The sequence below is a fragment of the Plantibacter sp. Leaf1 genome, assembly GCF_001421315.1.
Classification (GTDB): domain Bacteria; phylum Actinomycetota; class Actinomycetes; order Actinomycetales; family Microbacteriaceae; genus Plantibacter.
On record NZ_LMJX01000002.1, the window covers coordinates 463,126 to 517,515 of the forward strand.

Genomic DNA, 54,390 nt, shown 5'->3' on the forward strand with positions numbered 1-54,390 from the left:
CATGGCGATGGTCGTAACGATCTCGAAGTAGATCAACGACCGCAACGCCACCGCGCCGAGCTTGCGCAGGTCGTGGACCGCTGCGATGCCCGCGACGACCATGCAGAAGATGATCGGGCCGAGCAGCATCGTGATCAGCGCGATGAAGGCGTCGCCGACCGGCTCGAGCGACGCACCGAAGTCGGGGGCGAGGAATCCGACGACGATGCCGGCGATCATCCCGACGACCACCCAGACGTACAGGCGCTGGAACCATCGAGACCGCTTCGGTGACAACGATCGGCGAGCCACGGCTACCCCCAGAGGAAAACGCCCCGAACGGTTCGGGGCGACACCCAGATAACGGGGCCCGGAGGACATCGAAGAGGACGGGGCGCGGCTCGGGACGGAACGGGAGGTGAACGTGCCACGAACCGCTGCTGTCTCCCATCGGCTGAGGCGATGGTCCGCGGGCGTACCAGCGCCCGGACCGCTCGGACCGAACCCACCGGAATCGCGTCCGGACCGCGTCCCGCCACCCGAGACATCGGCTCAGCTCCCGGCGGGCATCGCCACCATGACGGCTGGCAGCACGGCTGCATGTCTGAGGGGCGGCTCAGCCGGCGACGATCACCAACGACGCCGGGCCGCCAATCCTCGACCCACTCGTCAGAGCGTCGCGAAGCCTGCGCGCCAGCTGGGGTGGCGGAGCGTGAAGCCCTGCGCTCGAGCGCGGTCGTTCGACACCGGCCGGCCGACATCACCCGTTCGCTCCGCCGTGGGCGCCGGTGCCCCGACCGCGTGAGCGAAGACGGGCGCCCATTCGGTCCCGGGAGCGGGTTCGTCGTCCACGATGTTCCACACGCCGGTCGGCCACCCGAGGGCCTCGACGACGGCCGCCGCCGCGTCGTCGACGTGCACGAAGGAGGTCACGGTCTCCGTCGCGGGCAACGCCCCCGACCGAGCGGCTTCGGCGAACCGGCCGGCTCGCGAGTACCACGTGCCTGCGCCGTACAGCTGCCCGAAGCGCAACACCACGCTCTGCGGAAGGTCGCGGACGGCCGTCTCGAGTGCCTGCACCGCTTGGACCGTCGAGCGACGAGGCTCAGGCGCGTCCAGATCCAGCGGGTCGGTCTCGATCGCTGGGAGTGCTGAGGGCGGGTGGATCCACGAGATGCTCTGTCCGACGATCCTCCGCACGCCCGCCGCACGTGCCGCGTCGACCAGGTTCCGGGTGCCCTCGGATCGAAGCAGCGCGTTACTCGCCGAGTCCCCCGTGCCGAGGTCGGTCATGAGGTGCAGGATCGCTTCGGGTGCTGCGCGCCGGACGGCCGCAGCCGTCGCATCGCGGTCGCGGGCGTCCAGAACCACCCCTGTCGCTCCGAGCTGCTCGAGCGCACCCAGCTTCTCGGTCGATCGTGACGTCGCGCTGACCTCATGGCCCAGTGTGAGCAACCTCGGAATCACCGCTCGGCCGAGCACGCCGGACCCGCCGGCAACCAGTACACGCATGCACCAATCCTCGCAGGCCGCCAGCGGACGACCGACCGCATCGACGACGCCGGCCCGGCCCCTCACGCCTCGCGATGGTCGATCACGGGGCGCTGCGCCTCAGGCCGTGTCGAGGACGTCGAGCTCCAGCGCCAGTTCCATGCTCCGGAGGCGTGCACGGGAGAAGTCGTAGGGCATCATCCGCACCGCCTCGGTGAGGCTCGTCGTCCCGCACGTCGCGCCGGCACCGTCGTCGGGGACAGGGTGTGCTTCGTCCCATGCCTCGAACCGCTCGTCGTCCGCCTGCGCCAGGCCGGAGTCCTCGATCACCGTGTTGAGAGCGGTCTCGAAGGCGTGCCGCTCGGCCGCCACCTCCGCCACGCGGGGGTCGTCGACGGCGACCGTGTCATCGAGCGCCTGTTCGGCGGCGTCGACCCGGTCGGCCTCCTCGCGCAACTCGGGGTGGGTGGCCAGGGCGATGAAGCGCGACGCCTGGACGGACGCGCTGAGTTCGCCGAAGATCCGCTCGGTCACGAGCAGGGTGTCGAGGTCGTCCTGCCGGAGCGTCCCTTCGGGCAGATCCGCGAGGCGATCGCTCACCAGGTCGGAGAGCAGGCCCAGCCGGCTGCCCTGCGCTCGCATGCGCTGGACGGCGGTGCGCTGCAGCTCGAGTTCGGCCTGCTTGGCGACGAGCGACGCCTCCAGTCGATCCAAGGTCTGCGTGACGTCGCCGTCCTGATCGGCGGTGTCGGACACGGCCGCGAAGGCGTCTCGGATGTCGTCGAGGGCGATACCGGCGTCGGCCATCCGGCGGATCCACAGCAGCTGGATCATCTCCTCGTAGCCGTAGCGGCGGCGGTCGTCACTCCCCCGCTCGGGCTCCGGAAGCAGACCGATCTGGTGGTAGTGACGGATCGCTCGCGGCGTGGTGCCGACGAAGGCGGCGGCACCGCCGATCGTGACCTGGCGTGGCGGGGTGAATGACGAGAACATGGTGGTCCTTCCTCGGTGGGCGGGATATGACCACTGCACCACATGACGCTACGGCAGGTGCAACTCCGTGCCCGATCCGTCGCTGCGCCACTCCGGTCGGGCCGCCATGCTTCAGCGCAGATACGCGTCGACCAGCAGCGGGCCGCGGACGGTTCTGAGCGTCTCGACCAGCCGGTCGAGGGCCCGGCCGTTCCATGAGGTGAGCTGCAGGTCGTGCGGCCCGAGGGGTTCGAGCTTCCCGGTGCGGAGGCGGACGACCTCCCAGCCGGCGGACCGCAGCGCGCGGTCCTTCCGTCGGTCGGCCTCCTCGCGGCGACCGACGTGCTCGACACCGTGCCTGCCGATGCTGTCGTACTCGATCGCGATGCGGAGTTCCGGGAAGACCAGGTCGGGCCAAACCTCGACGTGGTTGAAGAACGGGCGTTGGACGCGTACGGCGTTCATGCCGGTGGTCAGGGCCAGACGCTCGTAGACGTCCGCGCGGAGCCGGTCCTCGACGGCGGAAGCCGGCTTCGGTGCACACGCAGAGGTGAACGCCTCCCCCACCGGCAGGTCCGGCGTCTTGTCACACAGCGACGCCTGACGGCGACCGCGACGCTCCCGGACGACACCGGCGCCTGCGGGTACCGGATCGGTCACCGATTCCCGCATCGGTAGGGCGACGGCCCTGGACGGGTTCGCCTCGTCGGAGCACTCCGGACACCAGGCGCTCCGGCGGCGCTCCCTCCCGGGCCGCGAGCGCTGCTCCGCCGGGGTCGCGACGAAGCGGTGTCCGCGGTCGCACTGCCACTGCAGCAGGACGTCGGCCGCCGGCGGCACCTGGCTGAGGACGATCCCTGCGTTGAGATCGGCGTGGTACTGGCGCCACAGCGCGGGGAACGGCGCCCACGCGTGCCGATAGGCGCCGACCGGATAGGGCGTCTCGAGGCCCTTCGACCATTGGCGGCGGGCCCACCACGATTCCACACGTTCCGACACGATCCGAAGCTATGACGGACCGCCGACACCGGTGACGCCGCGGCGCCCCTGCACATGCCGACCCCGAGTCGACGACCAGCGGCTCAGCCGGAGAACGCGTCCTTCGCCGCCGGTCGGACGACGCTCGCGACCCGCTACCTCGTAAGGATGCGTTGGAACAGGCGATGGTCCTGCCATCGGCCCGCGATACGCAAGTACTCCGAGGCGAGCCCGAACTCGACGAACCCGCATCGCTTGAGGACCGTCTGCGATGCGACGTTGTGCGGCAGGGTCCCCGCCTGGATCCGGTGCAGCCGGAGGTCATCACGGGCCAGGTCGACGGCGTCACCGACGGCGGCCGTCATCAACCCTCGACCCGCATGATCGGCGTCGATCCAGTACCCCAGGTTCGCGCTCTGGAAGGCGCCCCGCACGATCCCTGTGAGGTTGACCCGCCCGACGATGCGCGACGCCTCCGCGAGCACCAGTGGCAGGGCCGTCCCGGCCTCCTGATCGAGCAGGAGCTGCCGGGTGGCGGACTCCTGGCCACTCTCGGTGTAGAACGCCTCGGATCGTTCCGGGTCCCACGGGGCCAGATGGTCGCGATTCTTGCGGTACGCCTCGGCGAGCGCGGCCGAGTCGTCGATCGTCACGGCGCGGAGCACCACTCCGCGGCCCAGGTCCACGTCAGAAGTCATTCCGAGATGCTAGCGCGCGGACGGTTGCGGACGACGACCACGAGCCCCCAGGCGAAGGCGATCGTGAGGCCTACGAACACGACCGCCCAGATCCACTGCCAGAGGTCGGGCGGGCTCGGCTGGTCCAGGCGGACCTCACCCGTCCCGTCGTCCACCCACGCTGTGACGGACCCACCGACCCGCGCGTCGTCGCTGCGCACGACGGCCCGCTGCGTTCCGTTCGCCGTCGGGTAGTCGACGCTCACCGTCCGGTACTCGACCCAGTGGCGGTTGCGGCTGTTGCCTTCCATGACGCGTTCCGTGTCCTCGCCGATCACCTGCGCCGTCACCGAGGTCTGGGTGGCCGTGAGATCGGTGACGAGACGCTGCACTGCGGTGGCGCCCAGCAGTCCGGAGAACCCGGTCAGGATGACGAGGACGAGCACGGTGACCACCCGCCCGGACACGGACGATCGCGGTCGAGCGTTCCTGGCGCCACCCGAAGCCGATTCAGCCCTCATCCATCACCTCCACCATCAACGAACACACCGGCATGATCGCGCGCCTTTCCTCAGCCGCCTCAGCGGTCCGACGGCGCTCCTGGGCCGTGACCCGCGAAGTACCGATCGAGGGCATCGGCGTACCGGGCGGCGACCACCTCGGCCGTCTCCTCGGGAGTCGGTCTCGCGATGGATCGGCTCGACGCGTCGAGTGCACGCCGCTCGGCTTCGACGGCATCGATCGCGCCGAGATCGGCGTTGGCGAACCAGGCGCACACGGCAAGTCCGTACCGCGTCTCCTGCTGGGCGCCGGCTTTGCGGTTCTCGCGCTGCTCCCAGGTGAACAGCGAGATCAACGACCAGGGGGTGAAGCCGGGCACGTTCGGCTCGCCGTCGCCGTTCGAAGACCGAGCCCACGCGGCGACCGCAGCACCGAGCCAGATGTTCCGTCCGTCACGGATCAGGTGGGCCGAGGTCATCCCGCGCTCAGCATCGAACAGCACCTGCGTCCCGTCCCGCTCGAGGAGCAACCCCGCGCACGCCATCTGCACCGGCCCCCAGGCCTCGATCACGGCGAACCCCGCCCCGAGCAGCTCACGGGCGAGGGGCTGCAGCTCGGCCTCGATGGTCGGGATGACCAGCTCGGGGTCGTTGTGGCGGGGCGCCGGGCCCACCGGCTCGGGGAATCCGGTCGAAGTGACTCGAGGACCCGTCGCCCTCGTGCCTCCGCTACCGGCCCGAGCGGAAGATGCTGGCGACAGGCCGACCCAGGCGGCGATCCGCTGGCCGAGGCTCGGCGGTCGGTTCGTCTCGTTCATCGGTGACCGCTCAGACCTCGGGCGACGTGCACTGGCGCGTCGGTCGAAGCCGATCGTCACTCACGGGAAAGGACACGTCGGTGTACAGCTGCGTCGCGCGCAAGTCGCCCCAGTCGTCCTTCTTCACCCGGATGCCGGTCGGCGAGACCTCTGCGATGCGGACCCGCAACCACGAGCCGTCGTCCAGGCGGAGCTCATGAGGCTCGGCAAGATAGCTCAACCCGATCTCGTCGAGAGTCTCCTCGGCCTCCATCCAGTCCACCGCCCCGGTTCTCCGGCGCCCCAAAAGGTCGATCACGATGAATCCGTCACCGTCGGGCAGCATCCAGCCCAACCGTTCGCCGTCGCCTGAGCGTCGATGTTCGATCCAGTCCGCGTCCATGAGCCGAGGGTAACGCGGCGACCCGAAGCCTCGCCGGACGACGTTCCGATCGGCCCGGGACGTGAGAGGCGTCGACCGGCTCGGGATCCGCGTCGATCACCGTGGCGCTCCGGGCGGAGTGCCATGACCCGCTGGGAGTGTCGACCGCTGGCGGATCCGGGGCAGCGATCTACCCTGGTGGGATCACCGGGACGCCGCCGTCTTCACCGGGCCGTTCCCCGACCCCGCCCTCCCGTGACCCTCCGACGACAGGACCGACGATGACCGCCGACTCCACCATCGACCGTCTCACCGCGGTGGGCACTCGCTATATGCGGCAGCTCACCCAGGATCCCGAAGTGCGTTCGATCCCGCTCGAGGACGATGCCGGGGTGTGCGTCGTGCACACGGTTCGCGGCGGCGGCAAGATCTACGTCGCGCCGGACGAGAGCGTGCTCTTCGTGGGCTCATCGATGGACTTCGGCGCGGGCCTGACCGAGTTCCTCGCCGGTACCCGTACGCCGCGGGAGCGGTTCGTCCGCCCGACGTCCTGAGTCACCCCGCCTCGGAGCTCTCGAGCACTGCGGAGCGGTGCTCTCTCCCCTATCGCCGTGACGACGAAGCTCGACGTGACCGTGTCCCGACGCCGGCTCGCTGGAGCGCCCGGGCGATCATCCCCGAGAGCACGGCGGCGGCGACCTCACCGACGATGCGTCCGAGGAGCGTCCCCAGGACGATGGGCACCGTGAGGTGCTCCGGTGAGAAGACCGCGAGCGAGACGCCGAACAGCGCAGCACCGAGGATGACCGCGGCGAGCAGGTACCTGGCCTGGACTGACCGCGGACCCCGGTTCCCGCGGTCGACCTTCCAGACGACGAGGTCGATGATGGTACCGGTGAGCAGGAACGGGACGAGGATGACGACGCCCGAGGGGCTGGTCGCCGCGATGAGGAGTCCTGCGATGCCCGCGGTGACCGTCGCACTGCCGACGACGCCCGTGTACCGGCGCGCCACGAACGGGAGCACACCGTGGATGCCCGCGCCGAGCGCGTACAACGGCGGGGACGTCGGCGCCAACACCGCGAGGAACGTCCCCGTCGCGACGTGGAGCAACAGGTGCACGGCGGCGAACGCAGCGCAGACGAGCAGCACCCTCGTGGACAGGCCGACCTGCTTCACCGTGTTCTCCGTTCAGATCGTCCAGCCGGCGGCTCGTCCCGGTACTCCCAGCATGCAGGACTGGCTCCGAACCCCTGTCCGACACGCGCGGCATACTGTCCTCATGACTGGTGCACCGTCCTCCTTCCCACCGCTCGTCGTCGGTTCCGACCCGGTGCGGACCGAGCGGGCGACCCGACCCGCATTCGTGATGGCTCTCGTGTGCGCCGGCCTGATCCCGATCATCGGCGTCCTGCTGGCAGCCTTCACCGCCTCGGTCAGCGGGTTCGGGCTGGGTGCGCTGTCCGGGCTGGTGTTCATCGTCGTCTCGTGGTTCATGCTGTTCCTCGCGCTGCAGCTGGCGACCGTGCGGGGTGCACAGTCCGTGACCCGCACGGTGATGACCCTCGACGCGGCAGGCCTCAGCGGCAGCATCCAGCAGGGCGAGGTCTTCCTCCCCTGGGGTGCGGTCGAGCGCGTCTCGACGCGCTCGCGCGGCCGGTGGCGGATCCTCACCTTCCACCTCCTGCCCGGGGTGACGGCGCAGTCCCCCGGCGTCACCACCACCCTCTCGCAGGCGGCCTTCGCACGACTCGCCAAGCTGGGCTTCCAGGTCGGCGAGGTGGCGATCGACACGCCGATCGACACGCTCCTCGCCGCGTCCGGTGCGTTCACCGGTGGCCGCCTGCGCTGACCCGAGCTCAGGCAGATACCGACCGGTCGGTCCGTCGCCCACGCATCGTCACTCGACTGCGCCGAGCAGTCGGACCATCACCGCTCCGGTCACGGACGGATCGCCTGGGAGGCGCGTTCGAGGCCGTCGGTGATGACGCGGAAGTACGCCCAGCGGCCGCGCTGTTCGCGGGTCGCGAGACCAGCGTCGACGAGGATCTTCATGTGGTGCGACACCGTGGGCTGCGTCAGCCCGACGGGTTCGGTGAGGTCGCAGATGCACGCCTCACCGCCCTCGCTCGCCGCGATCAATGACAGCAGCCGGACGCGGTTCGGGTCAGCGAGCGCTTTGAAGATGTGGGCGATCCGCTCGGCTTCGTCGAGCGCGAGCACTCCGCCGGTCACAGGGGTGCAGCACGCTGTGGCGTCGGCTTCCAGGAGGGGCAGTTCGATCTGCATGGACACATTCTGACAGATCGTATTGACATGTGTCGATGTGTCGATCAGTCTCGTCGTATTGATGGTTGTCGATTGGAGTTGACGATGGTGAACGAGCTGCCCGTGATCGTGATCGGTGCCGGCCCGCAGGGTCTGGCTGCTGCAGCGCACCTGGTGGAGCGCGACGTTCCGGTGATGGTGCTCGAGGCCGGCTCCTCGGCCGCTGCGGCGGTGTCGGAATGGGGTCATGTGCGGTTGTTCTCTGGTTGGTCCGAGCTGGTCGACGCGGCGTCCGCTCGGTTGCTCACGCCGACCGGGTGGAGCGCGCCGACGACGGGGTACCCGACCGGCGCCCAATGGATCAGCTCGTACCTCGCCCCCCTCGCGGATGCCCTCGGCGAGCGGGTGCGGTTCGGTTCACGCGTCGTCGGCGTGTCTCGCCGTGGCCGCGATCGCTTGGTGGATGCCGGCCGCGCAGAGCAGCCGTTCACGGTGCACGTGGAGTCCGCAGACGGCGAGTACCGCCTCGATGCTCGGGCGGTCATCGACGCCTCGGGCACCTGGTCGACGCCGAACCCGGCCGGGGCGGACGGTCTGCCGGCACTCGGGGAACGGGCCGCGTCCGAGACGCTCAGCTACCGGATCCCCGACTTCCGGAACCGCGCCGGGTTCGAGGGCAAGCACACCGTCGTCGTGGGGTCCGGGCACTCGGCAGTCACCGCGGTCATCGCCCTCGCTCGGATCGTGCGCCGCAACCCAGACACCACGGTCACCTGGGTGCTGCGTCGGGGAACGGTCGGGAACACCTTCGGTGGCGGCGACGCTGACGAGCTGCCCGCCCGCGGCGCGCTCGGGTTGAAGGCGAAGGAACTCGTCGATGGTGGCCTCATCCGCCTCGTCACGGGCTTCCGCGTCGAGCGCGTGAGGCGTGACGGCGACCAGACCGTGTTGCTGTCGGAGGACGGCCGCGAGCTGCCCGGCGCTGATCGGGTGATCGTGCTGACCGGATTCCGGCCTGATCTGTCGTTCCTGTCGGAGTTGCGGATCGAGCTGGATGCGACGCTGCAGGCTCCGGTGCGCATCGCGGCCGAGGTCGACCCGAACCTCCACTCCTGCGGCTCGGTCGCAGCGACCGGTGCGAAGGATCTCGCGCAGCCGGAACCGGACTTCTACATCGTCGGCGCGAAGTCCTACGGGCGGGCCCCGACGTTCCTCGCGATGACCGGATACGAGCAGGTGCGCTCCGTCGTCGCCGCTCTGGCGGGCGACCAGGCTGCGGCCGAGCGGGTGGAACTGGTCCTCCCGGACACGGGCGTGTGCGGTGGGGCTGGTCTGTTCGATGCTGCTGGTGCGTCGCTGGGTGGTTCGTGCTGCGCGGTGCCGGAGCAGGTGCTGCAGATCGGTCGCGCACCAGCAAGTGCCTGACCGCTCGCTGCGGGTGCTACCGGGTGAGCAGCTCAGTGCGGATCTGCTCGGCCACGGCTTCCCGCAGCGGGCGCACGGCTTGGACGTCCCAGGCCTCGGGGTTCGGGAACGACCAGGCCAAAACCTCGCCGCGAGGGGTGGCCGGCAGGGCCAGGCCGGGTTTCATGAGCACCACGACGTCGGCCTGATCCAGGTCGGCGGCAGTGACGGCCCGTGGTACCCGGTCGGTGATGTCGAGGCCGAGCTCAGCGACGGTCGCTGCGACCGCAGGGTTCACGGCATCCGATGGGGCGAGGCCTGCTGAGGTGGCGGTGAAGCGGTCTCCGGCGAGGTGTTCGAGCAGGGCTGCGCCGAGTTGGGAGCGGCCGGCGTTGTGCTGGCAGATGAACAGGACGACGGGCTTGGGTGTGGTCATGAGGGCGCTGGGTGCTTTCTGGTCAGGAGGCGAGCAGGCGGGGAGCGAGGTCCGCGATGCGGCGCTCCAAATCGATGTAGGCGGCGTCGAACGCGGCATCCGTGCCGACGCGCACCGGGTCGGGGATCGACCAATGCAGATCGCCCGTGACGCCGATCTCCTCGTGCGCGTTGTCACACACCGTGATGACGAAATCGTCCACACCCAGCACGGTGGCGAGTGCGCTCGGCGCGCTCGACGGGAGGGCGAGCTGGTGGCGTGCGGCTGCGGCGATCGCGCCGGGCGCGATCTGTTCGGCGGGGTGTGTGCCACCGGAGGCGACGGGGATGGTGCTCTTCCGCGCCCAGAGGGCGGCGGCGAGCTGGGAGCGTGCGGAGTTCGCCGAGCACACGAACACGACCCGACTCGCTGAGGCCGCAGCTCCCGGCCCCATGCCCTCGAACCCGTCGGGGTCAAGACGGACGTAGCTGCGGCGCTTGTCACCTTCGGACGTCGCCCGGGTGATCATGCCGACGGATTCGAGCACGTTCAGGTGATGGGTGAGCAGGTTGGCCGGGGTGCCGAGCGCGACCCGGATCTCCGTCGGGGACAGGTCGCCCAGGGTAAGCAGGTCGATCATCTGCAAGCGCGTGGGATCGCTGAGCGCGGCGTGCTTTGCCGCCCGTGCTTCGACGGCTTCAGTTCGTTCGATGTTCATTGTTTCAATATTGACTGAAGTACCGTTGTGAGTCAAGATGATGCCGCCATGAACCCACCGAACCCCGCACCCACCCCGGTCCGACCGCATCTGCTGCGTCGGACGCTTGCCGAGTTCATCGGCACCGGACTCCTGGTGGCGATCGTCGTCGGCTCCGGCATCATGGCGCAGCGACTCTCCCCGGATGACGTCGGGCTGCAGTTACTGCAGAACAGTCTGACGACCGCGCTCGGGCTCGCCGTGCTCATCCTCGTCCTCGGCCCGGTCTCCGGCGCTCACTTCAACCCCGTCGTTTCATTCGTCGACTGGTGGGTGAACCGCGGCACGCCGCATGGGCTGCCGCTGCGGAACCTGCTGCCGTATCTGGTCGCGCAGATCGTCGGCGGGACCGCGGGCACGGTGCTGGCTGGGGCGATGTTCGACACCGAACCAGCGCTCTCCACGACGGACCGGGCGAGCGCCGGGACGGTGCTCGGTGAGGTCGTCGCGACCGCGGGCCTCATCCTGGTGATCTTCGCCCTGGCCCGCTCCGGGAAGAGCGCGGTGACCGCGGCCGCGGCAGGAGCCTACATCGGGGCGGCGTACTGGTTCACCAGCTCGACGTCGTTCGCGAACCCGGCCGTGACGATCGCTCGCATGTTCACCGACACCTTCGCCGGGATCGCCCCGGCCTCGGTCGGCCCGTTCCTCCTCGCGGAGCTCCTCGGCGCGACCATCGGACTCGGCCTGGTGCTCGTGCTCTACCCGACTCCCGCGCGCAGCACCCCTGCGGCCGTGGCTCCCCATCCCGCAGCTCAGCTCTGAAAGGCACCCTCATGCATCTCGCAGTCATCGGCGGTAGTGACGCCGGCATCTCCACCGCTCTCCGCGCGCGGGAACTCGACCCCTCCATGGACGTGACGGTAATCGTCGCGGACGCCTACCCGAACTTCTCCATCTGCGGCATCCCCTACTACTTCTCCCGTGAGGTCCAGCCCTGGCAGTCCCTCGCACACCGCACCCACGCCGACCTCGAGGCCACCGGCATGACCCTGCGCCTGAGCACCCTCGCGACCGGAATCGACGTCGCCGACCAGCGCCTCACCGTCCGCGACGAGCAAGGGACGGCATCGACGATCGCCTACGACGAACTCATGGTCGGCACCGGAGCCTCACCCTCCACCGCCGGCATCACGGGCCTCGACCAGCTCGGCCCTGACGACGGTGTGCACCTGCTGCACTCGATGGGCGACACCTTCGCCCTCGAGCGCTACCTCGACACCCACCAGCCGGAGACCGCGATCATCGTCGGCGCCGGGTACGTCGGTCTGGAAATGGCCGAAGCCCTCACCGTCCGCGGCCTCCAGGTCACCCAACTGCAGCGCGGCCCCGAAGTCCTCTCCACCCTCGACGCCGAGCTCGGCTCCCTCGTCCACGACGAACTCACCCGCCACGGCGTGAACGTCATCACCGACACCCGCGTGGAGCACCTCAGCAAGACGAATAGTGGTCTCACCGTGACCGGCCTGCAGGACGGCCAGCCGTTCGAGCGCAGCGCCGAGCTCGTGCTCGTCGTCGTCGGCGTCCGGCCGAACACGAGCCTGCTCACGGAGGCCGGCGCGACGACCGGACCCGGCGGCGCGGTCATGGTCGACGAGCAGATGCGCACCGGCCTGCCGCACGTCTGGGCGGCCGGCGACGGTATCGTCACCCACCACCGCCTGCTGGGCGTCACGTATCTGCCGCTCGGCACGACAGCGCACAAGCAGGGCCGGGTCGCGGGCGAGAACGCGATCGGCGGCAACGCCCGCTTCGCCGGGTCGCTCGGCACACAGGTGGTGAAGGTCTTCGACCTGGTCGCCGCTCGCACCGGTCTCCGCGACCACGAAGCCGTCTCGGTCGGGTACGCAGCGCACAGCTCCACGGCGATCGCGGACGACCACAAGGCCTATTACCCGGGCGCAACACCGATCAGCATCCGGATCACCGGAGCGACCGACAGCGGGCTACTACTCGGTGCGCAGCTCGTCGGCACCCGCGGGGCGGAAATCGCGAAACGCGTCGACACCTACGCCACCGCCCTGCACCACGGCATGACGGTCGACGCGATGAGCGACCTCGACCTGTCCTACACGCCACCACTCGGCTCCCCGTGGGACGCGGTCCAGGTCGCGACGCAGGCGTGGAGCCGCGAGGCACGGACCAGATAGTCACCGCTGCGTCCGGCTCGCAGCGCGTGTACCGGGACGTCGGAGAGGTCTCGCCGTGCAGCCTCCGCTCTAACGGATGGTGTCCGAGGCGAGAGCGCCTACCGGACCATGCGGGCGTCGGTGATGGACGGCGCGGAGGGATCCACCTGCTCGACACCGTCGAAGGCGAAGCCGTTACGCAGGTAGAACGACGTCGCGCGGGGGTTCTCCTTCGCCACCCAGAGCATCGCCGGCCCGGCGCCGATCGTCGCATCGAGCAATGCCTGGGCCGCGCCGCTTCCATAGTGCGACGCCGCCAGGTAGATCGCGTAGAGCTGCCACGGCCGGGACGGGGTCTCGTCGCCGGCGACCCATCGGTGCCCGGCTCGCCGGTCACCGCCGACTCAGTACCATGGGCGCATGCCCGCTCTCCCCGCACCAGCACGAGCGGTGAGGGTGTTCCAAGTCCTGTGGGTGATCGGCTTCCTCATCGGGACGACCACGCACACGGCGGATCTGATCTTCGGCGGACTGGACGTCTACGGCGGCTTCCCTCCCGGTGTGCGGCTGTTCTGGGTGTCACTCACGATCCTCGATCCGGTGACCGTGGTGCTGATCATCCTTCGTCGGCGCTCCGGCATCGTGCTCGGCAGCGCCGTGATCGTCGCGGACATCGCGGTCAACTGGACCGTCTTCGCGACGCTCGGCGGGCTCTCGGTCTTCGGAATCGTCAACCAGAGTCTGTTCGCGGTGCTCATCGCCGTCACGGCTCGTCCGCTCTGGAACTGGTTCGGGCGATCGTCCACACGAGAACGCGGCGACGTGGACGGCACGGCCTGACCACCCTGCACCTCGAGGGCGACAACTAGTATGCCTATGTGTCCGCCATGCTGTACGTCCAGATAGCCGATGACCTCCGCCGCAAGATCGTGAGCGGCGAGCTGTCGCCGGGTGACGACGTGCCGAGCGAGGGCGAGCTGGCCGAGCTGTGGCGGAGTTCGCGCGGGCCGATCCGGAACGCCCTGGCGACGCTGCGCAACGAAGGCCTTATCGAGACCCGGCGCGGCAGACCTGCCCGGGTCGCGGAGCGAAAGGCGCAGCAGGCGGCCGACGTGTCCATCCCCTTCACACGCTGGGCGGAATCGATGGGCACCACGCCGGGCGCCCGCACCCAGGAGGTGTCGTTGCGTCGCGCCGACGAGGAGAAGGCCGCCGCGCTCGGTATCGCGGTCGGCGACCCGATCGTCGAGGTCGTCCGGCTGCGCCTGCTCGACGGGCGCCCCACCATGCTCGAGCGACTCACCTTCATCGAGGAGGTCGGCCGGGCGCTGTTCGACGTCGACCTCGACACGGTCTCGATCACCGAGTATCTGAACGGGCGGGGCTACGGCTACCAGGACGTCGACCACGAGATCGACGCCGTCGCCGCCGACGAGCTCGACAGCCGGCTGCTCGACGTCGAGCCGGGCACCCCGATCCTCCGCCTCCACCGAGTCACGAGGGGCCCGGACGGCCGCATCTTCGAGGCCTCCGACGACCGGTACCGCAGCGACATCATCCGGTTCACGGTCTCCGCCTCGGGACGGGCGCGTGAGGGCGGACACTTCATCCGGGCGATCGGCGCGATCGGCGCTGAACCCGCCTAACGCTGGGGCGACCCGGCCTCGCGGGTCGCATGGCCGGGCGCGAGCGGAGCCAAGCCTGGGGCCACGCCGATGCGCACGGCCCGTCCACCCATGGCGGCCTCGAGGCCGTCGTCGAGGTCACCGAGCGCCACCGTCGCCCCCACCAGTTCGGCGAACGGGTGTGCTTCGTGGCGTTCGGCGAGGTAGCGGACTGCCTGCTCGAGATGCGTCGGTGCGTAGTTGTGCACACCACGGATGGTGACGAGCCTCCGCACCACGCTCTCCGGGTCGAGGGCGACGGGGTCGCTCGGCGACACGCTGCCGACCAGCACGGCGACGCCGCCGATTCCCAGCACGTCGATCGACGCGGCGACACCGAGCGGAGATCCGGACGCCTCGATCGCCACGAGCGGCCGAGTTCCGACGAGATCCAGCGCGGCCTGGAGTGATCCCGGTTCCGTCGGGTCGACGGTGGCCGCGGCGCCGAACCGGGTCGACAGCTTGCGACGCCGCTTGGCGGGGTCCACCACGATGACCCTCGCTCCCGCGTCGCTCGCCATCGCGCAGGCGGTGAGACCGATCAGCCCGGCACCGTGCACGATCACGACCTCACCGTCCAGCGCGACGATCGCCGAGGCGGCCTCGAGGGCGGCAACTGCCGTGGCGGTGCCGCACGAGACGGGTGCGAGCACCTCGGCGGGGAGATCGTCGTCGGGTACCGGCACGATGGCGGTGCCGCGCTTCAGGTGCGCGTGCGACGCGAATCCCCCGCTGAGCTCCCACCCGGTCTCGAGCCGCTCATGGCCGTACTTGCGCACGGTCTGGCACTTCTGCGGCAGCCCGCGAACGCAGGTGGGGCAGTCGCCGCATCCGACGGTGAGCGCCCACACCACGCGCTGCCCCGCCCGCAACGGTGCTCCGGCGGAGGTGACGGCACCGTCGCCGACGGCCACGACGTGGCCGACCTGTTCGTGGCCGAGCACCAGCGGCGTGGGGGCCTCGCGGTGCCCCAGCACGGTGTGCACGTCGGAGCCGCAGATGGTCGCCAGCTCGATCGCGACGAGGGCTTCGCCCGGTGCCAGCGAGACCGACGGCACCGCGATGCGCTCGTGACGCCGCCCGGCCTGCACCCACACCATCGCGGTCGGTGCCGGGTCGAGCTCGATCCGCACCGTCGTCGCCTCGTGCGTGAGCGTCACCGCGTGGCCAGTCGCGGCAGGGCGGTCAGCTCCCGGACGCTGTCCAGCACCACGTCGGCCCCGGCCTCGGTCAGCTGGTCCCGCGTGTGCGCGCCGGTGGTCACGCCTACGACGAGCCCCGCACCCGCGTTCCGGCCCGAGCGCATGTCGCTGGTGGTGTCACCGACGACGATCACCGAGGCCACCGAGGTCGCCCCGGTGGCGATGAGTGCGGCGAGCACGAGGTCGGGGGCCGGGCGGCCTCGGCCGGCATCGGCGGGCGAGAGGGCGGCGTCGACCTCCCAGCCGAGGCGCGCGAGCACGGCGTCGCGGGTGGCGGGCGAGAATCCGGTCGTCAGTGCGACCTTGACGCCGGATGCGCGGAGGCCGGCGATCACGTCGGACGCCCCGGGGATCGGGTCGACGCCGACCTCGTCGATGAGCTCGGCGTAGGCGGCTTCGAAGGCCTCGTTGCCGGCCTGCGCGGCGTCCTCGTCCCCGCCGGTGAGGTGGCGGAAGACCTCGATCTTCGACTGCCCCATCGTGTCGCGGACGTATTGCAGCGACTCCTCGACCGGGCGCCGGGTGTCGAGGCCGGTGCGGCGTGCGGCACGCTCGAAGGCGCGCTCGACGATGCCGTCGTCGACGACGGTGGTGCCGGCCATGTCGAGCACGACGAGTTCGACGGGGACGCCCGTGGGGCTGTCGGGGATCGTGGTGGTCGTGGTCGTGATGGTCATGGTCTCGTGCTTTCTGTCAGCGGACGGGAGTGGGTGTCGAGATGGCCTCCGACGACGTGTTCGGCGAGCCCGAGGCCGGTGGTCATGCCGATGCCGGTCGTCACGACGGTGACCAGCACGCCCGGCTCGACCTCCTCGAGAAGGAACTCCTCGGGCCCCGTGGCGTAGACGCCCTGCCACCGTTCGACGACGGCCGGGTCGCGGTCGAAGAGCGTCCGGAACTCCGCGAGGAACGCCTCCGGGGCGGCCTCCGGCTGGAACGGCGGGACGGTCTCCCCCTTCCAGTGGCTGTCGCCGACGATGAGCGACCCGTCGGGCCGTTGCGTGTACATCTGGTTCAGGTCGAGGGCGGCCAGCTCGGGCCGCTCCCGCCCGAGGCGCTCGCGCACAGCGGCGGAGCCCGGGAGGCCGGCGAACGCGCTGTAGCGGATGAGTGACCACCCGGTCAGTAGGGGGCCACCCAGTGGACGCGGGAGGTCGGCGGTCACCCGCAGCATGTCCAAGCCGCACCGGATGACGCCGTGTCGTTCGGCGAGCTCGGGATAGAGCTGGTCGATGTCGTGGTTGACGGCGACGACCACGAGGCCTGCGTCGACCGGGCCGCGGCTGGTCTCGACGCGGCCGCCGGTGATCCGTCCGGCTGCGGTGCGCATCCGGAAGACGACCCCGCGCGCGGCCAGATGGTCGCGGATGGCGTCGGCGGCGAACCGCGGGTCGACCTGCAGGTCGCGGGGCAGTCTCGCGCCGCCGACCGCAGTGCCGGCAGGTAACGCGGCCAGTGCCTCGATCTCGGAGGCGGTGAGCAGCTCGACCTCGGGCACCTCGTCGTGCTGGGGCCGTCGTCGCTCGGCCAGCTCGCGGAGCAGCGCGAGCTCGTCCTCGTGGCGCGCGAGGACGAGCGTGCCCGCCTGGTCGATCCAGAAGCCGGCGTCGCGGGCCAGCCGCAGCCAGAGCTTCCGCGACGTCGCGGCGTAGTCCCGGGCGACGCCCGACTGCGGGGTGAAGCAGAGGTGACCGAAGTTCCGGATGCTCGCCCCGGCGATCTCGGACGCGCGGTCGACCACCAGCACGGAGCGGCCGCGGTCGACGGCCGCGAGGGCCGCGCCCAGCCCCACGATGCCCGCACCCACGACGACGACGTCGAAGCGTTCCGGCGCTGCGGAGACTCCCCCTGCGGCGCCGCTCATCGGAACACCCGTCGCATCCAGATGGCGATGCCCTCGACGACGAGCACCGTGACGAGGATCATCAGCACGATCGCGGTGACGACGCCGTAGTTCGAGCCCTGGCTGGCGTTGAGGAGGTAGTAGCCGACTCCCCCGGCGCCGACGATGCCCAGCAGGGTCGCCGCGCGGATGTTGGTGTCGAGCATGTAGAAGGTGTGACCGATCAGGGCGCGGACACCCTGCGGGACGGTCGCGCCGGCATACACCTGGAGTCGGGACGCACCGGCGGCGGTGAGTGCCCGTTCGGGACCGGCCTTGACCTCCTCGAAGGAGTCGGCGATGAGCTTGCCGAGCAGTCCGACACCGCCGATCGCGAGGGCGATGGTGCCGGCCTGCGTGCCGAGCCCGGAGATGACGATGAGCACGATGGCGAGGATGATCTCGGGGATACCGCGGACGGCGACGAGCAGGAACCGCATCCCGCCGCGCACCCCTCGGCTCGGTGCGACGTTCCTGGCCGCGAGCGACCCGACCACGAGCGAGACCACGAGCGTCAGGAGGGTGGCGGCGAGGGCGATGGCGATCGTCTCGACCATCGCGTCGGTCATGGTCGACAGCTCGTAGCTGCCGAACGACGGCGGCCAGAACTGCACCGCGACGGCCGGGATCTTCGCCCACACGGTGAGGAGGTCGCGCCACTGGATGTCGCAGATCAGGAGACTGCCGACCACCACGGCGACGGCGAGCCAGCCCCAGGTGGTGTTCCGCACGCGGGTCGCCGTCCACGGACGCCGCAGTGCGTCGTCAACCGTCGCCACGGGTGCCCGACCGCGTGAGGTGCCCGGCCGCGAGGCGTCGCGGCCACGGCGGATGCCGCGCAGCACCCGGTCGCCGAGTCCACGGCCCGTGGGGGCGATACCGAGCATGGCGGCGCGCACCGCGCTCGAGACGATCTCCATCACGACGCAGAGCACGAAGATGACGACGGCATAGCCGAGGCCGAGGCCGTAGTCGAGGGACTTGAAGGCGAACGACATCTGCATGCCGAGGCCGACGACACCGACATAGCCGAGGATCACCGAGCCGCGCAGGTTGATGTCGTTGCGGTGCAGCACGGTCGCCACCCACGAGGGCATGACCTGCGGGAGCACCCCGGCGGTGAACTCCTGCATCCGGCTGCCTCCGGCGGCCCGGATGGCGAGGCGGGGGCCCTCGTCGATCTGCTCGATCGCATCGGCGAACATCTTCGAGATCATGCCGATGGAGTGGATGCCGATCGCCAGGATCCCGGGCAGCGTCCCGAGCGAGAAGACCAGCACGAAGACCATGGCGAACACGACGTCCGGGATCGCCCGGGTCAGCACGCCGAAGAAGCGGGCGAACGCACGCCACCCGGTGCCGGGGGTGGTGTTGGACGCGGCCAGGTAGGCGATCGGCACCGAGATGACCGCGGCGAGGAGGGTGCCGCAGATCACGAGCCCGAGCGTCAAGCCGGTGAGGTACAGCAACTCGCCTGGGTCGGGGAAGGAGATGGCGCCCACCCGGCCGAAGAAGCGTTCGGCGTTCGACCAGCTCTGGGCCATCCTGGCCGGATCGATCCCGATGCTGTTCAGCGCCACGATCGACGCGGCCAGGAGCGCGAGCAGCGTCAGGACGGCGGCGATGCGCTCCGGTGAGACGGCGCGGCGAGGGACACGCCCGACAGGATCTGCCGGGCCGTCCGCGGTCCGGAGGCCCGTCCGGGTGTCGGGTCGGGTGCGTGTGTCAGCGCTCATCGCGGGGTCTCGCTGACGGCGTCGACGAGGAGCTCGGTCTCGATGGCGTGCAGCTCGCTGGTGGTGGTCGCGACCCGGCCGTAGATCTCCATCACCTGTGCCTTACTCAGCCCCTCAGTCGGCGTGTCGAGGACGACGCCGCCGTGACGGAGACCGACGATGCGATCGGCCCAGCTGAGGGCCAGATCGACCTGATGGAGACTGCACACCACGGTCAGGCCGCGGTCGACGGCGATCTCGCGGATGAGCGCCATCACCTGGTCGCTCGACTCGGGGTCGAGCGAGGCGACCGGCTCGTCGGCGAGGAGGATCTCGGGGTCCTGCATGAGGGCGCGCGCGATGGCGACGCGTTGCTGCTGGCCGCCGGAGAGGGTGTCGGCCCGCTGGTAGGCGCGGTCGAGCAGTCCCACACGGTCGAGGTGCCCGAGCGCGGCGAGCTTGCCGGCACGGCCGTACGACCAGAGGCCGAGACGTGGGCCGCGGACGGTGGCGAGCGACCCGGTGAGCACGTTCTCGAGCACGGTGAGCGAGGGGACGAGCTCGAACTGCTGGAAGATGAAGCCGACTCGGCCGCGCAGGGTGCGGAGTCGTCGGCCGGAGAGGTCGGGCACCAGCTGGCCGAGGACCTCGACGGTGCCGGCGCTCGGTTGCTCGAGCCCGTCCAGGTGGCGGAGCAGGGTCGACTTGCCCGACCCGGAGAGTCCCAGGAGGACGACGATCTCGCCTCGTTGCACCTCGAGCGATGCGCCGTCGAGTGCGAGTGTCGCGCCGAAGCGCTTCGTCACGTCGGACAGTCGCACCACGGTCTCGGTCGGCGTCTGGGGATTCGTCATGGGAGTCTCCGGGTCGGGTTCGTCAACGGGTGGACGGTTCAGTGGCCGGGCTCGATCAGCTCTTGCACTGGGTGGCGTTCGTCTTCTTGCAGATGTCGCGGATCGTGTCGTAGTACTTGTCGTCGACCGGCTTGGTCTCGTAGAAGACGCTGCGGAAGCCGTCGGTGTCGGCGGAGGTGACACCGGCCTTGATGATCTGGTCGATGGTGACGTCAGCCAGGACGTCGGTCAGCTTCGACTGCACCTCGGTGGGCAGCGTGCTCGACATCACGATGGGCGCTCCGGGGACCATGGTCTCGGCGATGACCGTGACCTTGTCGGACTTGGCGACCTCGCTGTCCTCGGCGAAGCCCGCCTCACACTCCACGCCCTCGCCGACCTTGGTGACGCTGACGTCGTGCTTGCCGGCGAAGACCGGGGTGATGTCCTTCTCGGGGTCGACGCCGGCCTCGAGCAGGTTGTAGCTGGGGAAGAGGTAGCCCGAGGTGGAGGACGGGTCGACGAAGCAGACCTTCTTGCCCTTGAAGCCAGCGAGATCGGTGATGTCGCTCCCCTTCGGGACGATGGCCTGGGAGTAGTAGCCGGGCTCCTGGCCCTCCTTGGTGACGATCGAGGAGATCGGGGTGAGCTTGGCTCCGTTGTTCGCGGCGGTGACGTAGGTGAAGCCCGAGAAGGAGGCGACATCGATCTGACCCGCGATCGAGGCTTCGATCAGCGCCGCGTAGTCGGTCGACTCGTGGTACTCGACCTTCTTGCCGGTCTCCTTGGCGATGTAGTCCATGAGCGGCTGGTAGTTGGTCTCGGTCTCGACCGAGTCCGGCACGACGCCGAACACGAGGGTGTTCTCGTCGACGGCGAAGGTGCCGGCATTCGAGCCCGCTGCGGAGGCTGAGTCGGTGGAGGTGGAGGCCGCGGAGGCGGAACATCCTGAGAGGACGGTGGCGAGCAGCGCTGCACCTGCGAGGGCGGCGGCGAACTGCGAACGGCGGAGGGTCATGACGGCCTTTCGGTGTGAAGGGGACGTCAGCATCGTGACACGCGACGGCGAACAAATGTACCTATGTCGCTTCAGTTCAGGCGAAGTTCATCTCTTGTATGCCTATCTCGACGCTTACCCGGCGAGCAGCAACACGCCCACGACCACGATCAGCGAGGCGGCGATCCGCCACCCAGGTCTCCCCTCGCGCAGGACGACGACGCCGAACAGGGCCACGAGCACCACGCTGATCTCCCGCATCGGCGCGACGAGCGCGACCGGCGCCATCGTGATGGCGATAAGCACGAGGATGTAGGACAGCGGCGAGAGCACACCGAAGGCGAGGAGTCGGGGCCAGTGCCGTCGCAGCACGCCGGCCAGTTCTCGGCGGCGGCGGCCGAGCGCGATCGAGTAGATCGGGATCTCGATGAGCGTGCAGCCGACCATGAACGCCACGGGTGAGAGTTCCCAGGTCCGCACGGCATGGGCGTCCCAGATCGTGTAGGTGGCGATGGCGACGCCGGTGAGGAGACCCCACAGGACACCCGGGTCGATGCGCCGCCGGCGTCCAGCCATGCGCGCATCGGGTCCTCCGGGTGTCCCCCGGTCGGCGAGTCCGACGGCGACGACGCCGGCGAGGATCGCCACCACACCGATCAACGCGATGCCCGACGGGCGTTCGCCGAGCAGGAGCACGGCGACCACCACGCTGATCGTCGGCCCGGTCCCCCGGGCGGTCGTGTACACGGTCGAGAGGCGGCCGGTCGCGTAGCCCCGCTGCAGCACGAGCATGTAGCCCACGTGGATGACCCCGGACACGCCGACGCCGAGGAGGAAACCGGCGAGATCACCCGATCCGTCCGGCCCGCCGGATCCGATTCCCCCGGTGAACGGGATGACGCCGGCCCACAGCACGGTGCTGACCACGGCTCCCCACCAGAGGAACGGCAGACCGATGCGACTCACCCCGTGGGCCAGGACGTTCCAGGCCGCATGGGCGACCGCAGCGGAGAGGACGATGAGGACGGCGAGCGAGGACATGACGACCCTTCTCCTGGTCGCGGGCGCGACAAAGGAGGGTCCTCCGGGCTTTTGTCCTGTCAGATGACGGCCGCTGCATGGGCTTCGACCGTGGCGCCGCTCGGACCAGCCGAGCACTGCTGCTCCGGAACCCTAGGCGCTATCGCCGACGACGCTAGCAGACGAGTATGACGCGCGAGGTGAACACTCGGGTCACGGCCGTCTGGCGCACTGCGGCCACGAGCACGGTTCGACCGGCGCATCGGCGGGAGTCGTTAGATTCAAGACATGGTGAATCTGAACGCGACGCTACCGCTGAACGGGTGCTCGGTGGCCTTCCGGGACTCGGGGCCCGGCGGGCGCGCGGTGCTGTTTCTGCATGGCGCTGGAGCAGACCATGTGTCGTTCGAGAAGCAAGCCGGCGCCGTGGCGAACTCCGGTCGCCGAGCAGTCGTCTGGGACATGAGGGGGCACGGGCTGTCGAGGCCCAACCGCTCGCGAATCACGGCAGACCTGTTCGTCGCAGATGCAGAAGCACTCATATCCGAGCTCGGCCTGGACCATCCCGTGCTGGTCGGTCACTCCCTTGGCGGGAACATCGCCCAGGAGATGGTCAGACGAGAACCGGAGGCGTACTCGGGACTCGTCGTCATCGACGCGACCTGGAACTCCGGACCACTCGGGTGGATGGAGCGGCGACTGCTCCACCTGGCAGCTCCTACGCTCAGCCTCATCCCCGCGCGCACACTTCCAGGCCTCATGGCTCGAGCCTCGGCCGTCACGGACGCGGCACAGCAGGACTTGATGCGCGCCTTCTCACAAGTGCCGAAGCGACACTTCCTCGCGATCTGGCAAGCGACCGCCTCATTCGTCCGACCCGCACCTCGCTACCGCACACCGATCCCCTTGTGCCTCATCAGAGGCGCGCAAGATCGAACCGGCAACATCGCGAAGGCGATGCCCGCTTGGGCTGAGCACGAGGGGAACGGCGAGGTGGTGATCCCTGACGCTGGGCACGTGCCGTCGCAGGATGCTCCCGAGGCCGTGACGACAGCACTCCTGCGTTTCCTGGACGCACTGGACGAAGCCCGATGATCGAGAACGAGAACGTCGACGGACAGTCCCGCACTCGCGGCACGAGAGGATGACGGCATGGAGCGGAACGCAGCCTGGCTGAGCATCGATGCTGAACGGCAAGCGCTCGCACGCGACCTCGCACCGCTGGACGAGACCCACTGGTCGACGCCGTCGCTCTGCGCTGGCATGACCGTCCGCGAGGTCCTCGCCCACCTGACGGTGAGTGGGGCCGTGTCGGGGCCGCGTTGGTTCGCTGGGGTCGTGCGTGCGCGTTTCGACTTCGACAAGCAGGTGGATGATCGTCTGCGCGAGCAGCTTGGCGCGTCGCCGGCGGAGACGCTCAGCCGTTTCCGTTCGACGATCGGCAGCCGGATCTCGCCGCCTCTCCCGAGAATGGCGCTCCTCGGCGAGGTGGTCGTTCACGGCGAGGATATTCGCCGCCCGCTGGGTCTCGTCCGGGAGTACCCGGAGGCGACGCTGACTGCTCTCCTGAGGTACTACGCAAGCACCGATCAGGTCGTCGTCGCGAAGAAGCGGGTACGAGGTCTGCGACTGGAAGCGGTCGACACGGCCACCACCATCGGAAAGGGTGATGTCGTGCGGGGCAGCACCCTGGCGCTCATCATGGCGATGACGGGTCGCTCCGCGTACTGCGCCGAACTGACAGGCCCAGGAGTCGCCGATCTGCTCACCCGCTCGAGCTGATCCTCCACGCTCTGCGCGCAGCGACAGACGCCTGGACGCAGGGCGGTCCCCCGTCCGGCGGATGTGCGCTCCCTCAGGTTCTTCTACGGTCGAGAGCAGGACCGGAACGGAGCGACACATGACCAGAGCAACGAACTCGAACCTGTATCAGGCCGCAGCCGTCATGACGGTGGTCGTCAGTGTGGTGTTCATCATCTTCGGGATCATCGTCCAGAACGCGGCAGTCACCGCTGTCTTCGCGGTGTTCGGCATCGCCGGACTCGCCTCCTCGACGGTGCTCCCCCGCAGACGCTGACCAGTCGTACCGATGTCGGTGCGCGAAGCGATCCCGCCACCGGGTTCGCCGCTCGACTCCCGCAGCTCAGCGCTTGTCGCGTCGGAAGCGGGCCTCGCGGCTCGCGATGTGCACACCGAAGCCCGTCGTCCCCGCAGCGAAAGCGGAGATCAGTACGAAGAACGCGAGCTCGTCCCCCGCGCGGAAGGCGAAGGCGGCGACGATGAGTGCGATCGAGGCCGCGACCACGAGCAGCACGCCGACGACCTCGCCCCGGCTCCCCAACATCTCCCGCATGCCCCCAGCGTGCAGCAGGAGCCACACAACCGCAATGCCCGATCGTCGGCGTTCAGTCCGCGCCGAGGCCCAGACGCTCTTCGCGTCGCTCCACATCGGCGAATCGCTGCCCCTCGACGACGAGCAACACCTTCTTGGGTACCGTCTTGAGCCAGATCCTGCCGCCGTTGTCCAATTCCCAGAAGGAGTCTCCGGCATGGCAACCGGACGGCTGACCGAGGTGCCGGCTCAGCGCTGACTGCACGTCGAGCGCCACACTCCGTAGTCCTGCCCGGTCGTCGCTCTTGTCGGAGACCGCGACCGTCACTTGGGAAACCGCCTGCTCTGCGATGAGCGAACGAACGGTCGGTAGGTTCACGGGGTACCCGGAACGATGCTGGACACCGCTCGACGTCTCCACCTTGAGCTGCCACCCGAGGCGCTCCGCGACCGCCGTGAAGTCGCCGCGGTCGAGGGGCCAGGACACCGTGGCGAAGGCTTCGCAGACGGCGTCGATCTGCGCGTCTGTGGCTCCGGCGAGTGCGGTCATCCGGATGATCCTACCGAGGAAGGCGAAGGTGCGACTCGACGGGTCCAAGCCGTTCTCGCTCACCGACGTCGTCACCTCGATGCCGGCAATCCACATCCGCGCTCACGAACACCGGATCGTGGTCAGAGCGCCACCGCGGAGCATTCCGCGGCGGCGCCGTGGCCGCTGTCAGTTGCTGATCCGGAGCTCCTGCTGGACGTATCGCAGGTCATCGGCCTGAGCGAGCATGAACCGGGCGAGGTCGGCGCGGGCGATGCGCAAACGGACCCGGTCGCCGGATCCGGCCGCGGTTCGCACCCTGACCGCTCCCGATCCGGGCTTGTCGTGGGGCATCGTGACGACCACGGTCGTCCAGTCGCGATCAGAGCCGCGGATGGCCTCGCCCACCTCGGTGGACTCAGGCCCCAGCCTGAGCAGGGCGTAGCTCGCCCTGCTCACTGCGCGCATCAGCGGGCTGCGGGGAACCAGAATGCTCGGTCCCCAACTGAAGACGAGTCGGCGGACCCCGTGCGTGCGCATCGCGGCCACGATGTTGCGCGTTCCGGCAGCGACGGGCATGTCCTTGGATCCACCGACGATCTGGGCGGTCAGGGTGGCGAGGACGGCGTCGGCACCGCGGACGACGTCTTTAACGGCGACCGCGTCGGTCAGCTCGCCCTGAACGACCCGCAGTCGGTCGTGGCGCAGGTCGAGCTTCGCCGGATTGCGGATGAAGGCCACCACGTCATGCCCGGCGGCGAGTGCCTGCTCGACCAGGTGGATACCGGTGCGGCCGGTGGCGCCGAAGATGGTCAGCTTCATGATGTGTCCCTCGCGAAGTCTGCAGGTCAGCCGTTGTAGGCGACGTAGTGCAGCTCGGCCTGCTGACGCTCGTCGTGCAGCTGCGCCAGGGCCTCCGCGATGACCTCGGGCTCGGCGTCCGGGTGGCCGCCGCCGATGAGGGCGGTGATGCCCAGGTGCGCGACGTAGACGCCCTTCGGTTGCAGTGCGTTGTGCAGGTTGAGGGTCCAGTTGCGAAGTCCCGCTGCGGCGATGTTCACGTTGCCGAGGAAGGGCATGGGGCTGATGGATCCGCCGCCGGTCGTGATGAGCACGGTCCCCTTGCCTGCTGCGATCATGTCCGGCAGCACGGCCCCGACGGCGGCGAACGCACCGCCGAGATAGAAGTCGAGCTGCGGTTGCAGGTTCTCCATCGTCACCTCGAGGACGTCGACGGGCGCGAGGGACGGGTCCGCGGGCGAGAACTCGAGCACGTCGATCGGGCCGAGGGTGTCCGTGATCGAGCGCAGTGCCGCGGTGACGGTGTCGGGTCGGCTGATGTCGGCAGCGAACCCGTGAGCGGTGATCCCTTCGCCTGCGAGGGTCTGGGCGAGCGCGTCGAGCTTGGACTGGGTTCGCGCGACCAGCGCGACGTCGAAGCCCCGACGCCCGAAAACGCGGGCGATCTCAAGGCCGAGACCGGGGCCGGCTCCGATGATGGTGATGAGCGACATGATGTGTCCTTTCGAATCCCACGGGGAAGTGGGGCGTTGCATACTTGAGCTAAGTTGAGGGTGCCCTCAAACAAGATCGAGCATAACTTGAGGTTGCCCTCAATATCCACTGGAGTTGTCATGTCACAGTCGAACGGTCTCCGCCGAGACGCTCGGGCCAACGTCGAGAAGTTGCACGCCGCCGCGGTGGGGGTGTTCTCCCGCCGCGGACTCTCAGCTCCGTTGGAGGAGATCGCTCGCGAGGCCGGCGTGAGCATCGGCACCCTCTACAACCGGGTCGGATCCCGCGAGGCACTCATCGACGCCGTGATCCCCGCGATCGCCGGCGAGAAGCTCTTCGCGCTCAAAGCGCAGGCGCTCAGCCAAGAATCACCCCGCGCGCGGCTGGAGGCGTTCATCGCGGGAATGATCGACCTGCAGGTCGGCGATCCTGCTCTGAATGACGCGATGCTCCGCCGGTTCCCGGATGCGACCTCGCTCATCGAGACGTGCGATCGTTCGACGGCACTCGGCCGAGACCTGATCGACGATGCCCACGCCGCAGGCACCCTCTCCCCGGACTTCACCGCAGACGACCTCATGACCGTCCTGTGGATGGCCGGAACCGCAAGCCACGATCCCTCAGCCCCGGTCGGCTGGCGACGCGTCATCGACCGCAGCCTCGCCTCCGCCTGGACCAGCTGAGATCTCGGGGGCCACCACTCGAGACACGATCGACGCCTGTAAGCGCTGCGTCGCGCCGGTCAGTTCACGCCGGGATCGGGAAGACGAGCAGCGTGCTGGACGCCGTGGCCACCACTCGGCCGTCCGCATCGGTGATCACCGCTTCGGCGAACGCCACCCGTGAACCCGGTTTGGTGACGGTTCCCACGGCGGTCAGCTGCCCCGACGTGGCGCTCACTGCCCGCAGGTAGTTCACCTTGATCTCCAGCGAGGTGTACCCGACTCCGGCGGGCAGCGTGGTCTGGACCGCACACCCCGCAGCCGAATCCAGCACCGTGCACATGAACCCGCCGTGCACGGCACCGATCGGGTTGTAGTGGGACTCGCTCGGCTCACAGATGAACGTGGCGGTCCCACGCGAGACCGAGCTCAGGGTCATGTCCATGAGCGAGACGATCGGCGGCGGCGGCAGGACCCCGTCGATCATGGCCTGGAGGTAGTCGATACCTGCCATCTCGGCGACCCGTGCGGCCCCGATCATCGGATCCTGCCACTCGATCGTCCGCCGGCGGACTGGAGGTGCTTCATCGCTCTGCATGCCCCATTGTCACCTGCTGCACTGCGGCAGCCGTGGAGACACTCAGCTTGCTGGATGTCGTCTTGTACGCTCACACGATGACAGAGATCGCTGGAACCCGTTGGGTCATCACCGGAGCCGCCGGGAACATCGGATCGGCGCTCCGCTCCGCACTGCTCCACCGCGAGGCGGTGCTCGTCTCCACCGACGTCCGCTCGATGACTCCGCTCGGTCCGCAGGAAGTCGTCACCAGCACCGACCTCGCCGACCTTGCCGCGCTGGTCGAGCTGCTCGATGGGGCGCACGGGGTGATCCACCTCGGCGGGATACCCGACGAGGCTGACTTCCACGACTTGGCCGAGGTGAACATCGTCGGGACTTATCACGTCCTCGAGGCCGCCCGGCGGGCCGGCGTCGCCCGGGTCGTGTACGCGAGCAGTAACCGTCTGACGGGCTTCTACCCGTCGGGCGCTCACATCGCACCGCATGTTCCGCCCCGTCCGGACGGGTTCTACGGGGTGTCGAAAGTCGCCGGAGAAGCGCTGTGCCGACTCTACGCGGACAAGTTCGGAATCAGCACCATCTCGCTCCGCATCGGCAGCTACGAGCAGCAACCAGGTTCCGCGCGAGAGCAGCGGACCTGGCTCAGCCCCGCCGACGCCGTGCGCGCGTTCATCGCGGCGATGACCACCACCGAACACACAGCCGTGTTCTACGCGGTGTCCGCGAACACCGAGGGATGGTGGGATCTCGACGCCGGAACGGCGGTCGGTTTCACCCCGCAAGACGACGCCTCCCAGTGGGGCGAAACCCAACACATCGACCCGCACATGCCGCAGGGCGGGGTGTACGCGACGCCGGCGTATTCGACCGATCGGATGCGAGAGTGACGGATGATCTGAGGTACGGCACTACCGCTTCAGGTCGACTCGCCGCGACAACACCTGGCCCGGCCATGCGTCGATACCGTCGCCGACCGTGAACGTCACGTCACGCTCGAAGCCTGCGGCCTCGTAGAAGCGGACGAGATCCCCCGACCCTCCGGCGTAGCAGTCGACCCGCAGTCGACCGACCCCTGCAGCCTGCGCGCGCTCCTCGGCGAGAGCCAGCAAGCGGCGACCCGTGCCCTTCACCCGCGGGTCGCGCGAGCCGATCAACACCCGGACGTAGACCTCCGGTTCGGTGGCGGCCGGCACGTACTCGAGCGCCTCGCCGAGCACGAGTGCTCCGCACACGCCGATCGCGGGATGCTCAGCGACCCAGGCATCGGATGAAGCGCACCACTGCTCGACACGAGTGGTCCAGCGCTCCTGCCCGGATGCCGGCTCGGTACCCCATTGCCGGGTGTTGCCGATCCGGACGAACCAGGCGATCGCTGCATCGAAGAGCGCCAGCACCGCAGCCGCGTCCGCCGGGACGGCCCGACGGAACCTCACCGGCACAGCTTCGCCTCCGGTCCACGCAGGCTCCAGCGTGCCGCCCTCACCGCGCTCGAACTCACCCGTCACCGTACTTCTCCGCATCGCTTCGACATGTCGTCCGTCCTCCCTCGCTGATGCCAGGTTGGCACGCGTCACCCTCGGGACGCCAACGCCTGCGGCGGTCGACGTCGCCGAGTCGTGCTTCGAGCCTCGCTCAGCACTGGCCGCGCGCGTCCGCCATATCTGGCCCGCTCCGAGGTCCCCCAGCCCCTCCCGCGCTGCCCCGGGGAAACCCCCTCGCCGCATCGACCGGACGCCCTCTACCCTGATGCGGATGAGCCGACGCAGCCGACGCGACGGCGGAAACGAGACACGATGTCGCTCCCTCCCGCTCCCGATCCCACCCGAACCGCCAAGCGCTTCGTCCTCGCGGCGTTCAGCTTCGTCGGCCTGATGGCGTCCGGTGTCGGTGTGGTCGCCTGCTCGATCGGCCTCGCCGACACCGGCCACCCCGCCATGATCGTCGGGCTCGCGGGTAGCGTGCTCGGCATCGCTGCAGCGTTCGTCGTGATGTGGACCGCCTTGCGCGCCGAACGCTGACGGCAGGGACAAGGGCGCTGCCGGCGACAGCTTCCCGGCCCAGGGTGACAGCACCGCCAAGCAGGCCTCCGAACGGTGGTCGCCCTGTCAGAGCACGTATGGCGAACGCCTAACGGACCCGCCTGCGCAGCATCAGGGCGCCGCCGCCCGCGAGGAGGCCTGCGGCGACGACGACGGCTCCGCCGAGCTGCCAGCCCGTCAGCGCCAGGTCTCCGTCAGCGGCGGGTGATGCTGTGGCCGAGGGGCGTGGTGTCGTGATCGCCCCTGTTCCAGGGCCTTCCGCGGGTGGGGCATCGGTCGGCGTGACCGTCGGAGGGACCGGCTCGACCTGAGCGCCGGGAACCGACCAGGTTCCCGCAGCGAATGTCACGGGCAGGGTCGCCGCCGTGACCACCGACGACGGGATGCCTGACTCGAGGACGAGGCACTCCAGCCCGAGGGTCACGTCGCCCTGTTCGACGCCGCCGTCGACGACCTCCTGGAACGAGATGGCCATCGGCACCTCGACCGGCTGCCCGGCGGTCACCGCGACGGTCGGAGACGTGACGACGGTGGTTCCTCCCGCCGTCACGGAGAGTCGGGCGCCGTCGTCCGCGTCGGCGGGGCAGCCTGCGGCGAGCACTGCGGAGCCGAATGACGGGACGGCGCGCGCGTCACCTGACGTGACCGCGGCGCCGGCGGTGTCGCGCAGCGTGAGCGGTGCCGGTTCGGCCAGCGTCGTGGCGGCGACGGCAGCACCGGCACCGGCGCCGGCGAGGCAGAGGATCGCGCTGGCGCTGAAAGCTGCCGAGACGAGCAGGGCGCGCCCTGCGGCGCGGAACGGAGAACGGTGGGTGACGCGAACGGTGGAAGACATCGGGACCTTTGGTGGGTGCGGTGGGCCTCCGGGACGGCGATACCCGGCGACGCCAGGACTCTCGCCCACGCAGATGAATGGGTCGTGAACGCCGGGCGTCACCCACAGCACCGGCCGTTGGGCCGAGGTTCACCTGCGCTGCCTACGATCGGCGCGTCCGTCCGATGAAAGTGATGCCATGCCCTTCGATCCCCGCCCCGAGCAGCCCGCGCCGACCGGTGGCGCATCCTCAGTGCCCGAGGTGGACCGGGGCGCATCGGCTCGGTCCGGCCTCTCACGCCGGTCCTTCCTGGGGGCTTCCGTCGCCGCAACGGTCGCTGTGGGAACGGCCGCCCACGGGCTCGGGAGCGCGGCCTCCGCCCAGGCCGCACAGCTGCCATCGGCGTCGGCGGTCGTCGACCCGGACGCGCTCTCCTGGCTGGTGTTCGACCACCACGTGCACTCGGTCTACTCGCACGACGCGAAGTACCCGATGACGACGATCCTCGATCAGGCGCAGCGCTTCGCGGTCGACGCGATCGCCTTCACCGAGCACAGCAACACGGGCCATGCCAACGTCGGCGGGGTGTTCAACGCGGCACGCGAGATCGACACCGCGCGGGCGGCGCGCCCGGACATGCTCGTGCTCCAGGGCCTCGAGTGGTACATCCCGGGAGCCGAGCACGCGACCGTCCTGGTCGCGCCCGGGCCCCGCACGACCCTCGTGCTGCGCCGCTTCGAGCTGGACCACGACGGCAAGCTCAACGGTTGGGAGAAACCGCGCCCTGGTACCGAAGACGCCGCCGAGTGGCTCGTGCACGCGACCGACGGGATCGCCTGGCTCGGCGCCCAGAAGCGTGCAGGTGTCATCGACGACGTGATCGTCCTGGCGAACCACCCGAGCCGCCTCGGCATCGACTCTCCCGGAGAGCTCCGTGCCTGGCAGGACGCCGACCCCGAGGTGTTCGTCGGCATGGAGGGTGCTCCTGGCGCCCAGGCCGGAGCGATCGCCGCGAATGCGACCGAACGCTCGCGGCGCGGCGAGTACGAGAACACTCCCAGCGAGTTCTCCTTCCCCGGCTACCCCGCGGAGGCGTACCTGACGCACGGTGGCTTCGACTGGACGACGGCCGTCGTCGGCGGCATGTGGGACTCGCTGCTGAGCGAGGGACGGCGCTGGTGGATCACCACGAACAGTGATCTGCACCTCAAGGAGTCCGACGCGACACGCGTCGGCGACTTCCCGACCGGGCCGGGCTGGGAGGCCGGGGCGACGCTCGCGAACTTCAACCGCGCCGGCCGTCGGCCCGACCCGATCGCCACGGACACGCCTCAGAACGGTGCCGACTTCTGGCCGGGCGAGTTCAGCCGCACGCATGTCGGGGTCGTCGACCGGTCGTCCGCCTCCCTGCTCGACGCGATCCGCGCTGGCCGAGTCTGGGTCGACCACGGGCACCTCGTCGCCGGACTCTCCGTCGTGCTCCGGGCCACCGACCAGCCGGAGATCAGCGCCACCTTGGGCGGGATCCTCGCCGTCGAGCGCGGCACCGCCCTCGAGCTCGTGATCGACGTCACGCCCACGACGACGCCGACCTCGCGGGGCACGACACCGAGATTGGCGCACCTCGACCTGATCCGCGGGCGCGTCACCGGGGCCGTAGCCGATCGTGACGAACAGCGCGCACCCGGCACCCGAGTCGTCGAGATGCTCGATGTCACCGACCGCAGTGACTCCCCGTTCCGTGTCGTGGTGCCGCTCGAGCCTGCCTCTGAGGACGGCTACGTCCGCCTTCGCGGCAGCGATGGCCAGGTGCACGGGGTCGGTCCACTCGGCGCCGAGGTCGACCCGCGGGCGCCTCAGCCGTACCCGATCTCCCCGGCCGACCCCTGGGCCGACACCTGGCTGTACACGAATCCGATCTTCATCAGCGTGCGCTGATCGGGGCCGGGCCCGGTCGGTGCCGGTTTCACACGGCATTCCGTCGCAACGGCGTGATGTCCACAAGATCGGACCCACTCGCCGACCACTCGTGCTGCGCGGCGAACAAGTCCCATGCCGCCGCTCCGGTGACCGAGACGCCTCGCGCACCTGAGCGCCTCGTCGTGCCGCGTACGAGCAGGTAGTGCGTCTGGAAGACGCCCGATCCGATCTGCTCTTGGACGTCGTGGAAGAACACGACGTTGGAGACCGGTCCGGTGCCGTCGTCGAGTGAGACGAAGACGACGCGCTTGCCGCCGCGCATCGGGGGTGTATTCGTTGCTCGGCGGACGCCCGCGATGAGGACCTCGGTTCCGCCCGGGAGGTCCATGAGGTCGCGTGCCGGTGTGACGCCGAGTTCCCGGAAGAGTGGGTAGAAGCGTTCCATCTGGTGGCGGTTCACCGCCAGGCGCATCTCTTGGAGTTCGAGGTCGGTCTGGGTCCGGCCTCGGAGCTCGAGTGAGGTGATGGTGCTGCGCTCCGGCACGGGGAGGTCGAGTTCGAAGGCGAGTTGCTCGTCGGCGATGAGCTGGGCGCTGGTGGTGACGCCCGCGAGGTGGGCGAGGAGTTCGTGACGGCGCCTCGGGATGTAGTCGATGAACGCGTCGAGCGCGCCGACCCGGGCCAGTGCCTCGAAGGTGCGGCGGCGCGGCCGCACGCGGTCCCGGAAGTCCTGGAGCGAGGAGAACGGTTGGTGCCTCGCGATGCGGGCCCGTTCCTTCTCGCTACTTCCTTGCAGCTCGACCAGCGACATGCGCACGCCGAGTCGGCCGTCGGGTGCGATCTCGACGACGTACTCCAGACCCGAGCGCTGCACGTCGATCGGGAGCACCGGCACGTCGAGGTGACGGGCTTCCGCGAGGATGAGGTCCTTGGGCCACATGCCCGGGTCGTGGGTGAGTAGGCCTGCCATGAACTCGGCCGGGTGATGGCGCTTCAGCCAGGCCGACTGGAACGTCGGCAGCGCGAAGGCCGCCCCATGGGCCTTGGCGAAGCCGAAGGATCCGAAGCCGGCGAGGATCGTCCAGGCCTTGTCGATCACGGCGGGCCGGAAGCCGCGCGCTGTGGCACGGTCACGCACGAAGGTCTCGATGCCGGCGAGGCGGCCACGGTCGGCGAGCTGTCGGCGGATGACGTCGGCGGGCCCGAGGCCGCACCCGGTGAGTTCATCGATGATTCTCATGACCTGCTCGTGGAACACGACCACACCGCGTGTTTCTCGCAGGATGGGGCGGAGCCGCGGGTCGATGTAGTCGGGCATGGTCTCGCCGTGTCGTACCTGTAGGTATTGCAGCGGCATGTTGTTCTGCATCGGTCCAGGGCGGAAAAGCGAGATCTCGACGGTGAGGTCGTTGAACACCTCCGGCTGCAGCTTGCCGACGAGTTCCATCTGTCCGGGCGATTCGAGCTGGAACACCCCGAGGGTGCGGGTGGAGCGGAGGAGTTCGTAGGTGGGTTCGTCGTCGAGCGGCAGCGCGTCGAGCTCGATGGTCTCGCCAGTCAGTCGTTCGTGCTCGCTGACGGCGTGTGCCATCGCGGACTGCATGCGCACGCCGAGGATGTCGAGCTTGATGAGGCCCATGTTGTCCATGTCGTGTTTGTCGTACTGCGACATCGGCAGACCCATGCCCGACAGCTGCGTCGGGGTGCGGTGCAGGAGCGAGGTGTCGGAGAGGATGACGCCACAGGGGTGGACGCTGATGTGTCGCGGGAGCCGGTCGAGGCGTTCCGTGACGTCGACGAGCAGGTCGAGCTCGCGCGACTCGCGGACCGCTTCGGCCAGGTCGGCGAGCTCCGGCTTGTCGCGGAGCGCGTCGCGGAACTCCCGGGCATTGAACCGCCACATCTGTTTGGCGATCATGTCGATCATCGACTCATCCATGCCCAGGGCGAGGCCGGCGTCTCGGACGGCTCCACGTGACCGGTAGGCGTTGGTCATCGACATCAGCGTGACGCGGTCGGACCCGAAGCGGGCGAAGATCTCGCGGTAGACATCGTGGCGGCGTGCGGATTCCACGTCGAGGTCGATGTCGGGGAGGTTGGTGCGCTCGGGCGAGAGGAACCGCTCGAAGATGAGTCCGTTGCTGATCGGCTCCACGGAGGAGGTGTGCAGGGCGTAGTTGAGGACGGACCCGACACCTGACCCGCGCGCCTGGATACGGATGCCCATCTCGCGGATGATGTCGGCGACCTTCGCGACCGTGAGGAAGTACGACGGCATCCCCAGCTGCTCCACGATCCGCATCTCGTGCTCGAGCGCACGGTGCGCGTCCTCCAGCGACGGCATCCCCGGGCGTGCGTACCGCTCGTCCACACCGGCCCGTGCCCGCTCCCACAGCGCCTGGTGGGGGTCTCCGCTGATGCCGATCACCGATGCCTCCGGCATGCGAGGCTGCTTCCACCCGACGTCGGACACCGGATCCAGGGCGCATCGCTCGGCGAGGCGCTCGGTCTCCCCCAACAACCGCTGCACCGCACCGTCGTCATGCGTGCCGGCGCCGACGATCATCCGCGCGATCTGCCGCATCTGCTTCGCCGGCTTCAACCACGCCTGCCCGTTCACCTGCAGCTCGTTCTGATCGTCGAGCTCCGCCAACGGGCGAAGGAAACGTGCCGCATCAGCGAGGTCGGCTGTCGCTGCCTCGTCGGGGAGCCCGTAGCGGACCGCGTTGGTCAGTACAGCTGGGACACCAGCCGACTCCGCGAGGCTCAGTAAGCGGGTCGCCGCCGCGACGTTCCCGCGTACACCCTGGTCGGTGAGATGACAGACGACCTCGATCACCAGATGCCCAGCAGGAATGCACTCGCGCCACCGGTCGAGCGCGACCCGCGCCGCTGCACGATCGCGACGCTCGACCGCCTGCCCGACGTCGGACGACGGCCCGAGCATCACCGTCAGCGCCGGCTCATCGCCCAGCACCGCCGCGAGTTCCTCCCGGAGGATCGCGGGCCCGTCACGGCGGCCGTGCGCGGCGCTCACCACGCGACAGAGTTGGGCGAATCCGGTCCCCTGGTTCTGGCCGTGGGCGAGGACGACCACACGGCCGATCGGCTCCTGGTGTTCGTCCAGTGCAGCGAGATCCACGCCGAGCCCCGGTGCAATACCCGCAGCGAGGCACGCACCCACGTGCTTCGGGCCGCCGTAGAGACCGTCGCGATCCGTCAGCGCCAGGAACGACGCGCCATCCTCAGCGGCGAGACCGGCGAGGGCCGCACTCGAGGTGACGCCGTAGTGCGCGGACAGGTGCGACGCGACGTGGAGGTGTGGGAAGCTCACGTCCAGGCGACCGCGAGCGTCCATCTGCCGGTCGTGTCGCGGCGGAGGTCGTAGCGTGTGGGCTCCTCATCGCCGCGAGCCGCGTCGACCCGCCACGTCTCGATGTCGATACGTGCAGGCGACGCATCACCCCGCCACCACGGCTGGCGAGAGAACAACGCCTGAGGCTGACCGACGACACGGTGCTCGAACCGCTTCCAGACGAACGCCGTCGGATCCCCATCCGCCGCCAGATCAACGTCCACTGCCTCATCAACGATCGTCGCCATGCCACACCCTCCAGATTCGAACACATGTTCGATGAAGTGAGTGTACGTCACTGCCACGACACGACTTGACGCACACCGTGACAGGACCGCGGCGGTGATGCCCCAGCGCAGGAGTGAGGGCACCTGACCGCGAGGGCGCTGTGACGCTGACAGGCGCCGAGAGATGACCTACCCCACCGGGCTCACGGCAACACCGTGGACCAGTGGGCACGCATGTACCGCACACGCCTGCGGTCATAGTCCGTCATGTCCTGGCGCGTACCCGCCGCGACCTGCCAGGCTCCCGGAATCAGCCTCCCAGGCGCCCGGACAGGAGCATCCCGTGACCATCACCGCCCCGGCAGCCGCCGCGATCTCGCGATCGGCGCCCGCACCGCAGTCCTCCGCGGCTGCTGGCTTCTCGACCCGCCAGGTGCACGCGGGTGCCGTGCCCGACGGCGCGCACGGGGCGCGGGTCACCCCTGTGCACCTCAGCGCCGGCTTCGTGTTCGACAGTTTCGAGCATGCACGGGAGCGGTTCGCGGGCGAGGACGAGGGGTACCTGTACACCCGCAACGGCAACCCGACCACCGAGGAGGTCGAGCGGCGGATCGCCGACCTCGAGGGCGGGGCAGAGGCGATCCTGGTGGCGAGCGGGCAGGCGGCTACCGCATCCGCACTCTTGGGGATCGTGCAGGCCGGCGACCGGGTGCTCTCGTCGCGTCGGCTGTACGAGGGCAATCGCGGGCTGTTGGTGCAGAACTTCGGACGGCTCGGGATCGGTGTGGACTTCGTCGACGACGCCGGCGATCTCGAGGAGTGGGAGCGCCGGATCGGACCCGACACCCGCGTGCTCTTCGGTGAGCCCATCCCGAATCCCAAGAACGACCTGCTCGATGTCCCGGCGCTGGCGGCGATCGCCCACCGGCACGGGCTCCCCTTCGTCGTCGACAACACGCTCGCCACCCCGTACCTCCTGCGGCCGATCGAGCACGGGGCCGACGTGGTCGTGCACTCGACCAGCAAGTTCCTGGCTGGGCACGGCGCCGCTCTCGGCGGCGTGATCGTCGATGCCGGCACCTTCGACTGGGGCGCGCGGCCCGCGCTCTTCCCGCACCTGAACCAGGCGGAGCGCGCGTTCGACGGGCGCAGCTGGGCCGAGCAGCGGGGCAGGAGCGCGTTCGTCTCCTACACCCGGGACATCGTGGTGTCGCGCCTCGGCCCGACGCCGTCGCCGCTGAACTCGTTCCTCCTTCGCCAGGGCATCGAGACGCTGTCGCTGCGGGTGGAGCGGCACTCGAGCAACGCCCTCGCCGTCGCCCGCTTCCTCGAACGACAGTCCGAGGTCCTCTCGGTGGACTACTCCGGTCTGGAGTCGAGCCCGTCGTTCGCGCTCGCGCAGCAGCTGCTCCCCCGCGGTCAGGGCTCTGTCTTCTCGTTCACCGTTGCCGGAGGCGAAGCAGGCGCGGCCGCCTTCATCGACGCCGTCGAGCTCTTCAGCCACATGACCCACCTCGGCGACGTGCGCTCCCTGGTGCTGCACCCGGCGTCGACCACGCACGCCGGGCGCACTCCGGCCGAGCGGGCCGCGGCCGGCATCCATCCGGGTCTTCTCCGACTGTCGATCGGCATCGAGGACGTCGACGACCTCCTTCGGGATCTGAACCGCGGGCTGGCTGCCGTGCGTGACCTGGCCGCGGAGGCGTGAGCGTGACGCGTCGTCAGCACTTCGGCTGGTTCTTCTCTCGCGGATTCGGGCCGCAGGGCTGGGGGCATCCGTACCAGGAGTGGAACCACGACTGGACCAAGCCGGAGCTCTACCAGCAGTCGGCCCGCGAGCTGGAGCAGGCCGGCTTCGAGCTGATCGTCATGGAGGACGCCGTCTCACTCGGCTCCCCGGACACGCTCGACCTGCGGGTGCGGGGAGCGTACGGCGGACCCAAACATGACCCGCTCCTCCTGGCGCCCTACCTGTTCGCCGCGACCACTCGGATCGGGTTGGCGCCGACGATCAACGCCGGGATCACGCCGCCCTACCTGGCCGCGCGGCAGGCCGCGACGCTGCAGCACCTCAGCTCAGACCGTTTCGGGATCAACCTCGTCACCGACGTGGGCAGCGCCCGCCATGTCGGCCTGGAACCGCTGTCCCACGACGCGGCCTACGACCGGGCCGACGAGTGGATGGCGATCGTCCGCCAGCTCTGGCACAGCTGGGGCGAGGGCGCACTGGTCGCCGACGCCGGTTCGGGTCGATACGCCGACGGGGCGCGCATCGACGCGTTCCAGCACCGTGGTGAGCATTTCCGCGTTGACGGCCCGCTGAACGCCGTACCGTTCGCGAACGGCGACCCGATCGTCGTCTCGCCCGGCGGCTCCCCCCGAGGTCTGGCCTTCGCCGGCACGCAATCGGACGTGCAGCTCGCGCTCGCCCCGCTGGAGGCGCATGCGGTCCGTGCCTATCGGGCGAGAGTCCTCGCCGCGGCCCAGCTGCAGGGTAGGAGCGCCGACGACCTGCGGGTCCTCTTCGTCGTGAAGCCCGAGATCGTCTCGAGCGCCGAAGAAGCGGCACGCGTCGTCGAGGCGTCTCGGCACCCCGAGGAGAGCGCGCTGCGGCAGATCGCGCTCGGCTGGTCCAGCGACCTGGAGACCGATCTGATGGGCCTGGATCTGGATCGCCCTGTCGAGCGGTCGGTCTTCGGCGAGCATGTCTCGCACGGCACGATCGCGGGCCTGTACGGCGACACCGAGGACGCGCCGCTGCGTGAGCTGCTCATCCGGAAGGCGCGCAAGGGCCTTGTCGCCGATCGCGCCGGCTTCGTGGGCACCGCGGAGCAGTTCGCTGACTTCGTCGAGGACCTCGGCGACGACGGCGATAACGACGGTTTCCTCTTCTCTGGGGACCTGCACCCGGTCACGCTGCATCGGATGCTCGACGACCTCGTCCCCGTTCTGCGGCGGCGCGGGGTGCTCCGCGACGAGCTTGCGTCCGGCGGGACGCGCGCGAACCTGTTCGGAACGTAGGTGCACCCGCACATCCAGCCAGTCGAACCCCGCTCTGCCTCTCCTATCGAACGGCCGATCATGACGAACGAGTTCACCCTCAGTACGACCATCACCTCCTTCGACGAGGACTACACGCCGGCGGAAAGCTCCCGGATCACCACCAACTTCGCCAATCTGGCCCGGGGTGAGCGCCGCAGGGAGAACCTTCGCACGGCGCTGGCGATGATCGACGACCGGTTCAACGACCTCGTGCCCGGCGACGATCCGAGCCGGGGCCGCTACACCGTCGGACTCGACATCGTCTCCGTGGGCCTGCACCTCACCGCGGACGGCGAGGACCGGGAGTTCCCGCTCCTCGAGATCCTGCGTACGACGATCATCGACCGCCGCACCGGTCGATGTCAGCCCGGAACCCTAGGAAACAACTTCTCGTCCTATCTCCGCGACCACGACTTCAGCGTGCGGCTGCCGGCGGTCAACGCCTCGCAGACGGAATTCACCGTCCCCGACGACTTCGGCGTCCTGCACGGAACGCTCTTCAAGCACTTCCTCACCTCCGCGCAGTACGCGGAGCTCGCACCGACGCCGCCCGTCATCTGCATCAGCGTCTCGACGAGTCGGACGTACCGGCGCACCGGGAGCCGCCATCCGGTCCTCGGCATCGAGTACCGGCAGGACGAGCTCTCGCTGACCGACCGGTACTTCGCGCAGATGGGCCTGCGGGCCCGTTTCTTCATGCCGCCCGGCAGCGCGGCACCGCTCGCGTTCTACTCGGGCGGCGAGCTGCTCGAGGACTACTCGGACCTTCAGCTCATCGCCACCATCAGCACCATGGAGACGTTCCAGAAGATCTACCGGCCGGAGATCTACGGTGCGCGCTCGGTGGCCGCCGACGTCTACCGGCCGAACCTGGAGGAGCAGGACTACGCGCGGCCAGCGGTCGCCTACGACCGCGAGGAGCGAGGCCGGCTCGCGATCGAGCAGGGGCAGTTCGCGGAGGAGCATCTGATGAAGCCTCACGGGGAACGGCTGCGGCAGTGGGCCGCCGGGCAGACGGAGGCGGTCCGATGACCGCCCGCGGAGCCTCGACGCCCCTCCCGCTCCTGCCCACCTCGATCGTCGGCAGCCTGCCGAAGCCGTCCTGGCTCGCACAGCCCGAGACCCTGTGGTCGCCGTGGAGGCTGACCGGCGACGCCCTGGTCGAGGGGAAGCAGGACGCCCTCCGCGCAGCTGTCCACGAGCAGCTCCACCGAGGCCTGGACATCGTCAGCGATGGGGAGCAGACCCGTCAGCACTTCGTCACGACGTTCATCGAGCACCTCACGGGTGTCGACTTCGAGCGGCGCGAGACGGTGCGCATCCGCGACAGATACGACGCGAGCGTCCCGACCGTCGTCGGTGCCGTGGGCATCGAGAAGCCGGTGTTCGCAGACGACGCCCGGTTCCTGCGCGAGCAGACCGATCAGCCGATCAAGTGGGCACTGCCCGGCCCGATGACGATGATCGACACCCTCTCCGACCGTCACTACGGGAGCCGGGAGCAGCTGGCCTGGGAGTTCGCGACGATCCTCAACGAGGAGGCGAGAGCTCTTCAGGCTGCGGGAGTCGACATCATCCAGTTCGACGAGCCCGCCTTCACCGTCTTCTTCGACGAGGTGCAGGACTGGGGCGTGGCCGCCTTGGAACGGGCGGCCGAAGGACTCCGCGTGGAGACCGCCGTGCACATCTGCTACGGCTACGGCATCCAGGCGAACACCGACTGGAAGGCGACGCTCGGGTCGGAGTGGCGGCAGTACGAGAAGTCGTTCCCGCTCCTCCAGCGGTCCTCGCTCGACATCGTCTCGTTGGAGTGCCACCACTCCCGCGTCCCGATGGAGCTCATCGAGCTCGTCCGCGGGAAGAAGGTCATGCTCGGAGCCATCGACGTCGCGAGCGAGACCGTCGAGACGCCCGAGGAGGTCGCCGACACGCTGCGACGCGCCCTCCGGTTCGTCGACGCGGAGCTGCTCCTCCCGAGCACGAACTGCGGCATGGCGCCACTGCCCCGAGACCTCGCCTGGAAGAAGCTGAGTGCACTGAGTGCGGGGACAGCCATCGTCCGCGAGGAGCTCGCCGCCTCGACGCCCTGACCATGCGGCAGTCCACCTGGCAGCCGACGGTCGCATCGACCACCTGCTCGGTGCAGCGGCACCATCGCGTCACCAGCACGAACGACCGGAGCACTGCACGGTCGCTCCGAGTCAGAGTCGGTGGCCGTAGAAATACTTCGCGCCGCGGACCCAGTCCTGGCGACTGAGTGCGTCGACGTAAGCGTGCACAGCGTCGAGCCGGTCGCCGTTCATCTGCGCGTCGTAGTCGACGGGACAGCCGACACCGGACCAGACCGACAAGAGGCTCCCCGGAACGAAGATCCCTAGCTGTTCCCCGGAAGCTGCAGCGATCGAGGCGCGTTCCACGAGTCTCCGTGCCAACAGCGCGGGGTGAGCGGGCTGACCGTAGAGGACGTATGCCGTCCGATCAGTCGATTGGATGGCGCGGCCGACGTGCTCGGCGAGTTCGTCGGGGGACGGAGCATCGCCGAGTTCCGCCTGGAAGGGCACCAGACTGGCGATGGCCTGGAGCAGCGCCTCGGAGATCTCCGGGTCTTCGTTCCAGTCCTCGAGCAGAGCGAGCATCGGAGCCACAGCCTCGATGGACATCATCGATGTGGTGCTGTGCGCGAAGGTGACGACCGTGGACGGAGCGGCCTTCGTCAGGAATGCCATCGTCTCGAGGTCGGCCAGGTCGTCGTGCGTCGCAACCGACGCGAACACTCGGACAGCGAAGTCCGTGAATGGCTGGTGGCGCACCGTATTGAGGAGATCGATGAGGATGCTCTTCGAATCGAAATCACCGACCCTGAAGGAGTCGAGTGCTGCGAGAAGATACTCGTCCGGCGTCCGCGCGGCACGCAGTGCTGCTGCGCGATCCGCAGCCGTCGCGCTCGATACTGGACCGAACCATTTGCTGCGTTGCATCTCGATGGAGATCGTCACGGCTGGCTCCTCTCGCTCCTCGAGCCTACCCGTCGGTCCCACGCCATGACGCGGATGCAGAAGGCGATCACTTCGGTGCGCTCGAGGCGGTGTGCCGAGTGACCTTGTCGAGTCCCCGATGAGCAGGAATCCGCACACCGAGGTTTGGTCGAGTGCCTGGAGTGGTTGCGTGTCGATGCGCGGGCCGACCTCCGTGTGAGCTATGAGCACTCCGAATCGTGCCCCATGTACTGCGCGAGCCAACTCAAGTTGCGCATCCTGGAGGGGTTGACGAGCGTTCTGATCCCGACGGCGACTCCGGGTAGACTCAATGCGTCGCTTCGGGTGTTCCCATCCGAACGCGGGCCTTTAGCTCAGCTGGTAGAGCGCCACGTTTACACCGTGGATGTCGTCGGTTCGATCCCGGCAGGGCCCACCAGGTGAAGACCCCCGAGATCATGCCGATCTCGGGGGTCTTTCATTGCGTTGCGAGACGCTCGGATGTGGACGCGTCGTGTTGGATACGTCCCCGTGGCGTCCCCGCGCACAGCCACCCTGAGCTTGCGCTGGCCTGCACACGGAGCGTTGCGTTGCTTGCGTTGCCAGAAAACTCATTGAGTCTCGATCGGATGTCTCCGCGGGGTAACCCATTCCGAGAGTGCCTCTGATTGTGGACGGCCTGAACGGCGGAAGGGCCGTTGCCGGGGGTCACGTCGATCCGCGCCACTGCGCGCAGGGCGTCGTCGCTGCCGCGTGACGGTCCTGACGACGCCGACGCGAGCGCGGGTCTGCGCGATCCTGGGAACGACCTCCGCGCGCGGCTGCAGTACGTCGCGGAGCGCTGGGTGTCGTCGTAGCTGAGGACTCCGTCTCTCCCCGTAGGACGTCCGCTCAGGCAGACGACCATGACCCGACAAAGGGAGAGTCCGCCTGTTTTTCTCGGCGCCAAGATCTCGACCGGTCCGGCGGTCCGCACAACCCGTGCACCTCGCGCAAGAGCAGACACCGCAGCACGCTCTTGGAGGAACCATGAACAGAGGCACATCGACCACACCACTACTGGACAGCAAGACCGTAGCTACCTATCTCGGTATATCCGAGGCAACGCTGTGCCGGATGAGGCAGGACGGCTCCGGTCCCGCGTTCATCGACGTTCGCGGCAGACCCCGATATAGAGACACCGCCCTCATCGAGTGGGTCGACACGCAAGAGCGGCTCACGAGATCCGATCAGGCCGCTCGAACGATGATCAACAAGACAGGCTCCGGCAGGTGGCGTGTCCGAGTAAAGTCCAAGGGCGAGGTCGTCGCTGACCAGACATTCGATCGGAAGGCAGACGCCGCCCTTTGGGAAGCGAAGCAGAAGCGGGCTCTGACCCTCGGAGAATTCGTCGATCCTCGCGATGGCAAGGAGACCCTCGCAGCCGCACTCGAACGATGGATGGCGTCACGCTCCGGTTCCGTCGCGTCGAAGACGCTACAGACCGAGGGCTACGCGCTCCGCGCCCACATTCCACCGAAACTCGGCCATCGACCGATCGCATCGATTCACTCTGCCGATCTCGACGCCCTCTACGGGAACATGCTGAGGTCTCTCGCCAGACCGACCGTGATGCGGTTCCGCAACACCCTGTCATCCTTCTTCGGATGGGCCGAACGAAACCCACTCATTCAGAAGAACATCGTCCTCGAGTCCCGCGTCCCGCGCGGGCGAGGACAGGACCAACATCTCGAGGTATTCCCTTTCGACCTCGCAGGGCTCCGCAGGGTGCACCAAGCGACCGCGGCCGCCTCAGCGACCCAAGGCAACCTCACCCTCGTCCTCGGATTGACAGGCCTACGTTGGGGTGAGCTTGTCGCGCTCCGCGTTCGGGATGTGCAGTCGCTGCCGTATCCGGCATTCCGCGTGTCTCGTTCCGCACCAGACGGCCAGCCAATCCGGACCTCGACAAAAGGGGGCGCAGCCCGAACCGTTCCACTTCCCGGTGAACTCGCCGCGCTAGTCGTACCGCTTACCAGTGGACGCAATCCAAATGAGCTCCTATTCACCTCACCGGCCGGCGGCCGCTTGAACGGCCCCAACTGGAAACGCGCGGAACACCGTCGACCTCATGCGCAGCCGCGGAATCCAGGTGCGGTCTCTTTCCGATGGGATCGACCCCGCGACGTCGACGGGCCGCCTCATGCTCCATATGCTCGCCACCTTGGCCGAGTACGAGCGCGAGCTCATCGTCGAACGCGTCAACGCCGGCATTGCCGCAGCACGCGAATCCGGCACCCGCTTCGGGCGCCCACCCGTGAACCCCGACGTCATCGCGGAGAAGCTCGCTATCGCTGCTGAAGCCCGCGATCGCGGCCGCACCGCCTTAGAAGCCGCCGCGCTCGTTGGCTGGAGCCGCGCGACGCTCTACCGGCACCAGACGGGTACCACGACACGAACACCCTGACAGCCCGGGGGCAGGGTGCACGCGGCAGCCGAAAACGGTCGGTGGTCAGTTCGGCACGTCGCGCATTCCTACAAGAGACGGAGCCGCATAAGCCGCGGTTGACTCCCAATCGTGAACGGTGGATGAACTCCATGCCCGGAATCTGGTGCCCCGGCTCCCGCGCTCATAGATTGCGAATCACAAGCTCGGGGGGCGCGATATGTCATCAATGACGAAGTTACGTACGGTCGGTATCGGTGTGTTGGTGGTTGCATTCGGGATGCTGGGCGCGGGAGCGCCGGCAGTCGCTGACTCCGGGGGAGCTTTGCCCGATGAGCTCGCGTCGATCACGGCCGTCTCGTCCACTGGGGAGGAGACGCTGCCCGACTTCTCGAGAAGCGCAGAAGGCTCGCCGGACGGGTTCGAGGGCACCGGCGACCTTGCCGATGCCGGCACTGAACTCGACTTCGCCGTGCCCCAGACCGTCGCCGATCCGACCCTGGACCCGGACTACGTTGACCCGTCGGCATCGCGATCGGTCATCGGGCCAGATGGCCGCGTCCAGGTCGCTCCGACGGGCATGAACGCCAAGGGCACGTACTTGGAGGTCATGAACGCGAACAGCGCGATCGTTAGCGTCTGCACCGGCTTCTTGGTGGCATCGAACTACTTGCTGACCGCAGGACATTGCGTTCATCCGGGGGGAACCGGCTCGACCGCGTCCTTCTACCCGTACATCGACGTGTTCCCGGCCTATGGCGGTGGTTCTGGGTTGCGCTGCTACAACGTGGCGTCCTACACGTCCTCTGGCTGGATCAACTCGAGCCTCTGGGAAGGCGACTGGGGCATCATCAAGCTCAGCTGTTCGGCTGGTAGCACTTACGGTTACTTCGGCCTCAACACCACCTCAGCGTCTCCTGGGTCGACGGTGACCATCTTCGGTTACCCGACAGACAAACCGCACGGCACGGTCTGGCAGGGCTCGCAGATCATCTCAACGGTCAAGCCCGGCCTCCTCGGACACATCGTGGACACCGCCACTGGCCAAAGCGGGTCACCAATGCTGATCACCTCGACTGCGGTTGTCGGCATACATACGCAGGGTCTCCAAGCGGTGTATCCCGGCGAGAACCTCGGTGTCCGCATCACCGCTGGGCTGAAGAGCACCATTAACGGCATCATCTTCTAAATGCGTCGGGCCGTGAAAGCGTTGGCGGTGGCCGGGATTGTCCTGGTCGCCACCAGCGCGTGCGTGGCGGATGAACCCATCACACTCTCGGGAGCGGTGGTCGACGTCGACGGGGCACCGGTCAGCGGCTGCAACATCCTGCCGTCGTCGCTGTCCTTCAACAACCCCGAGATGGGCGTCAGGTCCGGACCCGACGGCCGGTTCACCTGGCCCTCGGTCCCACCCGGGATCTACACCGTCACGGTGGAATGTCGAACGGCGTCGGGAGAAATCGCCCGGCAGGGCGTCTCTGGCCTCGTCACGATCACCGGCGACGTCGACGTCACCGTGTCAGTCCGATAGGGCCTGCGCCGGCGGGTTAGCGAAGCGACCCAGGCACAACGTCCAGCGTCGTCCACGTCACGCTGAGGCTCGAGTCGTGATCCGCGATGAACTGCTCGATCGCGCCAATGGTGGTGAGTTTGGCAGCCTCGCTTGGAACGGCGATGTCAATCGCGATCGTTGCGCCGTCCTCGGTGACGGCCACGGCGCCGGCGCCGGGCAGCTGCACGAGGTACTCGCCCGGTGCGGTCACAACGTGATCCAGCGCGAGGAAGTGATGCCGAAGCTTTCGCAGCGCGTACGGGCCGGATCGCGGTCGGACGGTGGCGCGGAGGGCTTTCATGCTGCCCACCCTCCCACGGCCCCTACTGCGAGCGGCGTCGCAGACGTTGCCGGGCGTCGTGCTCGACGAGCACCGGCACGTAGTCGCGGATCGGATTTCCCTCGAGCTCCCGATGCACTTCGGTGACGACCCGTGCGACGTCGTCTCGCGGAGTGTCTGGGAACTTCTGCGTGAGACGATCGACCACGTTCACGATCTGTTGTGCTTCGTCCTGGTTCTGCATTCCCACAGTATGAAGTTCGCACGCCTGGAATGCGCTGCCAATCGTGGGTACCGTTGGCCACAACCGAGCGGGTTCAGCCAGTGGAGGTACGTGCGATGTCCAAGAAGAAGACCGACAAGAAGCAGGACGCGAAGGCCGCGGCGAAACTGGCCGAGAAGCAGCAACGGCGAGCTGCCGAGAAAGCCCTCGCCCGTGCCGAACAGGCCGTGAACGTCGCCCTCGACGCGGTTCGCTCCTCGAGCAAGGAACTCCGAAAACAGGCGGCAGCACTCGCGAAACGGACGGAAAAGCTCACGGCCAAGCACGAGAAAGCCGTCGCCGCACTGACCGAACAGCAAACGCGAGCCGCCGAAACCTCGTCCCGTCTGAGCACGCAGCGGAGATCTCTGCTGACGCCTCCGCTGCCGGCGCCCACTGGAGGCGTTCCCACGATGATCGTGCTGCGCCAGCTCGCGAAGCAGCAGCGCATCGCCGGCTACTCCCGCATGAACAAAGCCGCCCTCCTCGAACGCGTCGAAATCCCCACCGCCGACAGCCACGAAACGGCAAAGTGATCGAACAGATCTACAACTCCAGGGGAGCTGCATGACCTTCTCACGAACGGTGACGACGACCTCAGGAATCGAGGTCGTCGTCACCATTGCGCGCGAGGACGGCGCAGTGACCGCATACGCCGACGCGATCCCATCGCCCCTCACCCGGCAGTACGACGAGATCTACAGCCGAGCAATGCAGGACTACCTCGCGGCCGCAGCAACCCACGGCCCAAGCCGAGCCGGGGACCCTCCGTTGACCGGCGCCGAGAGTTATCTTGCTGAGATCCGAATCGCCCTCCCCGAACTGCCCGCCGATGGCGCGGACCCAGGCATCATGTACTTAGGTGGCGACGGAACGGAATGGCGATCGGTATGGAAGTGGTCACTGCAGACGACGCCGACACGGTTCGAGATCCGCACACCGCTCGGCGTGAGCCCTATCGATCTGTCGACTCCAAACTAGCGGCTGGCGCGTCCTGCAAGCTCACTGCGAACGGCCATAGTTCGAATCGCAACAGGCCCGGCGCCGACGCGCCGAGCCTGTTGCTCATTCACTGGTATGCAGCTCTTATTTCAGTCTGTGGATCGGCCTGGTGTGCCGGTGTCGGATGCTCCTGGTGCTCTCCTGGCGCAACTCGTCAGCTGGTTCGGAACCGAGCCGGTTGGATGCTCGTGCTCGTCCAGCTCGGCATGTCGTTGAGCGGCCTCCACCCGAAGAGTTCCGCTTCGAGGTCCTGCTCCTCTTGTCCGCGTGGGAGCCACGCAACTTCCCAGTCATGCATGAGGCTCATGAAGAGGTCAGTATCTGGGATGTATCGATCGTCCGGCACTGTCGCGTCGGGGGTAGTTTCGACAACCACCGTCCACCAAGGCTCGGCCGTGTCGGGATATACAAACACATGGCGGTTGAGTAATTCCCCTTTCCTGATTTGCCCTAGCCGACCCTGACTGCCCCAGAACTCGGACTCGGTTTCAACCATCACCAGCGTCCCTTCCCGACCAACGACCTCCACGGCATCTAGCGAAGTGCCAAACTGGGAAACCCTGATAGCGACGGATTATAACTCGCGGGCGAACTCTTCCGTGGATCACCATCCAAGGTGGCGGTAGTCGCCGATGACGAAGTCGAGATCGCGGAGTAGCCCCTCCTCTCCGCCAGGGAATGGTCAAAGCTCGGCGACCGCCGCAGAAGCCTGGACGCGTCCGCAATACGCAACGGTTGTGACCGCATCCGTCCAAGGACTGGGCGCTACTTCAATGCACGGAGGCGCGAGGGGGCACCTCACCCGGCCAGGTGTCGATATTGATGCTTTCCATCCACCGCCGAATCGCGCTCTCGAACTGTCGGGCGTCGCGGTTCCATTCGAGGCCGTGCGGTGCATCGGGCAGACTGATCAGCGTCATCTGGTCTGCAGCGTCTGCAGCCCATTGGGTTGACTCGATTGGTAGGAGCCCGTCTCCCACCGAATGCAGAGCGAGTACCGGGAGACCGTTCGGGACCCCACGCGAGAGCGCTCGAATGCTGAGGGCTCCTCGTACTCCCACCCGCCGAGCAGCTAGCGGGAAGCTCAACACAGCGAACGCGGCCACGACGGGTACCCGCGATCGTCCCGTCCGACGAGCACCGTCAAAGGCCGCTCCAGCGAGGCTAATCATCGGGGACACGAGGATGGCTCCGACGGCTGATTCCGGTCGCGAACGAGCTGCAGCGAGGCAGATCGCGGCACCGAAAGACCAGCCGCAGAGAATGACTCGCGTGGCACCGAGAGCTACAGCGTTGTCGATGGCCGCGACGACTTGATCGATGTCATCGGACGCCAAGCCAACTCGACGGGCCTCGAACGGCTGGCCGAACGAGACGACGAGAGACGGCATGCCGAGCTTTTCGACAGTCCGCACTGAGCGCAACGTCGATTGCGGGGATGCGCCGAGCCCGTGCACATGGATGACCCACGTGTCGGACGTGGCGCCGGCGTCGAAGCGCCACGCTCCTGACGGCGTCCGCTCGTCCAGGCTCGCTTCCGGGAAATCATCCATCGTGAGCGTGGTTCCCGTGAAGCGGGCGCGCGTCGCTCCCGCGGGGATCTCGCCTTTCGCCACGAGCCGGTCGACCGTGCCCGCGGCATGGTCGACCGAGAGGACGTCTTCGATGAGGACACGTTCTCCGGTGTCGAACTCCAGGGCATAGTGACCGGGGAAGGTTGTCACTGCATCGATGCCCAAGCGGACGGCGCCGCCCGGCGCGATCACTTCTGCGGCGTTGAGAACGCTGACATACCGGACGGGACCGCCGAGAACCAGTCGCCTTGCGGTCTTGATACCGACGGCACTCAGGGCCGCGAGAGCGCATATCGCCACGCCACCTGCGATCCCTCCGACGACCGCGAGGTTCATCGTCCGTCCTCGAGCTCGGCGAGGGCCGCCATCCGCGATTGTGCGGTCTCGACCGTCGTTTGCTCGTCTGGCGTGAGGGCTGCGTGAGTGTCCTTGGTGAGCAGCACGTCCTTGATTTCGATGAGTTGGCGGTGGAGCAGCGTTTCCGGGTCGTCGTGGTCGAATGCTTCGCGCTCACGCGTCTCGACCGGGACGATCCTTCTCCAGATCGCGTCAACGTCTCGACCCAGCTCGCCGCTTGGTGCTTCGCGATTCACCGTTCGTGGGGTCGCGTGACGCCGAACCGGCCTGACTGACTGACCGACTCGAGCGAAGGACTCGCAGAATGAGCAAAGAGAAGATTGGCCCTACGGCCAACCTGAGGCCGGACCTGCGCGGGTGCATCTCGATGTGCCGCCATGCCCCGCCTTGCCGGTCTACGACTACCGACGCAGCGGTGGAGAGGGGAGGTAAGAGAGCGGCATCGAAACGGACTAAGAGGCGGGGCGGATTGCGCCCTGCCTCTTTCAGCATGCAGGTGCCGGCGACAAGCAAAAACCTCGTTGACCTACGGGAAGTGGCATGCGTGAGGTCACGAGACAAACATCCGACTCGCTACGCACGCAGCCCTTACTATGCCCAGCGTCTTGTCCGACAACTACCTTCTTTGATCTCGAACGAAAGTAATGTTGCGTGGGCGTGCAGCCAGGACAGGTTGACCAAATAAGATATTCGTCATGTTAGCCCCTGCGGGGATTTGCATAACAGCTTGGCCGCGAATAATTCAGCTCCAGGCTCTGCTCGATGAAAATTCACATCCTTAGCCCGTTCTGAATAGCGACCAAGGGAGCTACCCCTATGGTTTTATGTTCCGTAAGTTGTTAGGTTGCTTTAAGGCCACCATGGCGGTGGTTCACGACAAGAGAGGAAGTTCCATGACTGAACTCATCAATCGCGTGGCATCAGAACACTTCGAGGCACTCAAGCGCCACGCCCAGGATTGCTGCGCGAACTCGAATCCGGGTCCCGCAAACTAGTCAAGCGCGGCCGGGGCTCACGCCCCGGCCGCCTACACCTCAAGGAGGAGGAACATGCTTTCCGACAGCTACCGGGCAGTCGTCACCAGCAAATTCGAGGATCGGGATCCAAGCATAGTTAATGCTCAGATCGATGAGGTATGCAAGTACCTCTACATCATCTCCGACATCCAGAGCAGTCGCTTCATTCCTCTCACACGGGATGCGGACGAGGTGTGGCACGAGATGATCGTGCAAACTGTTTTGTACGCGGAGCTGTGTCGATCCTTGCCTGGTGGAACATTCATTCATCACGAATCCATCGGGATGGACGGGTACTCGGAACGCGTTGGGCATCGAGAGTCGGTTGCGCAGTTCCTGGAATGGGTACCGGAATACACCTCTCGTTTTGGACCGTTCACTATCGAGGCCGCTGAGCACTGGGCGGTGGTGAACTTCCTCCGTGACGAGGTGGGCCTGAGCCTCGAGGCGATCAACGCACTCAAGTTCGAAAATGCGGCCTAGTAGCAACGGCCGGCTCAGGTTGTGATCCGAAGTTTTATCGGCCGCGGTGGGCTCGTCGCCGCTGGTGTTTTCCTGATGAGCTGCAGGATGCTCATCCTGCTCGTGGCTTTGGGCCGGTTCGGCGATGCTGTGATCGGCAGCTTCGGATACGCCCAGAACATCTACGGCATCGCTGCGTTGCTCTGCGCTGGCCACGGTATCGCGGTCGTGGCGAGCCTGGCACCGCTCCGCCAAGACTCATCTGGTAGCGCGGCCAGATCGCGCCTGCTCCGAATAATGACGACTGCGTGGGCATCAACGGCGGTGCTCATCGTTCTCGCGGCCGTATTCGGTGCCCTCAGCGCACTCATACTCCCCATCGCTTTACCAGTGTTTCTTGGCACCTATCTTGCGACCATGACCAGTGCAATTTTCTTACCGATCGCTCAATCGCTCAGCGGTCTGCAACAAGTTCGAGGACACGAACACCGGAGCCTGCTGCATACCGTCGAGGGCTTCATCATCAGCATCGGGCTGAGCCTCGCCGCGATCAACTGGGCCACTGACGCGGCGGTCGCCGTGACGGCCGTTGGTGTTGCGTGCGTTGCAGGAGATCTCTGGAGCACCCTGCGCCGCTACCGTTCGCTCGCCGGAGAGATCCGCGGCATCCCGACCCTGGCCCTTCGTTCGTTTGTGGAAGCACCACGAGCCGCATTCGCTCTAGTACCTCGCACAGCCGCTGGCGGTTACGACGGGCTCATCCTGATGGGCGCCTTCCTCGTCGTTTCCCAAGTCGCCCTGCTCCAAAGCCCCGCGACGGGGGCAGCCGTCGTCTCCCTAATCGCAGTGGTTCGCACGATCGTCGTCCCTCTGAAGAGTTTCGGGATTGTCGGGGGCCGACTCATCCGTAAGCAGACCACCGACCCCACCGACACAGCGCGACTGTTCTGGCGGCTTGTCCGCGTGGGTGCGATCGCCCTCACGCCCGTCGGACTCGTCTGCGTCATCGCTCCAGGAGTGGCGATGGCAGTTCTGCATCTCCCGGACACGGCGGATGCCGAACTCGCCGTCCGCCTCATCGGGGTCCAATTGCTCCTCGAACCAATTACCGGTCTCGGTGCCGCGATGCTCAAGGTGCTCATCGCCCCCACCGCGCTTCTCGCTCCGCTCGCCATCGCACTCTGGGCTTGGGCTGTCCCCGCAGTCCTGATCGCCAACCTATTCACCGAACTCACCGCCGCCAGCATCTGGGGCATCCTACTCATCGGCCGACTCCTGTTCTGCGCCCTCGTCATCCGTTCCACCATGCCTTCCCGACTCCAAGCGAAGCCCGTCCCATGATCCCGCTGCTGCACCGCACCGTACCGGCAGGGGTCGACTTCACGGAAAGCTTCGCCGAATGGGACGAAGATTTCAAAACTGCCGTCGTCGATATCGTCCGACAGCAACAATGGCGGTTCTATCCGCAAACCCAACCGGCTGCTGCACGCGAACGGCTGGCCGACCACTTTGGCATCGATCCCGAGCGCATCACTTTCACCCGCGGAGCAGACGCTGCTATCGACGACGTAATCCGACACGCAGCCGCCACCCACCAGATCCTCCACACCCCGAACCCTGCCTACCCCGGCTACGACCGCGCCGCGCAAAAACATCAACCCGAACACATCCACTACGACGCAGACAGCACCACGGCAGCTCTCTCCGCCGCAACCCGCGGTCAACCCGCAACGGTCATCATGACCTGGCCAGGCAACCCCACCGGCACGGCAGCGTTCGTCCCACCAGACTTCCGTCCCGGACGTCGATGGGTTCTCGACGCCACCTACCTGCCGCTGTTTAGCGATACCTTCGCCCGACTCATTCACTCCAGCGTCGACCGCTATGACGTGATCTTCTCCTGCTCCAAGACCTACGGCCTCGCTGGCATCCGACTCGGCGGCATCATCCATGACTCGCCACCTACACGATTCACTAGCCCTGCTGCGTTCGAGCTCGACTACCTGCAACTCGCCACGGCCGACATCATTACCCGTCCCGAAGTCCGTCGGCAGCTCCAGGAACGCGACGCCGCCACTCGGGCGCTACAAATACAGATCATCGACGCGCTCCGATCCCGCGGCAGGGAGGTCGTCTATACCGCAGCTGCCTCGTTCATCACCATCACCGCAACCACTCCCCCACATGTAGAACTCCACGCAAAACACTTCCGCGACGCACACCTCACCCGCGTCACCACTTGCCCTCACAATCTCGAAGCGCTCAAGTAAGCTCGGCGCGGGGTTCCAACTTCGTCCGTCAACGCCTCACATCGATTGCTCTGCTGTATCAGCTCTCGCATCAGCAGGATTTGGTTGAGCGCGAGTAAGGACAAGGTCGGGACCCGTGTCCAGCGACAGGTAACCTGCTGCGGCCTACGTGCGATTCCCGCGGCGCACCAAGGCGACGCGGCTTCCGATCAAACACTTCTCGCGCGCTTGTCAGGAATCCGACGACGTCGTCGTTTGTCGCCCTTGCGCTCGATGCATGAGCGGGGCAAAGACATCGTCACTGCCGATGGGCAGAGCGTCCAGCCGGAACCGTAGCCACCAGGATTGGAGTCGGGGGCGCCGTTGTCATTCCTCAGGGATACGGTCTGCATATCCGGCTCGATCACGGCGCGCGCGGAGTGCGGCGACACGGGGTAGCCATACGCTCTGCTTGGACCACCTCCGAATGTGCTGCTCTGCGGTTTCCGCGAGTTATTCGCGCTCGCAATGCCCCTCGTGCACTTCGTCGTCGCCTACTGGCTCGCAGCCGGCAGCCTCGACGGGTTCCTCGAATACCTGCCGATCGCCGCGCTCCAATCCGCCGGCGGCTTCGCAGTATCCACCCTGCACGATCCCGGGAGAGCGGTCCTTCTGGCCAGCCTCGGCGGGGTCACCTGAGTATTGGCATTCGGACGGCAACGACGCACAAAGAGGTGATGACAGGAACACTCGCCTCAGCCGCATAATTCGGCCAGAGGTGCGAGTTATATCCGAGGCACGCTTGGTACTCCGGCGGGAGTCTGTCACAGCCGACCACGATGCGCTCCGGGATGCTCGTCCAGCTCCAACGACTCCTGTCCAAGGAAGAGATACGGATTCATGTCGCGCAGGCCGGTGACGCCGACCGTGATTGACGCACTCGGGATACTGACCGGGTATTGTGCCAGCCGATCCACGATGCTGCCGCCACGTTGCGGAGCAGACCACGACAATGTCCCTAAGGTCGAGTTCCGACGTTTCGGGTGCAGCGTCGCCCACTCTCCCAGCTCCCACCACAGGCCGATCCTTGCAGCAAGTGAAGACAGCAGTTCCGATGGTCGGTGGAAGGCGCCGTAGGCGGTCACCTCGTGCTCGGTCAGTGCAGCGTGTTGAAAGAGC

General features: G+C 67.9%; 60 protein-coding genes, 1 tRNA gene and 3 pseudogenes (2 of these 64 cut by a window edge). 29 read left to right on the plus strand and 35 right to left on the minus strand.

All coding sequences use genetic code 11. The features are described from left to right. From ASE44_RS04370 to ASE44_RS04405, 8 genes are all read right to left on the minus strand, one after another. Nucleotides 1-291: the beginning of a cation:dicarboxylate symporter family transporter gene (locus ASE44_RS04370; protein ID WP_162235732.1), read on the minus strand. The gene continues 1,065 nt to the left of window position 1, outside the view; only the first 291 of its 1,356 coding nucleotides appear in the window; its start codon is at nt 289-291; its stop codon lies beyond the left edge, outside the window. Nucleotides 292-648: 357 nt separating this feature from the next. Beyond that, nucleotides 649-1,491: an NAD(P)-dependent oxidoreductase gene (locus ASE44_RS04375; RefSeq protein WP_056777736.1), complete on the minus strand. Its 843-nt coding sequence runs from the start codon at nt 1,489-1,491 to the stop codon at nt 649-651. Nucleotides 1,492-1,590: 99 nt separating this feature from the next. Beyond that, nucleotides 1,591-2,463 carry a MerR family transcriptional regulator gene (locus tag ASE44_RS04380; protein WP_056777738.1) on the minus strand — a complete coding sequence of 291 codons (873 nt, stop codon included), beginning with the start codon at nt 2,461-2,463 and terminating at the stop codon, nt 1,591-1,593. A gap of 111 nt (nt 2,464-2,574) precedes the next feature. Continuing rightward, complete coding sequence (locus ASE44_RS04385) at nt 2,575-3,441, minus strand: hypothetical protein (protein ID WP_056777742.1); 867 nt, start codon at nt 3,439-3,441, stop codon at nt 2,575-2,577. A 134-nt stretch (nt 3,442-3,575) separates the two neighbouring features. Further along, nucleotides 3,576-4,118: a GNAT family N-acetyltransferase gene (locus ASE44_RS04390; protein WP_056777745.1), complete on the minus strand. Its 543-nt coding sequence runs from the start codon at nt 4,116-4,118 to the stop codon at nt 3,576-3,578. After that, nucleotides 4,115-4,618, minus strand: a complete 504-nt coding sequence (locus ASE44_RS04395; protein WP_157579788.1) for a hypothetical protein — start codon at nt 4,616-4,618, stop codon at nt 4,115-4,117. Before ASE44_RS04395 ends, ASE44_RS04390 begins: the two co-directional genes overlap by 4 nt. A 59-nt stretch (nt 4,619-4,677) precedes the next feature. Further along, entirely contained in the window at nt 4,678-5,415 is a 738-nt protein-coding gene (locus ASE44_RS04400; RefSeq protein ID WP_157579789.1) for a hypothetical protein, read from the minus strand. A 10-nt stretch (nt 5,416-5,425) separates the two neighbouring features. Further along, nucleotides 5,426-5,797 (minus strand): hypothetical protein, encoded by a 372-nt coding sequence (locus ASE44_RS04405; protein WP_056777754.1) that lies wholly within the window; start codon nt 5,795-5,797, stop codon nt 5,426-5,428. Between the two features lie 260 nt (nt 5,798-6,057). Between ASE44_RS04405 and ASE44_RS04410 the strand changes: the two genes are divergently transcribed. Further along, entirely contained in the window at nt 6,058-6,330 is a 273-nt protein-coding gene (locus ASE44_RS04410; RefSeq protein WP_056006227.1) for a hypothetical protein, read from the plus strand. A 49-nt stretch (nt 6,331-6,379) separates the two neighbouring features. Here the strand turns inward: ASE44_RS04410 and ASE44_RS04415 are convergent, their stop codons facing one another. Further along, the gene (locus ASE44_RS04415; RefSeq protein WP_056777757.1) at nt 6,380-6,955 is read right to left on the minus strand and encodes a hypothetical protein; all 576 of its coding nucleotides are present in this window, start codon (nt 6,953-6,955) and stop codon (nt 6,380-6,382) included. Nucleotides 6,956-7,058: 103 nt separating this feature from the next. Between ASE44_RS04415 and ASE44_RS04420 the strand changes: the two genes are divergently transcribed. Further along, on the plus strand, nt 7,059-7,628 hold the full coding sequence (locus tag ASE44_RS04420; RefSeq protein ID WP_056777760.1) for a hypothetical protein: 570 nt from the start codon (nt 7,059-7,061) through the stop codon (nt 7,626-7,628). Between the two features lie 89 nt (nt 7,629-7,717). Here the strand turns inward: ASE44_RS04420 and ASE44_RS04425 are convergent, their stop codons facing one another. Then, nucleotides 7,718-8,065 (minus strand): metalloregulator ArsR/SmtB family transcription factor, encoded by a 348-nt coding sequence (locus ASE44_RS04425; RefSeq protein WP_200921011.1) that lies wholly within the window; start codon nt 8,063-8,065, stop codon nt 7,718-7,720. A gap of 84 nt (nt 8,066-8,149) precedes the next feature. Here ASE44_RS04425 and ASE44_RS04430 point away from each other — a divergent pair, with 84 nt between their 5' ends. Next, on the plus strand, nt 8,150-9,469 hold the full coding sequence (locus ASE44_RS04430; protein WP_056006237.1) for an NAD(P)-binding domain-containing protein: 1,320 nt from the start codon (nt 8,150-8,152) through the stop codon (nt 9,467-9,469). Nucleotides 9,470-9,485: 16 nt separating this feature from the next. On the opposite strand, the gene ASE44_RS04435 is transcribed toward ASE44_RS04430, so the two are convergent. Then, complete coding sequence (locus tag ASE44_RS04435) at nt 9,486-9,884, minus strand: low molecular weight phosphatase family protein (RefSeq protein WP_056777764.1); 399 nt, start codon at nt 9,882-9,884, stop codon at nt 9,486-9,488. A gap of 22 nt (nt 9,885-9,906) precedes the next feature. Further along, a complete protein-coding gene (locus tag ASE44_RS04440) occupies nt 9,907-10,581 on the minus strand; it encodes a helix-turn-helix domain-containing protein (RefSeq protein WP_056006244.1) in 675 nt (224 codons plus the stop codon). A gap of 48 nt (nt 10,582-10,629) precedes the next feature. Between ASE44_RS04440 and ASE44_RS04445 the strand changes: the two genes are divergently transcribed. Together ASE44_RS04445 and ASE44_RS04450 are read left to right on the plus strand one after the other, a co-directional pair. Continuing rightward, on the plus strand, nt 10,630-11,385 hold the full coding sequence (locus ASE44_RS04445; protein ID WP_056006247.1) for an MIP/aquaporin family protein: 756 nt from the start codon (nt 10,630-10,632) through the stop codon (nt 11,383-11,385). 11 nt (nt 11,386-11,396) lie between these two features. Continuing rightward, entirely contained in the window at nt 11,397-12,770 is a 1,374-nt protein-coding gene (locus ASE44_RS04450) for an FAD-dependent oxidoreductase (protein WP_056006250.1), read from the plus strand. Between the two features lie 98 nt (nt 12,771-12,868). On the opposite strand, the pseudogene ASE44_RS04455 reads toward ASE44_RS04450, so the two are convergent. After that, nucleotides 12,869-13,087, minus strand: a pseudogene (locus ASE44_RS04455) (GNAT family N-acetyltransferase); the annotation flags it as partial. An 82-nt stretch (nt 13,088-13,169) separates the two neighbouring features. Here ASE44_RS04455 and ASE44_RS04460 point away from each other — a divergent pair. Continuing rightward, the gene (locus ASE44_RS04460) at nt 13,170-13,589 is read left to right on the plus strand and encodes a hypothetical protein (RefSeq protein WP_157579790.1); all 420 of its coding nucleotides are present in this window, start codon (nt 13,170-13,172) and stop codon (nt 13,587-13,589) included. Nucleotides 13,590-13,636: 47 nt separating this feature from the next. Next, the gene (locus ASE44_RS04465; RefSeq protein WP_235522619.1) at nt 13,637-14,395 is read left to right on the plus strand and encodes a GntR family transcriptional regulator; all 759 of its coding nucleotides are present in this window, start codon (nt 13,637-13,639) and stop codon (nt 14,393-14,395) included. On the opposite strand, the gene ASE44_RS04470 is transcribed toward ASE44_RS04465, so the two are convergent. The 7 genes from ASE44_RS04470 to ASE44_RS04500 all read right to left on the minus strand — a co-directional run bounded on the left by ASE44_RS04470 (nt 14,392) and on the right by ASE44_RS04500 (nt 22,083). Continuing rightward, nucleotides 14,392-15,573, minus strand: coding sequence for a zinc-binding dehydrogenase (locus ASE44_RS04470; RefSeq protein ID WP_056777771.1), 1,182 nt, complete (start codon nt 15,571-15,573; stop codon nt 14,392-14,394). The two genes, ASE44_RS04465 and ASE44_RS04470, sit on opposite strands and share 4 nt — an antisense overlap. Next, nucleotides 15,570-16,292 carry a phosphonatase-like hydrolase gene (locus tag ASE44_RS04475; RefSeq protein ID WP_056777772.1) on the minus strand — a complete coding sequence of 241 codons (723 nt, stop codon included), beginning with the start codon at nt 16,290-16,292 and terminating at the stop codon, nt 15,570-15,572. The genes ASE44_RS04470 and ASE44_RS04475 overlap by 4 nt, the downstream gene beginning before the upstream one ends. Continuing rightward, on the minus strand, nt 16,289-17,479 hold the full coding sequence (locus tag ASE44_RS04480) for a TIGR03364 family FAD-dependent oxidoreductase (RefSeq protein WP_056777775.1): 1,191 nt from the start codon (nt 17,477-17,479) through the stop codon (nt 16,289-16,291). The genes ASE44_RS04475 and ASE44_RS04480 overlap by 4 nt, the downstream gene beginning before the upstream one ends. Next, a complete protein-coding gene (phnE, locus tag ASE44_RS04485; RefSeq protein ID WP_056777779.1) occupies nt 17,476-19,233 on the minus strand; it encodes a phosphonate ABC transporter, permease protein PhnE in 1,758 nt (585 codons plus the stop codon). The genes ASE44_RS04480 and phnE overlap by 4 nt, the downstream gene beginning before the upstream one ends. Beyond that, the gene (gene phnC / locus ASE44_RS04490; protein ID WP_056777782.1) at nt 19,230-20,066 is read right to left on the minus strand and encodes a phosphonate ABC transporter ATP-binding protein; all 837 of its coding nucleotides are present in this window, start codon (nt 20,064-20,066) and stop codon (nt 19,230-19,232) included. The genes phnE and phnC overlap by 4 nt, the downstream gene beginning before the upstream one ends. A gap of 55 nt (nt 20,067-20,121) precedes the next feature. Next, a complete protein-coding gene (locus tag ASE44_RS04495; RefSeq protein ID WP_056777784.1) occupies nt 20,122-21,063 on the minus strand; it encodes a phosphate/phosphite/phosphonate ABC transporter substrate-binding protein in 942 nt (313 codons plus the stop codon). A 114-nt stretch (nt 21,064-21,177) separates the two neighbouring features. Next, on the minus strand, nt 21,178-22,083 hold the full coding sequence (locus ASE44_RS04500; RefSeq protein WP_056777787.1) for an EamA family transporter: 906 nt from the start codon (nt 22,081-22,083) through the stop codon (nt 21,178-21,180). A 267-nt stretch (nt 22,084-22,350) separates the two neighbouring features. Between ASE44_RS04500 and ASE44_RS04505 the strand changes: the two genes are divergently transcribed. From ASE44_RS04505 to ASE44_RS18415, 3 genes are all read left to right on the plus strand, one after another. Beyond that, nucleotides 22,351-23,157 (plus strand): alpha/beta fold hydrolase, encoded by an 807-nt coding sequence (locus ASE44_RS04505; protein WP_056777790.1) that lies wholly within the window; start codon nt 22,351-22,353, stop codon nt 23,155-23,157. 57 nt (nt 23,158-23,214) lie between these two features. Beyond that, the gene (locus ASE44_RS04510; RefSeq protein WP_056777793.1) at nt 23,215-23,844 is read left to right on the plus strand and encodes a maleylpyruvate isomerase family mycothiol-dependent enzyme; all 630 of its coding nucleotides are present in this window, start codon (nt 23,215-23,217) and stop codon (nt 23,842-23,844) included. 118 nt (nt 23,845-23,962) lie between these two features. Continuing rightward, nucleotides 23,963-24,139 carry a hypothetical protein gene (locus tag ASE44_RS18415; protein WP_157579791.1) on the plus strand — a complete coding sequence of 59 codons (177 nt, stop codon included), beginning with the start codon at nt 23,963-23,965 and terminating at the stop codon, nt 24,137-24,139. A gap of 66 nt (nt 24,140-24,205) precedes the next feature. Here the strand turns inward: ASE44_RS18415 and ASE44_RS04515 are convergent, their stop codons facing one another. The 4 genes from ASE44_RS04515 to ASE44_RS04530 all read right to left on the minus strand — a co-directional run bounded on the left by ASE44_RS04515 (nt 24,206) and on the right by ASE44_RS04530 (nt 26,437). Then, the gene (locus ASE44_RS04515) at nt 24,206-24,415 is read right to left on the minus strand and encodes a hypothetical protein (protein WP_056011234.1); all 210 of its coding nucleotides are present in this window, start codon (nt 24,413-24,415) and stop codon (nt 24,206-24,208) included. 52 nt (nt 24,416-24,467) lie between these two features. Next, a complete protein-coding gene (locus ASE44_RS04520) occupies nt 24,468-24,944 on the minus strand; it encodes a DUF6301 family protein (protein WP_157579792.1) in 477 nt (158 codons plus the stop codon). A gap of 168 nt (nt 24,945-25,112) precedes the next feature. Then, entirely contained in the window at nt 25,113-25,745 is a 633-nt protein-coding gene (locus tag ASE44_RS04525) for an NAD(P)-dependent oxidoreductase (protein ID WP_056777798.1), read from the minus strand. 26 nt (nt 25,746-25,771) lie between these two features. Next, a complete protein-coding gene (locus tag ASE44_RS04530) occupies nt 25,772-26,437 on the minus strand; it encodes an SDR family oxidoreductase (RefSeq protein ID WP_056777800.1) in 666 nt (221 codons plus the stop codon). A 120-nt stretch (nt 26,438-26,557) separates the two neighbouring features. Between ASE44_RS04530 and ASE44_RS04535 the strand changes: the two genes are divergently transcribed. Further along, nucleotides 26,558-27,121, plus strand: coding sequence for a TetR/AcrR family transcriptional regulator (locus ASE44_RS04535; protein ID WP_056777802.1), 564 nt, complete (start codon nt 26,558-26,560; stop codon nt 27,119-27,121). 64 nt (nt 27,122-27,185) lie between these two features. Here the strand turns inward: ASE44_RS04535 and ASE44_RS04540 are convergent, their stop codons facing one another. Next, a complete protein-coding gene (locus ASE44_RS04540; protein ID WP_056777805.1) occupies nt 27,186-27,698 on the minus strand; it encodes a PaaI family thioesterase in 513 nt (170 codons plus the stop codon). Between the two features lie 77 nt (nt 27,699-27,775). On the opposite strand from ASE44_RS04540, the gene ASE44_RS04545 reads away from it, so the two are divergent. Beyond that, a complete protein-coding gene (locus ASE44_RS04545; protein ID WP_056777807.1) occupies nt 27,776-28,567 on the plus strand; it encodes an NAD(P)-dependent oxidoreductase in 792 nt (263 codons plus the stop codon). A 21-nt stretch (nt 28,568-28,588) separates the two neighbouring features. On the opposite strand, the gene ASE44_RS04550 is transcribed toward ASE44_RS04545, so the two are convergent. After that, nucleotides 28,589-29,119, minus strand: coding sequence for a GNAT family N-acetyltransferase (locus ASE44_RS04550; protein ID WP_200921014.1), 531 nt, complete (start codon nt 29,117-29,119; stop codon nt 28,589-28,591). 354 nt (nt 29,120-29,473) lie between these two features. Here ASE44_RS04550 and ASE44_RS04555 point away from each other — a divergent pair, with 354 nt between their 5' ends. Next, entirely contained in the window at nt 29,474-29,698 is a 225-nt protein-coding gene (locus ASE44_RS04555; RefSeq protein WP_056777810.1) for a hypothetical protein, read from the plus strand. Between the two features lie 109 nt (nt 29,699-29,807). On the opposite strand, the gene ASE44_RS04560 is transcribed toward ASE44_RS04555, so the two are convergent. Next, complete coding sequence (locus tag ASE44_RS04560; protein WP_056777813.1) at nt 29,808-30,554, minus strand: hypothetical protein; 747 nt, start codon at nt 30,552-30,554, stop codon at nt 29,808-29,810. 178 nt (nt 30,555-30,732) lie between these two features. On the opposite strand from ASE44_RS04560, the gene ASE44_RS04565 reads away from it, so the two are divergent. Next, nucleotides 30,733-32,472, plus strand: coding sequence for a PHP domain-containing protein (locus ASE44_RS04565; RefSeq protein ID WP_056777815.1), 1,740 nt, complete (start codon nt 30,733-30,735; stop codon nt 32,470-32,472). Between the two features lie 28 nt (nt 32,473-32,500). Here the strand turns inward: ASE44_RS04565 and dnaE are convergent, their stop codons facing one another. Both dnaE and ASE44_RS04575 read right to left on the minus strand, forming a co-directional pair. After that, nucleotides 32,501-35,788 carry a DNA polymerase III subunit alpha gene (gene dnaE, locus ASE44_RS04570; RefSeq protein ID WP_162235733.1) on the minus strand — a complete coding sequence of 1,096 codons (3,288 nt, stop codon included), beginning with the start codon at nt 35,786-35,788 and terminating at the stop codon, nt 32,501-32,503. Then, on the minus strand, nt 35,785-36,057 hold the full coding sequence (locus ASE44_RS04575) for a hypothetical protein (RefSeq protein ID WP_056006309.1): 273 nt from the start codon (nt 36,055-36,057) through the stop codon (nt 35,785-35,787). Before ASE44_RS04575 ends, dnaE begins: the two co-directional genes overlap by 4 nt. Before the next feature lie 352 nt (nt 36,058-36,409). On the opposite strand from ASE44_RS04575, the gene ASE44_RS04580 reads away from it, so the two are divergent. The 4 genes from ASE44_RS04580 to ASE44_RS04595 are packed head-to-tail and all read left to right on the plus strand — an operon-like array spanning nt 36,410 to nt 41,168. After that, a complete protein-coding gene (locus tag ASE44_RS04580) occupies nt 36,410-37,744 on the plus strand; it encodes an O-acetylhomoserine aminocarboxypropyltransferase/cysteine synthase family protein (RefSeq protein ID WP_056780872.1) in 1,335 nt (444 codons plus the stop codon). 2 nt (nt 37,745-37,746) lie between these two features. Next, nucleotides 37,747-39,057 (plus strand): LLM class flavin-dependent oxidoreductase, encoded by a 1,311-nt coding sequence (locus ASE44_RS04585; RefSeq protein WP_056777819.1) that lies wholly within the window; start codon nt 37,747-37,749, stop codon nt 39,055-39,057. A gap of 60 nt (nt 39,058-39,117) precedes the next feature. After that, nucleotides 39,118-40,110 (plus strand): putative oxygenase MesX, encoded by a 993-nt coding sequence (locus ASE44_RS04590; protein ID WP_056777821.1) that lies wholly within the window; start codon nt 39,118-39,120, stop codon nt 40,108-40,110. Beyond that, nucleotides 40,107-41,168: a methionine synthase gene (locus tag ASE44_RS04595; RefSeq protein ID WP_056777823.1), complete on the plus strand. Its 1,062-nt coding sequence runs from the start codon at nt 40,107-40,109 to the stop codon at nt 41,166-41,168. The genes ASE44_RS04590 and ASE44_RS04595 overlap by 4 nt, the downstream gene beginning before the upstream one ends. A 111-nt stretch (nt 41,169-41,279) precedes the next feature. Here the strand turns inward: ASE44_RS04595 and imm47 are convergent, their stop codons facing one another. Continuing rightward, entirely contained in the window at nt 41,280-42,074 is a 795-nt protein-coding gene (gene imm47 / locus ASE44_RS04600) for an Imm47 family immunity protein (protein ID WP_056777825.1), read from the minus strand. A 342-nt stretch (nt 42,075-42,416) separates the two neighbouring features. Here imm47 and ASE44_RS04605 point away from each other — a divergent pair. From ASE44_RS04605 to ASE44_RS04620, 5 genes and pseudogenes are all read left to right on the plus strand, one after another. Next, nucleotides 42,417-42,492 (plus strand) — tRNA-Val (locus tag ASE44_RS04605). An 806-nt stretch (nt 42,493-43,298) separates the two neighbouring features. After that, nucleotides 43,299-43,607 (plus strand): annotated as a pseudogene (locus ASE44_RS19095) (hypothetical protein); the annotation flags it as partial. Nucleotides 43,608-44,148: 541 nt separating this feature from the next. After that, a pseudogene (locus ASE44_RS04610) lies at nt 44,149-44,499 on the plus strand (recombinase family protein); the annotation flags it as partial. Between the two features lie 208 nt (nt 44,500-44,707). Next, entirely contained in the window at nt 44,708-45,667 is a 960-nt protein-coding gene (locus ASE44_RS04615) for a serine protease (protein ID WP_162235734.1), read from the plus strand. Further along, nucleotides 45,668-46,009, plus strand: coding sequence for a carboxypeptidase-like regulatory domain-containing protein (locus ASE44_RS04620; RefSeq protein WP_082455796.1), 342 nt, complete (start codon nt 45,668-45,670; stop codon nt 46,007-46,009). It abuts the gene before it with no gap. A gap of 16 nt (nt 46,010-46,025) precedes the next feature. On the opposite strand, the gene ASE44_RS04625 is transcribed toward ASE44_RS04620, so the two are convergent. Then, a complete protein-coding gene (locus tag ASE44_RS04625; protein ID WP_157579794.1) occupies nt 46,026-46,331 on the minus strand; it encodes a hypothetical protein in 306 nt (101 codons plus the stop codon). Nucleotides 46,332-46,353: 22 nt separating this feature from the next. Then, nucleotides 46,354-46,554 carry a three-helix bundle dimerization domain-containing protein gene (locus ASE44_RS04630; RefSeq protein WP_056777833.1) on the minus strand — a complete coding sequence of 67 codons (201 nt, stop codon included), beginning with the start codon at nt 46,552-46,554 and terminating at the stop codon, nt 46,354-46,356. Between the two features lie 95 nt (nt 46,555-46,649). Here ASE44_RS04630 and ASE44_RS04635 point away from each other — a divergent pair, with 95 nt between their 5' ends. Beyond that, nucleotides 46,650-47,108, plus strand: coding sequence for a hypothetical protein (locus tag ASE44_RS04635; RefSeq protein WP_056777835.1), 459 nt, complete (start codon nt 46,650-46,652; stop codon nt 47,106-47,108). A 31-nt stretch (nt 47,109-47,139) separates the two neighbouring features. Continuing rightward, complete coding sequence (locus tag ASE44_RS04640; RefSeq protein WP_056777837.1) at nt 47,140-47,553, plus strand: hypothetical protein; 414 nt, start codon at nt 47,140-47,142, stop codon at nt 47,551-47,553. A gap of 791 nt (nt 47,554-48,344) precedes the next feature. Here the strand turns inward: ASE44_RS04640 and ASE44_RS04650 are convergent. After that, nucleotides 48,345-49,484 carry an alpha/beta hydrolase gene (locus tag ASE44_RS04650; RefSeq protein ID WP_056777843.1) on the minus strand — a complete coding sequence of 380 codons (1,140 nt, stop codon included), beginning with the start codon at nt 49,482-49,484 and terminating at the stop codon, nt 48,345-48,347. Next, nucleotides 49,481-49,741, minus strand: a complete 261-nt coding sequence (locus ASE44_RS04655; protein WP_056777845.1) for a hypothetical protein — start codon at nt 49,739-49,741, stop codon at nt 49,481-49,483. Before ASE44_RS04655 ends, ASE44_RS04650 begins: the two co-directional genes overlap by 4 nt. Before the next feature lie 813 nt (nt 49,742-50,554). On the opposite strand from ASE44_RS04655, the gene ASE44_RS04660 reads away from it, so the two are divergent. From ASE44_RS04660 to ASE44_RS04675, 4 genes are all read left to right on the plus strand, one after another. Continuing rightward, entirely contained in the window at nt 50,555-51,004 is a 450-nt protein-coding gene (locus ASE44_RS04660) for a hypothetical protein (protein WP_056777847.1), read from the plus strand. Between the two features lie 87 nt (nt 51,005-51,091). Then, nucleotides 51,092-52,324: a hypothetical protein gene (locus ASE44_RS04665; RefSeq protein ID WP_157579795.1), complete on the plus strand. Its 1,233-nt coding sequence runs from the start codon at nt 51,092-51,094 to the stop codon at nt 52,322-52,324. Then, nucleotides 52,321-53,253, plus strand: coding sequence for an aminotransferase class I/II-fold pyridoxal phosphate-dependent enzyme (locus tag ASE44_RS04670; RefSeq protein WP_056777853.1), 933 nt, complete (start codon nt 52,321-52,323; stop codon nt 53,251-53,253). Before ASE44_RS04665 ends, ASE44_RS04670 begins: the two co-directional genes overlap by 4 nt. Nucleotides 53,254-53,739: 486 nt before the next feature. Next, on the plus strand, nt 53,740-53,910 hold the full coding sequence (locus tag ASE44_RS04675; RefSeq protein WP_157579796.1) for a hypothetical protein: 171 nt from the start codon (nt 53,740-53,742) through the stop codon (nt 53,908-53,910). A 125-nt stretch (nt 53,911-54,035) separates the two neighbouring features. Here the strand turns inward: ASE44_RS04675 and ASE44_RS18425 are convergent, their stop codons facing one another. Further along, nucleotides 54,036-54,390 carry the 3' end of a hypothetical protein gene (locus ASE44_RS18425; protein ID WP_157579797.1) on the minus strand. 530 nt of this gene lie beyond the right edge of the window, so the window shows 355 of its 885 coding nt (coding positions 531-885); its start codon lies beyond the right edge, outside the window; it ends in the stop codon at nt 54,036-54,038.

Coding starts and splice junctions, on each gene's coding strand:
- ASE44_RS04460 (WP_157579790.1), top strand. CDS start 13,170: ATGCCCGCTCTCCCCGCACCAGCACGAGCGGTGAGGGTGTTCCAAGTC.
- ASE44_RS04430 (WP_056006237.1), top strand. CDS start 8,150: ATGGTGAACGAGCTGCCCGTGATCGTGATCGGTGCCGGCCCGCAGGGT.
- ASE44_RS04445 (WP_056006247.1), top strand. CDS start 10,630: ATGAACCCACCGAACCCCGCACCCACCCCGGTCCGACCGCATCTGCTG.
- ASE44_RS04620 (WP_082455796.1), top strand. CDS start 45,668: ATGCGTCGGGCCGTGAAAGCGTTGGCGGTGGCCGGGATTGTCCTGGTC.
- ASE44_RS04615 (WP_162235734.1), top strand. CDS start 44,708: ATGACGAAGTTACGTACGGTCGGTATCGGTGTGTTGGTGGTTGCATTC.
- ASE44_RS04595 (WP_056777823.1), top strand. CDS start 40,107: ATGACCGCCCGCGGAGCCTCGACGCCCCTCCCGCTCCTGCCCACCTCG.
- ASE44_RS04675 (WP_157579796.1), top strand. CDS start 53,740: ATGCCCCTCGTGCACTTCGTCGTCGCCTACTGGCTCGCAGCCGGCAGC.
- ASE44_RS04405 (WP_056777754.1), bottom strand. CDS start 5,797: ATGGACGCGGACTGGATCGAACATCGACGCTCAGGCGACGGCGAACGG.
- ASE44_RS04395 (WP_157579788.1), bottom strand. CDS start 4,618: ATGAGGGCTGAATCGGCTTCGGGTGGCGCCAGGAACGCTCGACCGCGA.
- ASE44_RS04635 (WP_056777835.1), top strand. CDS start 46,650: ATGTCCAAGAAGAAGACCGACAAGAAGCAGGACGCGAAGGCCGCGGCG.
- ASE44_RS04670 (WP_056777853.1), top strand. CDS start 52,321: ATGATCCCGCTGCTGCACCGCACCGTACCGGCAGGGGTCGACTTCACG.
- ASE44_RS18415 (WP_157579791.1), top strand. CDS start 23,963: ATGACCAGAGCAACGAACTCGAACCTGTATCAGGCCGCAGCCGTCATG.
- ASE44_RS04625 (WP_157579794.1), bottom strand. CDS start 46,331: ATGAAAGCCCTCCGCGCCACCGTCCGACCGCGATCCGGCCCGTACGCG.
- ASE44_RS04540 (WP_056777805.1), bottom strand. CDS start 27,698: ATGCAGAGCGATGAAGCACCTCCAGTCCGCCGGCGGACGATCGAGTGG.
- phnE (WP_056777779.1), bottom strand. CDS start 19,233: ATGAGCGCTGACACACGCACCCGACCCGACACCCGGACGGGCCTCCGG.
- ASE44_RS04425 (WP_200921011.1), bottom strand. CDS start 8,065: ATGCAGATCGAACTGCCCCTCCTGGAAGCCGACGCCACAGCGTGCTGC.
- ASE44_RS04495 (WP_056777784.1), bottom strand. CDS start 21,063: ATGACCCTCCGCCGTTCGCAGTTCGCCGCCGCCCTCGCAGGTGCAGCG.
- ASE44_RS04500 (WP_056777787.1), bottom strand. CDS start 22,083: ATGTCCTCGCTCGCCGTCCTCATCGTCCTCTCCGCTGCGGTCGCCCAT.
- ASE44_RS04440 (WP_056006244.1), bottom strand. CDS start 10,581: ATGAACATCGAACGAACTGAAGCCGTCGAAGCACGGGCGGCAAAGCAC.
- ASE44_RS04420 (WP_056777760.1), top strand. CDS start 7,059: ATGACTGGTGCACCGTCCTCCTTCCCACCGCTCGTCGTCGGTTCCGAC.
- ASE44_RS04435 (WP_056777764.1), bottom strand. CDS start 9,884: ATGACCACACCCAAGCCCGTCGTCCTGTTCATCTGCCAGCACAACGCC.
- ASE44_RS04640 (WP_056777837.1), top strand. CDS start 47,140: ATGACCTTCTCACGAACGGTGACGACGACCTCAGGAATCGAGGTCGTC.
- ASE44_RS04390 (WP_056777745.1), bottom strand. CDS start 4,118: ATGACTTCTGACGTGGACCTGGGCCGCGGAGTGGTGCTCCGCGCCGTG.
- ASE44_RS04535 (WP_056777802.1), top strand. CDS start 26,558: ATGTCACAGTCGAACGGTCTCCGCCGAGACGCTCGGGCCAACGTCGAG.
- ASE44_RS04375 (WP_056777736.1), bottom strand. CDS start 1,491: ATGCGTGTACTGGTTGCCGGCGGGTCCGGCGTGCTCGGCCGAGCGGTG.
- ASE44_RS04505 (WP_056777790.1), top strand. CDS start 22,351: ATGGTGAATCTGAACGCGACGCTACCGCTGAACGGGTGCTCGGTGGCC.
- ASE44_RS04380 (WP_056777738.1), bottom strand. CDS start 2,463: ATGTTCTCGTCATTCACCCCGCCACGCCAGGTCACGATCGGCGGTGCC.
- ASE44_RS04555 (WP_056777810.1), top strand. CDS start 29,474: ATGTCGCTCCCTCCCGCTCCCGATCCCACCCGAACCGCCAAGCGCTTC.
- ASE44_RS04575 (WP_056006309.1), bottom strand. CDS start 36,057: ATGGCGACGATCGTTGATGAGGCAGTGGACGTTGATCTGGCGGCGGAT.
- ASE44_RS04530 (WP_056777800.1), bottom strand. CDS start 26,437: ATGTCGCTCATCACCATCATCGGAGCCGGCCCCGGTCTCGGCCTTGAG.
- ASE44_RS04450 (WP_056006250.1), top strand. CDS start 11,397: ATGCATCTCGCAGTCATCGGCGGTAGTGACGCCGGCATCTCCACCGCT.
- ASE44_RS04400 (WP_157579789.1), bottom strand. CDS start 5,415: ATGAACGAGACGAACCGACCGCCGAGCCTCGGCCAGCGGATCGCCGCC.
- ASE44_RS04630 (WP_056777833.1), bottom strand. CDS start 46,554: ATGCAGAACCAGGACGAAGCACAACAGATCGTGAACGTGGTCGATCGT.
- ASE44_RS04515 (WP_056011234.1), bottom strand. CDS start 24,415: ATGCGGGAGATGTTGGGGAGCCGGGGCGAGGTCGTCGGCGTGCTGCTC.
- ASE44_RS04665 (WP_157579795.1), top strand. CDS start 51,092: ATGCTCATCCTGCTCGTGGCTTTGGGCCGGTTCGGCGATGCTGTGATC.
- ASE44_RS04480 (WP_056777775.1), bottom strand. CDS start 17,479: ATGAGCGGCGCCGCAGGGGGAGTCTCCGCAGCGCCGGAACGCTTCGAC.
- ASE44_RS04520 (WP_157579792.1), bottom strand. CDS start 24,944: ATGACCGCACTCGCCGGAGCCACAGACGCGCAGATCGACGCCGTCTGC.
- phnC (WP_056777782.1), bottom strand. CDS start 20,066: ATGACGAATCCCCAGACGCCGACCGAGACCGTGGTGCGACTGTCCGAC.
- ASE44_RS04650 (WP_056777843.1), bottom strand. CDS start 49,484: ATGAACCTCGCGGTCGTCGGAGGGATCGCAGGTGGCGTGGCGATATGC.
- ASE44_RS04510 (WP_056777793.1), top strand. CDS start 23,215: ATGGAGCGGAACGCAGCCTGGCTGAGCATCGATGCTGAACGGCAAGCG.
- ASE44_RS04590 (WP_056777821.1), top strand. CDS start 39,118: ATGACGAACGAGTTCACCCTCAGTACGACCATCACCTCCTTCGACGAG.
- ASE44_RS04525 (WP_056777798.1), bottom strand. CDS start 25,745: ATGAAGCTGACCATCTTCGGCGCCACCGGCCGCACCGGTATCCACCTG.
- ASE44_RS04565 (WP_056777815.1), top strand. CDS start 30,733: ATGCCCTTCGATCCCCGCCCCGAGCAGCCCGCGCCGACCGGTGGCGCA.
- ASE44_RS04560 (WP_056777813.1), bottom strand. CDS start 30,554: ATGTCTTCCACCGTTCGCGTCACCCACCGTTCTCCGTTCCGCGCCGCA.
- ASE44_RS04545 (WP_056777807.1), top strand. CDS start 27,776: ATGACAGAGATCGCTGGAACCCGTTGGGTCATCACCGGAGCCGCCGGG.
- ASE44_RS04660 (WP_056777847.1), top strand. CDS start 50,555: ATGCTTTCCGACAGCTACCGGGCAGTCGTCACCAGCAAATTCGAGGAT.
- ASE44_RS04410 (WP_056006227.1), top strand. CDS start 6,058: ATGACCGCCGACTCCACCATCGACCGTCTCACCGCGGTGGGCACTCGC.
- ASE44_RS04465 (WP_235522619.1), top strand. CDS start 13,637: ATGCTGTACGTCCAGATAGCCGATGACCTCCGCCGCAAGATCGTGAGC.
- ASE44_RS04475 (WP_056777772.1), bottom strand. CDS start 16,292: ATGACCATCACGACCACGACCACCACGATCCCCGACAGCCCCACGGGC.